The organism is Pseudomonas sp. HK3, assembly GCF_052920985.1.
In genome coordinates, this window is the sequence record NZ_JBREXD010000001.1 from 1966256 (window position 1) to 2020000 (window position 53745).

Sequence of the window (53745 nt, forward strand, 5' to 3'; positions counted from 1 at the left end):
TTCGCACATGCTGATTCGCCAATGTATCTAAAAGTAAGTGTGGTAGTTTACTGCAAGTTTGCCCTAACTACGCGCAACATATTCTCGCCCATGACTTTTTTGATTTCGGTTAGGCTAAAATTTTGTACTAGCATTTCATGAGTGAGAGCGGCTAGCTCAGAGGTATCAAATTGTGTGACGACGGCGCCGTCGTAATCAGATCCCAATGACACATGATCTTCGCCCAGTAGATCGATGGCTGCGCGTACGGTTTTTACGATACCAGCCGGGGTGTCGTCGCACGTCACATCATTCCAATAACCGATACCAATAACACCGCCATTGTTGGTAATAGCTTGCATGAGGCTATCAGGAAGGTTGCGTTTGGTTTTACAGTGACTATGAATGCCTGTATGGCTTAATACAATGGGTTTGCTGGTCATGGCTAATACATCTTTAACCACTTGAGGTGACGAGTGCGCCACATCAATAATCATGTGCTTAGCGATAGCCCGTTTTACAACTTGCTGACCAAATTTGGTTAAACCTGTATTGCTTTTGCCGTGTAGCGAGCCGCCGAGTTCATTATCGAAAAAATGCTGTAAGCCAATTAGCCGATAACCGGCACGATATAATGCATCGAGGTTTTCTAGTTTGCCCTCTAAAGGGTGTGCTCCTTCCATGCCCATTAATGCACCGGTTATTTTGATGCCTTTGTTTCTTAGGGTGAAAACGTCGTCTAGGTCTTGTTGAGATTTGACGATGCGAATCTGCCCAGGCGTGCGTCGTTCTAAATCGTGTAAGCGTTCTACTTGATAAAGTGCTCGTTCAAATAAACTCGACCAGGTTCTGGTTGGCCAAGCTTGTGCCATAGCCAGAAGGGTAATGTTATCGCGGGCTTCTTTTGCATTCGATTGGTAATTTTGACCGGTTGGGCTTTTGGTCACCGAGGTGAATACCTGTAGCGCTACATTGCCTTTGACTAAACGCGGGAAATCAACATGACCATAGTCCTCTTGCTCAAGCAGGTCGCGGTCCCATAATAATGAGTCGGTATGCCAATCGCCAATGACCAGCTCATCATGCAAGGCTTGAGCAGCTTGTGAAACAGGCCAAGGCGAGTGGGGTTTTATAATGTTCATTGATTGCTCCACATAAGGGGGAGCAATATACAAAAAAGCAGCAACGAGTAAACAAAGACCGATTAGGGCGCTGATTATTATTTTCATGTTGAGCTCTTTTATATTGTGTTAGTGCTTAATTAAAGAAAGCGCCCTGCGCTGGCGACAATAATCGTCACAAGTCCGATCACTAAATTAACCCCTACCATTTTGCGAATGGTATTTAGCTGCGCCGCTCCAGCAGCCCAGTCTTGATTATCAACCGCGGCTTTTAAACGTTTAAACGGTGTAAAAAAGAGATGGCCAAATATCGCAAACATAATGTAGCCCAGTAGCAGCATAATATGAACATGTACGCCAACCAGTTTCATACCGCCGAACATGGCGATCATGAAGTGACCGCTTAATATTAAGACGGCGATGGCTAATAACACCCATTTAAAGAAACGTTCAAATACACCTCGCCAAAGAGTGAGTCGTTGGGCGGGTTCTAATACGTCAGCAGCAACAGGACGCAAGCATAGGTAAGCGAAAAACATCCCGCCCACCCAAATACATGCGGCTAAAATGTGTAAGCTAATTGCAATGGCCATGGTCTTTCCTTAAATTGAATATTATTGATGGCGCAATAGTGTCTATTATTGTGCCTTGGGGCAAGGCTCTGGGAACGTTCATGTGATTAAATGTTCATATGCTGGATGATAAATAGGAGAAAAGAGATGCTAAAACGAATTGGCTACATGGGATTGTTGCTTGCGTTGACGGGGCTGGTGGGGTGTTTTCCGACTGACGATATTCAAATACACACACAAGCTCAAGGCGAAGTGGCTTTAAAGGCTGACCAGTACTCTGTGCAGGTCGGGTTTTCAGCACAGGCTAAAACCAGCGAAGCGGCTTTGGCTAAACTGAATGCCAATCTTGCAGACTTTTTAACATGGAAAAAAGCCTCAGGCTTTAATGTTGTGACGCAAAATGAATCGGTACAGCCTATGTATCACTACCCAAGGGATAGTCAGCGTGAATTAACCGGTTACCAAGCTCAACATAGTTTTAATGTTAAAGGGTTAAGCTTAATTCAGTACGACGATACCATGAAAAAACTGACACGCTTAAAACCTGAATCACTGTATCAAGGTGGTGTCGGTGTGGGGGATGCGATTCGTAAAAAAGCAGAGCAGCAGGCTTATGAATTGGCGTATGCCGCAAACAGAGAAAAGCTTAAAACATTAACCGGTTTGGCTAATTTGTGCTGGCCAAAAGTAAAAGATATTAGAGAGTATACAAACTCCCACGGTGGCCCTCGCGTTATGATGATGGAGGCCAAATCGGCCCCAGTGGCCAATGAACATAACATTTCGGTGCGCTTAGAAATCATCTGGCAAGCAAGCGGCTGCTAGTCAACCGGCTCGGCTATGTTTTGAAAGTAGGGGTTTGCCACCCCTGTTTCACAAAATTGCTTAAGCTGTGTCATCAGGCTGCCCCATGTGCTGTTGCATAAAGGGAATAGGCCATCGTCTCTTTGCCAATTCATGTGTTTGAAATCAAGCACACAGGTATTGCCCTCTGCTAAGCTGATTTCCCACCATAGCTCTGTGCCTAGCCATTCTTCTGGGCCACCAATGCACTGCCAAAAGACACGCTGATTAGGCAAGAGCCGTGTGGCTTCCATGGTGAAATGGGTTTGGTGATTATCAAACCAAAATGTGCAATGACCCCCTTCGTGACGGGCGGTATCGCATGTGTCGGTCCACCAGCCTTTGATGCCTTGGTTTTGTGTGATGGCATCATAGACGGTAGCAGGGCTGGCCTCGATGAGAACCTGATGTAAGCTGTCTGCCATGACTTACCTCATATGTTGGTGGTCAAAAAAACAACAGTTAGTCATTTTAAGCAAAATACTGGCCATTATTTGTACAGCGCGCGTTTGGCAATTGTTAAGGGATCTCCTAGAGTAAAACGCATGGACTTTGCTGGCCGTGTAACGTACAATGCGCACCTAATTTGCACAGGTAGGCCGATGCTTGATTAAGCGCCTCACCTCCAGCCAAAGATATAATTTCAAAGAGCGGGATAGGGTTAAACCTTTGTCCCGCTTTTTTGCGACTTGTCCACTTGCATTGTCACGAGGAAGAAGCCTTGTCTAAGTCAGCTATTCTTGCGCTCGAAGACGGAAGTATCTTTAAAGGAACCGCCATTGGAGCGGATGGGGAATCTGTTGGTGAGGTTGTTTTTAACACCTCCATGACAGGTTACCAAGAGATTCTGACCGACCCTTCGTATTGCCGCCAAATTGTTACTCTTACTTATCCACACATTGGTAATTATGGCACCAATGATGAAGACGCCGAATGCGATCGCATTTGGGCCGCCGGATTAGTGATTCGCGATCTCCCTCTCGTTGCTAGTAATTTCCGAAGCACACAAGCCCTTGATGATTATCTAATTGAACGTAATGTTGTTGGTATTTCCGACATCGATACTCGTCGTTTGACGCGTATTTTACGTGAGAAAGGCAGCTTGAGTGGTTGCGTGATGGCCGGCGATGACATCGATGAAGCGCGTGCACTAGAGGCTGCAAAAAGTTTTGCTGGCCTAAAAGGCATGGACTTAGCCAAAGAAGTGACCACAGATAAAAGCTACCCTTGGAAAGAAGGCAGCTGGCAGCTTGGCCGTGAGCCCAGCAAAGGTCACGAAGACGTAACGGATACGCCATTTAAAGTTGTCGCTTACGATTACGGTGTTAAGCGTAATATTTTACGCATGCTGGCGGATCGTGGTTGTGACCTTACGGTTGTACCTGCACAAACCCCAGCAAGTGACGTTTTAGCCATGAACCCAGATGGCGTGTTTTTGTCAAATGGCCCTGGTGACCCAGAGCCGTGTGATTACGCCATTGCTGCGATTAAAGAATTGTTAGAAACCGATATTCCGGTATTCGGTATTTGTTTGGGCCATCAACTATTGGCGTTAGCCAGCGGTGCACAAACATTGAAAATGGGTCATGGCCACCACGGTGGTAACCACCCAGTGCAAAACCTAGACGATAAGACGGTACTCATTACCGCACAGAACCACGGTTTTGCGGTAAGCGAAGAAGGCCTACCCGCTAACTTACGTGTGACACATAAGTCACTGTTTGATGGCACAACGCAAGGTATTCATCGCACTGATAAGCCAGCGTTTAGCTTTCAGGGACACCCTGAAGCCAGCCCAGGTCCACACGATGCAGCGCCATTGTTTGACCATTTCATTGAATTAATGCAAGCCCGCAAAGCTTAATAATTGGAGATATAACCATGCCAAAGCGCACGGACATAGAAAGCATTCTAATTATCGGCGCGGGCCCAATCGTAATCGGTCAAGCATGTGAGTTTGACTATTCCGGTGCCCAAGCCTGTAAGGCCCTTCGTGAAGAAGGCTACAAAGTTATTCTGGTGAACTCTAACCCAGCCACCATCATGACTGACCCATCCATGGCCGATGCCACCTACATCGAGCCAATTACCATTGAGTCAGTGACGAAAATTATCGAAAAAGAACGCCCAGACGTTTTATTGCCAACCATGGGCGGTCAAACCGCACTGAACTGTGCATTGGGTCTTGAGGCCGCTGGCGTACTTGAAAAGTACGGCGTTGAAATGATCGGTGCAAATGCCGATGTGATCGACAAAGCAGAAGATCGCAGCCGCTTTGATAAAGCCATGAAAAAAATTGGTTTGGATTGCCCGCGTGCGGGTATTGCTCACACCATGGCAGAAGCATGGGAGGTTCAAAAAGGCCTTGGTTTCCCTTGTATCATTCGTCCTTCTTTCACCATGGGTGGTACCGGTGGTGGTATCGCGTATAACAAAGAAGAGTTCGAAGAAATCTGTACTCGTGGTTTGGACTTATCCCCAACCAGCGAATTGCTAATCGATGAATCATTAATCGGTTGGAAAGAATACGAAATGGAAGTGGTGCGTGACAAAAACGACAACTGCATTATCGTGTGTTCGATTGAAAACTTTGACCCAATGGGTGTGCACACGGGTGATTCAATTACCGTGGCACCTGCTCAAACATTGTCAGATAAAGAATTGCAAATCATGCGTAACGCCTCGTTGGCAGTACTGCGTGAAATCGGCGTAGAAACCGGCGGTTCAAACGTACAGTTTGGTATTAACCCGGTTGATGGTCGTATGGTGGTCATTGAGATGAACCCGCGTGTATCGCGTTCATCAGCATTGGCATCTAAAGCGACTGGTTTCCCGATTGCAAAAATCGCAGCCAAGCTTGCCATCGGTTACACCCTTGATGAATTGCAAAACGATATTACAGGTGGTCGTACCCCTGCGTCGTTTGAGCCTTCAATCGACTACGTTGTTACAAAAATTCCTCGTTTCACTTTCGAGAAATTCCCACAAGCGGATGCGCGCTTAACCACACAGATGAAATCTGTCGGTGAAGTGATGGCCATTGGCCGTACACAGCAAGAGTCATTGCAAAAAGCATTACGCGGTTTAGAAGTGGGTGCCACAGGTTTTGATCCGATCATCGACATTAAATCGGAAGGCGCGAAAGAAAAAATTATCTCTGAATTAAACACCCCAGGGGCTGAGCGCATTTGGTACATCGCGGATGCGTTCCGTATTGGTATGACACTTGAAGAAATTTTCGATTGTTGCGCCGTTGACCCTTGGTTCTTAATTCAAATTGAAGACTTGCTAAAAGAAGAAGCGAAAGTAGCTGAAAGCTCGCTTACCTCTTTAAGTGCTGATCGGATTTACCGCTTAAAGCGTAAAGGCTTCTCTGATGCGCGCTTGTCTACGTTATTGGGTGTGAGCGAAAAAGCGTTCCGTAAACATCGCCAAAAGTTAAACATTCGCCCTGTGTATAAGCGCGTTGATACATGTGCAGCTGAATTCGCAACCGACACGGCGTACATGTACTCGACGTACGAAGAAGAGTGCGAAGCAAACCCGACTGATCGCGATAAAATCATCGTGCTAGGTGGTGGCCCTAACCGTATCGGACAAGGTATCGAATTCGATTACTGTTGTGTGCACGCGGCGTTTGCGGCAAAAGAATTAGGCTATGAAGCCATCATGGTTAACTGTAACCCTGAGACGGTTTCAACCGATTACGATACCTCTGATCGTTTGTTCTTCGAACCGGTTACCCTTGAAGACGTACTAGAAATCGTCGACAAAGAAAAACCAAAAGGTGTGATTGTTCAATACGGTGGCCAAACGCCACTTAAATTGGCTGAAGAATTAGAAGCGGCTGGCGTACCGATTATTGGTACCTCACCAGAAGCCATCGACCGTGCTGAAGACCGTGAACGTTTCTCTAAGATGATTCAGCGTTTAGGTCTTAAGCAACCAGTTAACGCAACGGTCACGTCTACGGAAGAAGCCGTGGTGAAAGCCACTGAGATTGGTTACCCATTAGTGGTTCGCCCATCTTATGTTCTAGGTGGTCGTGCGATGGAAATTGTAAACAACGAAGACGCCCTTCGTCGTTACATGACCACAGCAGTGAAAGTGTCTAACGACTCGCCCGTATTGCTTGATTACTTCTTGAACCGTGCGGTTGAAGTGGATATCGATGCCATCTGTGATGGTGAGCAAGTGGTGATTGGTGCGATCATGCAGCACATTGAACAAGCGGGTATTCACTCTGGTGACTCGGCCTGTTCATTACCGCCTTACAGCTTGCCTCAAGATGTACAAGATGAAATGCGTGCGCAAGTGGCTGCCATGGCGCTTGAGCTTGGTGTAGTTGGTTTGATGAATACCCAGCTAGCTTGGCAAGACGGTGAAATCTACGTGATTGAGGTTAACCCTCGTGCATCTCGTACCGTACCGTTTGTGTCTAAGTGTATTGGTACATCATTGGCTGCGATTGCAGCGAAAGTGATGATGGGTAAATCATTGGCAGAGCTTGGCTTTACCAAAGAAATTATTCCACCTTACTACTCTGTAAAAGAAGCGGTATTCCCGTTTAATAAGTTTCAAGGTGTTGACCCAATTCTTGGGCCAGAAATGAAGTCTACTGGCGAAGTCATGGGCGCAGGCGAAACCTTCGGTGAAGCCTTCTTCAAAGCACAATTGGGTGCGGGTGAAGTCTTGCCTACTGAAGGTAACGTGTTTATTTCTGTACGTGATGCCGATAAAGAAGGCGTTATCGATGTAGCAAAAGGCCTTTCAGCCCTTGGCTTTAATTTGATGGCGACCTCTGGTACGTTCAAAATATTGGACGCAGCCGGCATTGACGTTAAGCGTGTGAATAAAGTGAACGAAGGTCGTCCACACATTGTGGATATGATCAAAAACGATGAAATCGCCATGAGCGTGAATACCACAGAGGGCCCAGTGGCCATTGCGGATTCGGCTGCGATTCGTCGTAGTGCATTGCAGCACAAAGTTTACTACACTACCACGCTAGCCGGTGCAGAAGCCGTAGTGAAAGCGTTAGAGTCTGACGGCCTACAAACGGTTCGTCGTTTACAAGAGTTGCATGCAACCATCAAGTAAACGTAAGCTTTGATGTTAGAATAAGGGCCTTATGGCCCTTATTCGCGTTTTAGGCACTTACGTTTTAAGTGTTTATGTTTGGGGTCTCGTATTTTTTATAAGATCCATTGATAGCCCGATTTGATTGCATCCATGTTTACCACAGTCGCATACATGCAGTGAGAATAAGAAAAGGGGTTAAGGTGTTGTGAAGCAGTAAGAGTCACCACTTTAATCACTCGCCTTTTAATAGGAGTGAATATGCAAAAAGTACCCATGACCGTACAGGGCGAAAAAACCCTACGTGCCGAATTAGAGCAATTGAAAAAAGTTGAACGCCCTAAGATCATTAAAGAAATTGCCATCGCACGTGAACACGGTGATTTAAAAGAAAACGCTGAATACCATGCCGCTCGCGAACAGCAAGGTTTCATCGAAGGTCGTATTCAAGACATCGAAGGTAAACTTTCAAATGTGCAGGTGATTGATATCACCACTATGCCAAAAAACGGTAAGGTTATTTTTGGCACAACCGTTTCGTTGATTAACGTTGATACTGACGAAGAAAAACAATACCAAATCGTTGGTGAAGATGAAGCCGATGTACCAAAAGGTAAAATCAGTTCAGGCTCACCAATCGCGCGTGCACTGCTTGGTAAAGAAGAAGGCGATGTCGTCGTGGTTAAAGTGCCTAATGGTGAAATTGAATACGAAATTGACCGCGTGCAGTATATTTAATTTTCGCGTTTAATTAGCCATAAAAAAGCCCAGTTTAGCTGGGTTTTTTTATGGCTAGGGGCCTATAAAATTTCAAATTCAATTCTGTCCAAATCCCCAGCTTCATCTAATACAACCAATTCATGGATCCCTTTTTGGCTGATGGCGATAGGATAAGCATGCCCTTGTAGCGAGCTGCCCACATACCGTCCGTTAAGGTACCAATCTAATGTCCCTTGCCCTCCCAATGCTGACAAGTTGAGCTCTAGCGTCGTACTTGTATCGGGTAATCTGAACTTGCTGTTGTTTTCAATGCTATTAATAGCCAATGGCCTAATGGATATGGTTGGCGGTGCTTGGCAAGCCGGATCGAGTTTTGGCAATTGATTATAAAACCAAAACTTATGATGAATCCAAGGCTCGCTGACACGTGGCCAAATGGCAATGGCGCGTTTAACGCTGGCATCAACATGACAATTTTTATCCACAAGTTTATTGTTTTTGGCATTTACCCAAATGTTGTAAGGGTTAGGTCGCCAATGCTCCATACCTGGCTCGGGTAAGGTAGGCGGAACTTTCATTTGATCGACCCATGCCTGTTTTTTTCTATGGCATAACGGTGCAGGTGTTTTCGATTCTAATAAACCTAAAGGCCAGCAAATGTGTTGCAGGCTGACTTTAGGAGGACTTTTTATACTTTGCCTTCTGCCGGGTAAGTTTGCAAATACGTCAAATAAAATGGGGGATGCCGTAGCGGAACCAAAATGCCCAGGTACGGGAGTGCCGTCTGGTCGTCCGACCCAAACACCCATGGTTATATCTTTGCTGACACCAATGGCCCATGCGTCTCTGTAACCAAAGCTGGTGCCTGTTTTCCATGCAATGGGATTTGTATCATTAAAAAATACAGGGCTATGTAATTGATCCGGTCGTGGCGCGCTGGATAGCATTTTATACGTAATCCAACTTGCTTCTTTTGATAATAAATATCGGCTAGCACTCAGTGTGGATGCCTGTCGTAATCGTGGCGTCACAACTTGGCCGTTATTGGCAAGGGCCGAATACAAGCTGACTAAGTCAAATAGTGAACTGCCCGCACCGCCAAGCGCTAAACTTAAATTGGGTTGCCCTGGTACTTCTAAGGTCACGCCTGCATTTTTTAAGCGCCCATAAAAATTGTCTGGGCCTAATGTTTCCAATACTTGCACAGCTGGCAAGTTTAATGATTTTTGCAACGCAGCAGTGGCACTAACTGGGCCGCTAAAGCGATGGTTAAAATTTTCTGGACGATAAGGGCTGTTATAGCGCGGTGTGTCGAGTAACAAACTATGGCTGTGAATCAGGCCATCTTCGATTGCCATGCCGTAAACAAATGGTTTTAGGGTTGAGCCGGGTGAGCGAATGGCGCGCACCATGTCAACATGACCAAAGCGTTCGGTATTATTAAAATCCGATGAGCCAATGTACGCTTTCACTTCATGGTTCGCATTGTCGATTATTAAAACCGCCATAGAGGTTTTATCAGGCAGTAATTCGCTTTTATCTTTTACGTAACTTTCGATGGCGCTTTGCAAGTCTAGGTTAAGGGTGCTGTGGATGACCTGTTCATTAGGGTAAGTTGATATTAACGCCCTCGAAAGAAGCGGGGCATATTGAGGGCGTTTTGGTGAGTAGGCTAAAACAATTTCATGCTGAGCAATCGCTATTCGTTCTTTAGACCAAGTGCCTTGAGTATTAAGACGCTTTAGCACCTTGTTTCGTTCTTTTTGTGCGCGACCTGGGTAGCGGTCAGGGCGATAGCGGGACGGTGCTTGCGGCAGCACGGTTAAGAGTGCCGCTTCTGCATCGGTTAGTTCATTGGCGTTTTTATCTAAGTAGGTTCGGCTGGCCGCTTGTATGCCTTCTATGGTTCCACCAAATGGTGCGTTGTTTAAGTACAGTTCTAAAATTTGTGTCTTAGAAAAATGCCACTCTAATTGCAATGCTCTAAGCGCTTGCAATAACTTTCCGCTGAGGCTTTTTTCATGTGGGTAAAAAATGCGTGCCACTTGCATCGTAATCGTACTGCCACCGGACTGAATACAATTGCACGTTATGTTTTGGATAAACGCTCGTATTAGCGCGTATGGGTCAATGCCCAGATGGGACCAGAATCGTTGATCTTCATATTCGACCAATGCTTCGATGTAATTTTTCGATACTTGTTCAATCTTAACTGGATGGCGCCATACACCATTGTGATCAGCAAATGCGCGCAGCAACCGACCTTGTTCATCGGTGACAATACGAGAAAAGCGGCTTGGGTGATCAAGCTGGTCGAGTGGGAACAGTAAATCGAGTGATTTTAATGTGCATAACATGCCTCCTATGATTAATAGGAGGCATTGCCATTTTTTCATACGTTTAATAAAGCGAAGGACCACTGTTTAATGATCACTGATTAATCGTGATAACAGGTATTGTGTTGCCGATGGCATAGCGTTCTGGATCATACATATCTTCAGCATAAGACGCGGGCACAAGATAAGTGCCGGGTGTGACGGCTCTTGCTAAATAAAACACGGTTGCGCGTTTGTTCCAGCCAATATTAATCGCGGCAACATAACGGTCGTCACGGAATTCTTGGTGGACAATATCGGTGTCACTTAAATATTGCTCAATGGGTTTGTTGTTGATGGTTAAATCATTAATAGACGCAGAATGCGCTAGGTTTTGATTCTCAAGCTCTAACCCGGCTGGTAATAAATCAACCAGCATTAAGTCAGGCATGCGTTTATGGGTTGCAACATCGACAGCGACTAATACAAGGTCACCCACAGTAAGAGAAGACGGGTTAAGCGCCTTACCTTTCGTGTCGTAATAACGGCGCTTAATTGAAATGCCTTTATCGTCAACGCTCTTAGGCGCTTTTGTTTGATAACCGGAATATACAACACTGGCATAAAGTGGACTGTCGGTGCGATTCGTTATGGCGATACCATTTGTTAATTCATAACCTTGGTGAAACTTCGACATTAAACCTGTGTGTTTGATGCTTTGCATGGCGGATGCAAAACGAATATCCGCTTCCCATTGTTTGTTGCTTCCTGTTTGTAGCGCCAAGCCTGCAAGGTAAAGTGCATTGCGCTCTTGTGTGCTTAGGTAGTTTCGCTCTTTTAACAAGCCAGCTAATTCAATGGAGTAATCAAATACTTTATCGGTCTCTAATTTGTGGCGAGTTAATAAATGAATGGCCAACGCAATATCGCGTATTTGACTGCCATAATCCCCAAGGTAGTAAGATGATCTTGCTTCTTTGGTAAAGGCTTGGGCTAATATTTTATTACCGTTTTCACTATCACCTTGATTATGCAAAGCGATACCAAGATGTATTAGCGGCAAAAGACTTTGGCTGTGACTGGTTGAATCCATTAATTGTCGTAAGTGTCCTAGGCTTGCTTTGTTGTGACGTGATAATACATAAGCGGCATAAGAGCGGTAGGCAAATTGATAGTGCTCAGGTTTTTCGGTCCAACGGGTTGCATAACTCGATGAGTTTCGTAAGTAATCGCCCAATTTACGCATGGTGGTGTCATACATATTTGATGGCACATCAAAACCTTGCTGGCGGGCATCGGTTAAAAAGTCACCAGCATAAGCGGTTAACCAATGTTGCTCATCTTTATCTGTGTTTGACCATAAACCAAATGCACCGTTACTTTTTTGTTTTTTAAGTATGCGGTCAATCCCGGCTGCGACATTTTGAGCAGGTGTTTTGTTGGTTGGATTTTTTAATTCTAACTGCTCAAGGGTTTTCTCATTGGTAAATACCCAAGGATATGTACTACTCGTGGATTGCTCTAAACAACCATACGGGTAATGCAATAAATTTTCTAATTGGCTTCGAATTTGTAAGTCGACAAAGTTAGAGGCACTCATGCTTGCTTGAATAGTGCCATCAATGTAGTCGGCCATTTCGCTTTCAGGTACGGATAGCGACTCGTTTTCTTTTAATACTTTCTTAATATTTTTAGTAATAGCTGGGTAGGCAGAGCGAGCATTAAGTTTCCAGCTGCGTTGTATCGGGTACCCGTCCATGCCTTCGATAGTTAAATTAATGTCAGACTGAGCATCCGTGCCATCTATGTTGATAGGGTAAAGCAATGTTTGCTTGGTTTTATCGTCAATCACAACTTGTTTGGTATCTTGAGGTTGTGAAATAGGATTAGACGTTGTCAGGCTCACATTTAAGGTTTGTTTTTCACCACTTAAATTGTTGATATCAAGTGCTAGGGTTGAGGTGTCGCCCCAAGCCACAAACCGTGGCATAGAAAGTTGTGTGACCAATGGCGCTGCCACGATCACTTCTTGTTCGCCATTGCCGAAGCTGTCATCTGTAAATGCGATGGCCATGAGTTTTAAGCGGCCGTTAAAATCAGGTAAGTTCAATGGGATGTTGGCTTTACCATCTTTTATGCTGACTAAACCTGAGAATAACGATACGATTTGAACTTCTGACTGGGCTTGTTTACCGCCACGGCTGACATCACTGGCATCGCCGCCCCAACGTTGTTTGGCTAAAGGGTTGTCGTTAAGTTTAATTAACTTGTTGTACATATCGACGGAGTCAGGGTTATAACGTCTTTGTTCAAAGAAATATTTCTGAGGCTCTGGTGTTTTGTAATTGGTAATATTAAGAATACCCACATCAACCGCAGCCAGTGTTACCCAAGCGTCTTTGACGGCTTCTTTTTTATTATTGATGTCTTTAAATATATTTAAGTTTAAATCGACAGATTGATTCGGCAACCATTTTTCTGGCGCATCAAACTCTACTTTAAGGGTTCGGTTGTTACGATTAAGTGGCAAGTGAGTTAAACCAAACGAGCGAGTAGGTGTGATTTTCTTTTCTTGATTAGCCGCTTGTATGTGAACGGCCGAGATATAAATATCATGTCGGTTCCACTTTTCACTGATTGGAATTTCAATCTTTTTGCCTTCTTTAGGGACGTGTAAACGTTTGCTCCAAAGAGATTTGTCAGCTTCTACCACAATAATGGTTTCACCAGAAGACGGCGGCACAATATTTAATATGGCAGTATCACCTGACTTATAATTTTCTTTATCTAACGCAAGTGTGACCACATCAGGCTTTGCCGATTGCCCGTTAGAATCATTGTCTCGCCACCAGCTATACCAGTTATTACCGGCTCTAAACTTAAAGCTGGTTATGTATCCTGTTTCAGGATCACTGATTTCTAAACGGTATTGGCCGTATTCAACGGGTAAATTAATGGTGGTGGTTGCGTTTGATTGAATGCTAGAGCTGCTGGTGATTTCAGGGAATTCTTTTTCTGTGTATTCATAGTGCCAGCCCTGATGAGAATTATATTCCCAATAATAACGGCGATCCTCACGAATAAGCGTGATACCTAAATCGCTAGCGGCGAGTTTTTTCTCGCTGTTATCCGTTTTAATAATTTCGAACATGGCTTGGCCATTGGCAGGTGCATACTCGTTAAATAACGGACGAATACCAACGATGGCTTTTTCAGGTAAAACAACGGCGGTATGTTTACGTGTAATCGGTCGGCCACCACTTTCATATAAGCTGGCAAAAACGTTAACCGCTAAAGGTGACTTGGCACTTTGCCAGCGGCTAGGAATGGTTAACGTCTTTTTGCCGTCAATGTCCATTTTTTCGTTTTCATGTTTAAACGAATCATTCCATTGGGTTTCTTTTATGTGGCCAAAATTGAATTTCTTGTAGGCTTCAAATGGATGAGGGTTAAGGCTCACTTTAATATTGGCATCTAAGCGATTGCCAGAAGCGGGAGCGCCATATAAATACTCGCCCAAAACAGGCACGTTTATTTCTTGCTTGGTATTAAAAACTTGAGAAACGTTGTTGTCAGGATTAAATGTGAGTTTTAAACGCTCAGGTAAAAATTCTTCTACCTTAAATTGATACGTCACTTTCTTTTTGCTGATCCCGGCGACTTCAAGTGTCCAATTGCCCACTTTTGCGTTCTTATCCACGGTATATGTAAATTCATAAAAGCCTTTTTTACTTGGTTTCCAGCTGAATTCTTTGGCTACTTGGCCTGTAGGTTGTTTCAGTTTCGCTTTGAGAGGCGTGTTGCGTGATAATTGCCCATCGAAGTTTCGTAACAGCGCATTGAAATTAACGGTGTCACCTGGGCGATATAAATCTCGTTCAGAATAAATAAAGAGTTCGTTTTCTTGATAAGGACGTTTACCTAAATCAAATTCGGATAAATCCAGAGCTGCTTGTTTAATTGGCAAGATTGAATATGAATCTTGATATTGGGCAATTAAATAACGAGCACTTGATTTTATATGATAATAATTAGCATGCCCGCCATCTTTTGTGACCGCGCTTTTCAAAATATTGCCGCGATAATCCACAACTTGTAATTTGACATCATCAATAGGTTCGGCTGACTTAATGCTATTAACATAAACATCCATACCTACTTGGTATCGACGCACGTGAATACCTAAATCCGTAACCATAAAATAAGTAGTATGGCTGTTGTTTTTGTAGGTGCCGGGAATATCCATAACCGCTACATATAAACCGGGCTTGTTGAGTTCAGCAATGGTTGAAATAGGAATATTAAACTCACGACGTTTGTTTGCTTGTGCAGGTAATTCAAAGCGACCGCTGTAAACAAACTCTCCAATTTCTGAAATCTGTTGTAGTTGGTATTGTCCGTGTTGTTGACGCTCACCTAAAATGTCGACAACAAGGGCGGTGTCTTTTGTGTTAATACGGTGGAAGTTGATATTAACTTCCGGAACATTGACGGTAGTGACAGGTAGGCCAGTGTGTAAATCGAGTGGTAAAAAATGCCCTGTTGATGAAAAGCTAATGGTGTCTTGTACATTACGGGTGGTAATGGTTTCTGATTCGTCATTTTTAAGGGATTGCCCTAAAGCCGATGTGAGATGCCAATCAACAGAGACGGTATATTTTGTATTGGGTGAAATGGCTTCAAAGTATGCGATTTTACCTGAATCAGATAACACCCATGAGCTATTGATGAGCCCATTTTCACCTTTAACCGATAAGTATTTAGCAAAGTTATCGGCAGGATTTATGGGCACTGAAAATGTAACCGCAAGTGAATTGCCGCCATCATAAGTTCGTTCAGAAATATCAGAAACGCTAAAAACCACATTCTCATAAGACGTTTTAATCTTCTCTAGATTAAACGTAGGGTCAGCGACTGTTTGGCTGGCGGTGGATTCTGGATGAGAGGCCTGGGCATTATCGGCTTTGTTAGGCTCGAGTGTTGACGCAGCACTCTTATCGGTGTTGTTAAGTGACGCCGTATCTGACTCATTTGTGTCATTACTGCACCCTTGAAAAAGCACCAGCATAATAGCCAATGCGCTTATTCTTCTTAAGTGATTCATCCCTGATAAGCCTTTAAACGATAAAAAAGGGGCTCATTCTATACAAGAGCCTAGGCGGACTCAATCGGTCTTACGGGTATTTTCCTGTGATGAGACGCAAGCACTGCGCTTATAACTTTGTAACTATTTATGTGGGGAGATGTTAAAATTTCAGTTTGTTTTGCCATCGTATTGTGTCATTAAAGGCGTTTAACAGGTGATGAGCAATAACATGAGCGGCAGACCCCAAGCCCGGCCAAATTGGGCTTTTTATATTTCTATTTAGAATGATAGGCAAAGTTGTATGTCGTTAGAATTCAATGAGCAGCAACAAGCAATGTTCGAAAGCTTGCTTCAAGCACGTCGCGATGTGCGTGGTAATCACTTTTTATGTGATGAGCCTGTCAGTGATGACGAAATTCAGCGAATATTACAGGCAGCGGTTTGGGCGCCATCGGTTGGCTTTTCACAGCCTTGGCGGTTTGTTGTCATTCGTGATGCACTTATTAAGCAACAAGTGGCTGAGAGTTTTGCTAAAGAAAATAAAAAAGCCGCTCATTTATTCGATGAAAAACAACAGCAATACCAACAACTAAAATTAGAAGGCATCCACGAGGCTCCTGTTAATATCGCGGTGTTTTATGAACCATTAGATTCTCCCGTATTAGGCCAAACATCGATGCAAGAGATGGGCGAATACAGTGTGGTGTGTGCCGTGCAAAATATGTGGTTAATGGCGCGTGCCATGAATATTGGCATGGGGTGGGTGAGCATTTTGAATCCAGATGATGTTAACCATGTTTTATCGGCACCAGACCACAATAAGCTGGTCGCGTATTTATGCGTGGGTAAGGTTGATCAGTTTTTAGATCGCCCAGAGCTTGAGCAGTTAAAGTGGGAGAAGACAAAGGCATTAGATAGTGTCGTGAGTTACGACGGGTTTTAATAATCGATACTCAAAAATTACATCCCTCAAATATATGTTTTTTTAAATAAACCAATTGGTTGTTCAATTGGCTTATTTAAAATGTTTATGGGTTTAGGTTTATTCCTCTTTGTACCAAATATCATCACCGCCTAAAAATTCATTACTGCGTTTTTCTGCGGTGCTGCCATCGTTACCTTCGCCGCCGTCACCTGAGGCCAAATGCAGTTGATTATTGGTGACAATCTTAGCTAAATAATACTGTGTAGAACTTACTTCAATATAATCAAATTCATATGCGTCGCCGCCATTAGCATCTTTGGCTAAGTTACCAATTTTAACGGTGCTTTCATCTGGTCCCCAAGTGTCATCTTGAGTGGTGCAGTTTGTATCAGAGTATTCAATACCTGTATTTATAATTTTTGTTTCACTAAACTCAAATGTGCTAACAGATGAAAGAAAGTTAGAACCGGTGTTACTTTCATCTCTACAGTTGGTCGTCCATTTACCTTGCAGAAGATCAATAAAAGCTTGCTCGGTATCAGAAGGGGTGTCGGTATCCGAATCTGATCCACAGCCACCTAATAGCAGCAAACCGAGAATAGAAATAATAATGAGTTTCATTTTGCGGGCCTTTGAGAAATAACGGAGGGACCTCAAACATAAACGAAGGTGACGAAAAGCGCTATGACTCTGCGTGACAGAATACGAAGCCCCATCTGTGTAGACGAGGCTTGTTAAAAAACGGGTTTATATGCTCAACGAGCAGGAAGTATAAATATGTAACTGTTTAAGTGAATAAGTGTTGGATTATTATAGGCTAGATTTAGATTATATATTCACAGACTCAAACGCGTCATCATCATCACTTTCAATCGCTTTCATTATTTTTTGTAACTTAAAGCGTGCTTCTTTGCGTTTTACGGCTTTGTTCCAGCGGTGCCTCTGAGTATCGTTTTCAATCACAAGTTCTGGTACTTGTGTGGTTTTACCATCTTTCATGCCCACCATGGTGAAAAAGCAGGTGTGGGTATGGCGCACGGTTTTTTCTTGAATGTTTTCTGCAATGACCTTGATGCCTATTTCCATTGAGCTGCGGCCAGTGTAATTAACCGTGGCAAGGCATGTGACCATTTCACCTATGTGAATAGGTTGCTTAAAAATCACATTATCGACGGATAAAGTAACCGCATAGTGACCGCTGTATCGCATTGCACAGGTGTAGGCGACTTTATCGAGCAACTTGAGCAGTTCACCGCCATGCATGTTGCCAGAAAAGTTGGCCATGGAAGGTGTAACCAGTTCGGTCATCTCGGTTTGGATAATCTGCCCCATTGCGACTCCATTATCATTGATGGTTTATTCGAGGTTTGCAAAACCACAGGGATAGGTGGCTTTGCAGGCTAGGGTTCTTGTGAAACCTTCGCGGCCTACGTGCTCGGTTTGCAAATAGTAATGGCGTTATAGCATAAAGCCTGCCAGAAATCGAAGAGGCACCGTTTATGGGCCTTAATATCCTATTTCGTCAGCGAGTATACACTTTTCGCGCCTACTTAGTGCGCATGAAGGCCTTCTGGTGGTCATATTTCGGTGCGCAAATTATATATAAACGGGCAAATAAAGCACGTCCCTTGGTCTAAACTGTAATAGCGAATACCGTTTGGAGATGCAATGAAACATCCGGGAAGTGTGGCATCTCACGATGTATCTCGTAAGCGTTTACTGGGCTTATATGGCCTAATCGCTGTATTTGGTGTCCTGCTGTTTGCTGTGAGCCTCTTTTTTCTTGTTTGGCAGAATATACATCAATCTAAAGTGGACTTTCGTCAGCTCGGTTTTAAGGTCAGTGAATCCCTTCAGCAAAGCTTTGTGATTAATGAAACCATCCTTGATGGCTTTGCCGCATTTTTAGCGGACGTTGGTATCCAAGAACCTTATCGTGCCCGCTTTTATAGTCGAACTATGATCGAGCGATACTCTAACCTTTATATGTTTCAAGCGGCTCAGCGAGTCAAAGGGGCCGATGTTGAAGCTTTTGAAGAAACGTTGTCGGATAACATGGGGGATGATATTTCCGTCAGGCGGTTCGAGTTTGGTCGAGGCTTGGTGGACGTGGACGTGGACAAGCAAAGTAAGGGCTATTTCTACCCCTTGGTTTTTGTTGAGCCTGTCTTGAACAGTAGTATTAATATGCTGGGATTGGATATTTCCAGCATTCAGTTCGTGGAGGAGGCCATGGATGCCTCTTTAAGTTCAGGGCTCGCCAGTATCAGTGAGGGTTTTGAGTTGTTTGATGGCAACATGGCTTTTGTCATGATTAAACCGAGTTTATTACCAGAGCAAAAAGAGCCAGATCAATACGCCTTATTGGTGGTTAAAACGGAGGCGTTACTACGAGAAATTTCATTAGCTAAGCCCGGCCTTCAATTAGACGTACGTTATCAGACGCTTGCACCCATGGTGCAAAAGAAAACTCAGTCTCTGGCTGACTGGGAGTCGTTCATTTTCCCTAAATTAGAATATAAAAACAGTTTCACCTTAGGGCCTGGCAGGGTGAATATCAGGTTGAGTCAGCAGTTGGGTTTAGACAGCTTAAATTTGGGTGCTGTGATTTTCATCGTTTTAGTGTGCTTGTTCATTGGTTGGATGATGAGTCTGTTTTTACGCAATCATTATCAAGGGGAAGTCGATAAATTACATGCTAACAACAAGCTTTATCAGTTGGCGAATTATGATCGTTTAACGGGGCTAGCCAATCGACATTATTTTGAAGATTACTTAATTCGTTCCATTGCGACGAGTAAGCGACGAGGTGGGAAGATTGGCTTATTGTATGTGGACTTAAATGATTTCAAATCCATTAATGATACTTATGGTCATGCCACTGGAGACAAAGTGTTAACCATTACCGCGGCTATTTTATTAGACTGCATTCGCGTGGAAGACGTGGCGAGTCGCGTCGGTGGGGATGAGTTTGTCATTTTACTTGAGCACATTACAACGCTAGAAGACGCGCAAAAAGTCAGTACGCGTATTCATGACCAGATGGATGGTATTGAGTATGTTGATAATAAGTCGGTTAAGCTTTCAGCCAGCATTGGCTTTGCGATGTATCCAGATGAAGGTGAGACACTAGACCAATTAATGCATGCCGCGGACCACAATATGTATGCAGCCAAGCGGCGAGGTAAAGTGTTATCTATTAAAGATCATACTCAGCGTCGTACTTAAAGCGCCTGCTCAATCGCCTTAACGATTTCGTCACTTTGAGGCTCTTGCTTTGCACCAAAGCGCTGTAGCACATGGCCGTCTTTACTGATTAAAAATTTCGCAAAATTCCATTCAATATCATCGCCGTCTTCTACTAAAAAATCATAAAGTGCATGACGCTGCTCACCATTTACATCTACTTTTGTTGTCATAGGAAAGCTCACTGAAAATTTTGCACTGCAAAATTCAGCAATTTCGGCATTACTTCCAGGTTCTTGTAGACCAAATTGATTACACGGTACGCCCAGTACAATAAGACCCTTGTCTTTGTATTGTTCATACAAGGCTTGTAGTCCTTTGTACTGAGGTGTTAGTCCACATTCGCTGGCGACATTAACCACTAATACGGTTTTATCTTTAAAGCTTGCTAAGTCTAATGGTTGCGAATTCAGGCCATTAATTTTGATATCGTAAAAGCGTGTCATGGTGTTCTCCATTCGGTGTTACGCGCGCTGACGTGAGTGAGTACGTGTTCATATTTAGGGGTTAATACTTGCCAGTCATAATGGCATACATCCACTTGAGGGGGCAGCCCTTGTTCTTGCCATTCTTTGAGTTGCCTTACGATGATGTGTGCTTGTGTTTCTGTCGTTTCTTCATCGTATAAAGACGAGGTTGGAATCCACTCTGGGTAGGCCAAGCGATTGGGGGCCAGAGGAATACAGCCGTGAGCCGCGCCTTCTAATACCGCCAGTCCTTGAAATTCATGATGTGCAGTTGAGAGCACCACGTGGTGCTGAGCAAGTTGTGATAAATATTCTGCTTTGCTTTCGAAGGTGCCCATGTGCTTAACATTAGGTAAGGCTAACTCTTGTAATGCTTTAAATTCAGCTGGAATCGTTCGAAACGACATACCACAAATGGTGAATGCCATATTCAGTTGTGTTTGATGAGCATGTTGAATGAGGTTAACTAACGTGTCTGGGCCTTTATCGTATTCCCAGCGGTGATTCCAAATGATGTTTAGCGTCTCACCGGGTGTGAAATGCGTTGTGGGTATTGTGTGTGGCGTGTCAATTGGCACAGGCAATACATGCGATTTATCTGTGATACTTGTAATGGCACTTACAGACGCGTGATCAGGTAAACGATTAAATAAATCGGTGAGCCCAGATAAAAAACTCTGTTGGTTAAAGTGACTGTTAAATAAAACAACGTCGGCACTGAGTGCGCTGTATAAATTCACCATTTGCGGCTCAATACTGGCGTGTTGCTGCGCACTTTTAGGGTATGCAAATTGGTTTTCATGAAAATACACAATGCTGGGTGTTGTTGCGAGATTGGGAACAAGCCCTTTTAGTGTGGCCAAATCCACCATGGAGGTTGCAATCACTAAATCAAAGGGCTGTTGTAATAATTCAGCGTGTTCGCCATAAGCAAAGCTCAAACCATTGCCACGAATGCGCCAACTAAAAAAGCGACCAGGCAAAGTAAGGTAGCACCACTGATGATGCGGCAAGTGTGACATGAGGCCTTGGCACCACGATTTATGACTATCCGTGTCGTAGGCGCTGAGCAGTAAAATTCGCATAAAGGCCGCTGGTTATTTAAAAGAACTATTCTACCTAGTTCGCAGCTGTGCCAGCAAATGATTGAGTATCAGGCACAGGCTGCCTAAGATAAGGTAACTTTAACTTGACCGAACAAGTGAACACTGATTCACTTGTTGTGAATATAGGTTCATTTTATGGCGTATCGCCCAACCGAACAGACACAATCTAAAAAAGCAGGCACCCGCGAGCGAATATTAAAAGAGGCTCGCATGCTGGTGACACAAGGAGGCTTTGCCGCTGCCTCGGTGGCGCAGGTAGCCCGTCAAAGTGATATCGCAACGGGGACAATATACCGCCACTTTCCATCGAAAGCGGAGCTGGTGGCTGAAGTGTTTCGCCATGCCACTGCATTTGAGTTAGCCGCCGTTACACAAGCGACTCAAACGAAGGGAACGTATCGTGAGCGTTTACTCATTGGTGTTGAAACCTTTGCTGACCGTGCACTAAGAGCCCCGCGTTTGGCCTATGCACTAATAGCCGAACCGGTGGACCCACTGGTTGAAAAAGAGCGTTTAAGTTATCGCTTTGCTTATGCGGAGGTGTTTGAAGATTTAATCAGTGACGCCATGGCAGTCGGAGAGTTTGTTGCGCAAAACGCCAGCATCAGTGCTGCCGCGTTAGTGGGCATGCTATCAGAGGCGCTAGTAGGACCATTGGCCCCGCAAATAGAAAGTTACGACGAACAAATTACACAGCGTGAAGCATTAACCGAAACAGAAAAACGCGCGCTGATCGCAGAAATTAAAGCGCTGGCCTTAAGGTCGGTAGCCGGTAACGTGTAGTACAGATCGCTGTGCTCACTAATAGGAGGGCAGCATGAATCATTTTACGCAACCGAATATAAAAAATAGTGACGCCGCAGCGCTCAAAAATGTGAGCACGGGCGAAACCCATGATGTGTTTAATCAGCCCACAGCGTTAGATCCGTTTAATGCTTTTGAAGGTGACCAAGCGCTTCAACACTGGGTCACGACTTTTCAAGGTGATTGGCACAAAGACGTCATGAGTCACTACGGCGCGCGCGTAGGGTCCGACTTATTCGAAGCCGGTTTTGCCGCCAATAAATACAAACCTGAATTCAAATCCCATTCGCGTTTTGGCGAGCGCATTGATCAAGTGGACTTTCATCCGGCTTATCATTTACTCATGGAAGCGGCCATTGAGGGGGGGCATCACAGTCTACCGTGGGCACAAAAAAAAATGGGTGCCCATGTCGCTCGCGCCGCCATTGAATATATGCACAGCCAAGCGGACCCTGGTTCCGGTTGTCCACTCACCATGACATTTGCGTCTGTGCCTGCGATTGCCCATCAACCTAATATTGCCAAGGACTGGTTACCAAAAATTACCGCTAATGTGTATGACCCGCGTAATGTGCCATTTTATGAAAAAAAGGGTTTAACCATTGGTATGGCCATGACAGAAAAGCAAGGTGGTTCCGATGTGCGTGCCAATACCACGCGCGCTACGGCTATTGATAAACATGGCCCAGGTGAAGCCTATGAATTAGTGGGGCATAAATGGTTTTGCAGTGCGCCCATGTGCGATGGCTTTTTAGTGTTGGCGTACACCGGATCAAAAGAGCAAGGTTTGTCATGTTTTTTATTGCCACGCTGGCGTCCTGATGGCCGCAAAAATGAAATGGTTATTCAGCGCATTAAAGACAAAATGGGCAATGTTTCGAACGCGTCAAGTGAAGTGGAATACCGCGGTGCGTTTGCATGGATGATTGGAGAAGAAGGTCGCGGCGTGCGTACGATTATCGAAATGGTTTCCATGACACGCTTTGATTGCATGGTGGGCTCAAGTGGGATTATGCGTCAGGCGTTAGCGCAAGCGGTGCACCACACATCTGGTCGAGCTGCGTTTGGTGCCAACTTACATGATCAGCCATTAATGCAAAATGTGCTGGCGGATTTAGCCATCGAGAGTGAAGCGGCGCTAGCGATCAGTATGCGCATTGCTCATTCGTTGGATGTATTACAGCAAGATGATGTCGACGCAGAAACTCTGGAACAAGAGTCGAAGTTTTCTCGTGTTGCGACCGCCATTGGTAAATATTGGATTTGTAAGCGGGCGGCGCAATTCACTTATGAGTGCATGGAATGCATCGGTGGCGTTGGGGTTGTCGAAGATAATATTTTGCCACGCTTGTATCGTGAAAGTCCCATTAATGCCATTTGGGAGGGCAGTGGTAACGTGCAATGTCTTGATGTATTGCGAGCTATGCAAAAAGATAAAACGGTATTAGACGCATTTATGACGGAATTAAAAAAAGGCTTAGGTGTGTATCGTGTTTTTGATCAATACCTCGAAAACGTCAGTGACGAATTTAATGATCTCGTCAGTTTAGAATTCCGTGCGCGCAGTGTCGTGGAAAAACTGGCTCTCGCTTGGCAAGCCAGCACACTTATACAGTTTGGTGATGAATCTGTAGCATTTGGCTACGTGCATTCACGCTTGAATCAGTACGGGGGATATTACTATGGCACTTTGCCCAAAGAAGTGGATGTAAAAAGCATCATTGAACGCGCCCGCGCAAAGTAAGCCTATATTTCACCCAACAATACGCCCTAATAGTTCGCTATTAGGGCGTTTTTTATGCAATTAAAACAGGCGTTTGTTTTCTAATCAATTTAACAATGCCCAAGACAGCATGGCCTGTGCAGCCATTTGTCATCAACTCATCCACACACTTATGCACAGTATCTGTTGGTAAGTATTGTGTTGGGATAAGTTTTGTTGGTAAATGCATGAGTTAGCCCCAAGTTGCTGATTTTATGCGCTTTTAGTGTGATTTATGTACGCTTACTTGAATGGATAAAGGGTATGAATAAGCCCTAAATAAATTTAATTCTACTGTATGTTAACTGTATATCCACAAAGTTATTCACAGGCTGGGCGTTATCTGTACATCTGTTGAAAAAAGCGGAAGCGACCTGGTTTTATGTGAATGAATTTAAGTCACTTATCTATGTTTTGAGCCTGTATTAGCAGTATTTTGCCTTATTAATGACGATTTTGATCACAGCCTAGGTTTGTGCATTATTTTGGTCGCAGGTGCTCTTATCGAGTGATCATTAGGAGTGCATTTTGAGCAGAAAATGGGATATATCGTGTGATATGCCATATTCCCTCCCCCGTTTTTATGACGATTTGATGAATCAACAGCTTAATTTGGCAACTTATGGCTAAAATGTTCTAAAAAGAGGCGTTTTTTGACTTATGGCCTGTTTGCACATTGGTCTATAATGTCTAAATTAGAGTGCTGACTCTAAAAAGATTAGTTATGCAGCTCAAATTTGATTTGCAGATAACAATAAAAAGGAAAGGCAATGACAAAAATAATAACGCGCCTGACTCTGTTAATGGCGATGACATTCGCTATGCAAAGCCATGCTTGGTTCTGGGACTCTTGGTTTCAGCCTTCCAACTACACAAAAACAAAATACCCAATTGTATTAGCACATGGCTTACTTGGCTTTGATCAACTATTGGGCGTGGATTATTGGTATAAAATTCCACAAGACTTACGCAGCGACGGTGCGACTGTTTATGTTACACAAGTGAGCAACACCAATTACACTGAAGTACGTGGCGAGCAATTGATTAGCCAAATTGAAAACATTTTGGCAGTTGATGGCGCCAGCAAAGTCAATCTAATCGGTCACAGTCATGGTGGCCCGACCATTCGTTATGTTGCGAGTGTTCGTCCTGACCTAGTTGCATCGGTTACCACGGTTGCAGGTGCAAACAATGGTTCAAGCACAGCTGACTTCTTGCGCCAAATTCCAGAAGGTTCACCTCTTGAAGGTTTGGCTCTGAGTATTATGAATAGTTTTTCTGCTGTATTAGATTTTCTAAGCGGTGGTGGCTACACCCCTGATGCATTAGGTGCGTTAACGGCGTTGACCACAGAAGGTGCTCAAGTATTTAATGCGCAGCATCCTCAAGGCATGCCAACGACTGCTTGCGGTGAAGGTGCTTATGTCGTGAATGGCATTCGTTACTATTCATGGGGTGGCGGCAGCTTATTAACAAATGTATTGGATATTACGGATCCTGCATTGGCATTAACCTCTATCCCATTTGGTTCAGAAGATAATGATGGGTTGGTGGGCACATGTGATAACCATTTAGGTCAGGTCATTCGTGATAATTATCGTATGAATCACTTAGATGCGGTAAACCAAATATTGGGCTTACATCACTTATTTGAAACCGATCCGATTACGACGTATCGCAACCATGCAAACCGATTGAAAAATGCCGGCTTGTAATTAGCCATCATTAAAAAGGCGAAGCTTAGCTTCGCCTTTTTTGTGCCTGTCATTTGATGAAATTATTTAATGGTATGGTAACGTAGTCAGTGTTTACTCATTAATAATAAGAATAAAGATATGTTAAAGCCTATTATTGCCATTGTTACGTGTTTGGTTGTTATTTTTTTGGTGTGGTTAAAACCTGAGGCCAGGTTAAACCAAGCAAATATTTCTTCAGTTCACTCTAGTGCGCAAGTTTCAGCCGAGCAGGCATCGATCGAGCAGCAGGCCAGTAGGAACAATCAACTGCCTGAGTTCTTAAGTACCAGTTCATTAAGGGGTACCTCTATTGATGGTTTATACCCGGTTGATGACGCAGGTAACTTAATCTTAAGCGGCTCAATTAAGCATCGCTTTGAATATTTTTTATCAACCATGGGTGAATTCTCGTTAGAAGACGTTCAGAAGATGATTCGTGATGATATTAAGTCAAATTTACAAGAACCGGCTCGCTCACAAGCACTGCAATTATTTGAAGATTATGTGGGTTATAAATACGCCCTGACGGATTTAGAAGCATCATTAGACGCGCCTCAAGACTACGAAATAAATGATATAGAACACATGCGCTCTCAGTTGCAGCAGTTACGTGATAAGCGTCGCGAGTATTTTAATCAAGAAGCGGTTGATGCATTTTTTGGTTTTGATGAGTTATATGATGACTTTATGCTGAACCGTTTAGAAATACAGGCCAGTTCTCAATTAAGCGAAGCGGAAAAAGCCGAGCAAATTTCCTCTCTAGAGCAAAATTTACCGGAGCATGTTCGTAGTATGAGAGATGAGACGCAACGCATTAGTCAGGTGTTTGAAATTACTCAAGACATGCGTGATGAGGGTGCCAGTGAAGACGCTATATTTGAACGTAATAGCCAAGCGTTCGGGCAGGCGGCCGCCGAGCGATTACAGGTACTAGATAACAAGAGGCAGGTCTTTCAACAAAAAGCAGATTCGTATTTGGCGCAAAAGCAAACAATTTTAGAAAACGAATCAATGAGTAACACTGAAAAAAAAGAACAGCTTGATGAGTTGTTATCGGAGTTTGATACGGATGAACGTCGAAAACTGAATGCACTTGAGATAATGAATCAAGAACATTCAGAAACAACTAGCAACTAGCAACTAGCAACTATAATTGTGCATCACGCAAAATAGTTTTTAACGGCTCGTAAATAGCAGGCGTTGCCACAATTAAATGTTCGCTGTGCAGCTCGTGTGTGATGTTGGCATCAGGTTCAATAAAGTAACCACAGCGAGCGCCGGCTTCTTTTGCAATCAACCAACCTGCTGCACAATCCCAAGGGCTAACCGTTTCATAATAAGCATCTAACCTGCCTAGCGCGACCCAACATATATCTAATGCTGCACTGCCTAAGCGGCGAACGTCGGCGCATTGCTCAAGTACTTTATGTAAACGGTGCATGAGTTGATCAAGCTGATCGGCTTTATCATAGGGAAACCCAGTGGCCACGATGGCTCTATTCAATTCTTGTGTGTTACTGCAACGAATAGGTTGGTGATTTAACCAAGCGCCTTTTTGACGAATTGCACTAAACATCTCACGTAAGAACGGGTTATAAACCGCAGCCGCCTGTATTTTGCCTTTAACAACATAGGCGATGCTAATAGCGACTTGATGATGATGGTGTGCATAATTAACCGTACCATCTATGGGATCAATCACCCAGATGGGGCTATCGGAGTAATTCAGTGATGTTAAATCTGGATTTGATTCTTCGGCTAGAATTTGATCGTTAGGATAATTGGCTCGTATGGCGTCGGTAATCAATGTGTCAGCGGCAATGTCGCTATTGGTAACTAGCTCGATGCCTTGTTTGTAATTATGGCTTAGCTGCGAGCTTGCGCGCATTTCGACAATTAAATCGCCTGCTTCAGAAGCTATGTTCATAATGAACTCTAGAACAGATTCTAAGTCAGCCATGATAGTCTCAATTGGATTTATTTTATTAATGATATCTATCTTAAGATGATTAGATGAAAATTGGATGACTTATTTTACACATATTTCAGGTTCAAAGTACAAAGACGCAAAAGTTTGGCTGTCAAGTGGCTTGTTAAAATAATACCCTTGGTATCGCTCACAGCCTAAATCCTGTAGCAATGCCAATTGGGCTTGCGTTTCGATACCCTCGGCTAACACAATTAGGTTTAAGCTTTTCGACATGGCGATGATTGCTTTTACCATGCTTTCATCTTCCGCGTTGTTTTCTATGTTCATGACAAATGCACGGTCTATTTTGAGCTTATTAATAGGTAAATAACGCAGATAGCTCAAGCTGGAATACCCTGTACCAAAATCATCAATAGCAAAGCCAACCCCTATTTCTTTTATATCATTTAAAAGAGGGAGGACGTAATCAATATTTTCCATTAATAAGCTTTCAGTTATTTCTAATTCAACAGATGCGCCAGAAATATTATATTTTTTTTAATAATTTACTGATTTTTTTGGGGAATCCTTCATTAATTTGCACCGCTGAAACATTAATAGACATAATAAAGTCAGGGTCAAAGTTGAGCCATTCTTTAAGCTGTATGATGCTCTCTTCGAGAATCCAATCACCGAGTGTATTAATAAAGCCCGTTTCTTCAGCAATAGGAATAAACTCAACAGGAGAAATTGGCCCAAGTTCAGGGTGAAACCAACGAATCAATGCTTCGCAACCCAATATTTTCTGAGTATGAATATCCACCTGTGGTTGATAAAATAGCTCGAACTGCTGATTGTCGAAGGCAGGCATAAAGCTATGTTCGATATTTATACGATGCTGAACCAAGTCACCTATTTCTTGAGTGAAAAATTGAAAACCATCGCCGCCCCTTTTTTTTACTTGGTACATAGCGGTATCGGCATAGCGCCATAAAATATGGCTATGTTCACTATGATCAGGACATAGGCTGATGCCAATTGAGCAACTTGTCCGCAATTCATAGGAATCAACGCGAAATACTTGGCGTAAGTGTCGGTTGATATCCGCAGCAAATATTTCAACATCTTTGATTTTTTTTATGTCGCGCATGAGAATAACAAATTCATCGCCACCCATACGAGCTAGAAAATGTTCTTTAGGAATAATACTTTGTATACGTTGTGCTACTTTTTGTAGTAAGCGATCCCCCAGTTGATGGCCCAGTGAGTCGTTTATGTTTTTAAAGCGATCGAGATCAATAAATAGCATCGCAAAATTTTCACCACTTTTTTTAGCATAACTGACAGCCTGTACTAATTCGTCATTAAATTTAAATCGATTGTATAGTTCTGTGAGTGGGTCCTGTACACCCAGGTATTCGATTTGCTGCCTGACTAATTCTCTTTCTGTGATATCAAGCATGACACCTTCGATGAAATATTTTTTATGTTCATCTTGAAAACAACGCCCTCGGTCTAAAACCCATTTATGTTCACCACTTGCAGTTTTAATGCGATATACCATCTCAAAAGGTTTGAGTGAAAAGTGCGCAGCTTTACTGTTTTGAGAAAATTCGTGTTTGTCATTATCATCAATAAAATCAAACGGAGTAATGTTATTTTTTATAAAATAACCAGGGGAATATCCCAATAACTGATAACAACCCGGGCTTAAGTATTCAAGCGTATGTTGCTCGACATTTAAACGATACAATATGCCGGGCAGGTTACTGACTAGGCGTTTAAAATCGTCATCTTGTTTCGTGATGCTGCTTTCAAATTTTTTCTTGGCTGAGATAGAGTGTATTTTTTGTTTGTGGCCGAGAAATAAAATAAATGACATTAGGCCTAGGCTGAATAAACAGGCGATAATGAAATATATTTTTTTATTAATCCAGTAAGGTAAGAATATTTCATTTTGTAGGGTTGAAACAAGGAGTACTTCATCATTGAATTGATAGGCACATGCTTGTACGGGGTTTTCAAATAAACTATAAAGTTCTTTTGTGCATGGTTTTGCCCAGAGCAAAATTTTCTTGCAATTGTGCAACGATAGGGCTGTAAGAAAGTTGGTTTAGATTTTTTAAGTTAGAGGCGAGGATCTTTCCGTTGGTGCTAATGGCGGATAATTGCAATGAGGGGTTAAAGTCGAAAGAGAGTTTATTGAAATAGTCATTCTTAACATCGGTGCTTTCTTCCCGTAAGGCTGGCCAGTGTCGCTCAAATTGCATAAACGCCACTTCAGTTTTCAGGTTCAGTTCGTTAAAAACATCATCCGTTTCTACTTTGTATGAGTGCACCATTAACAAACTGATTACTAGGATCCAGGCGATTAGCGACAGCGCGTATAAGCGTGTTCGCATGTAAATCGAGTTGGTTAGTGTTATCACCTTCTTGCCCTAGAATATTGAATCTTTTTCAGTATAGCCCTTACCCGCTATTGGGCTAGTGTTCGTGAGCCAGAAAGCAAGATTTATTGAGGGCATAATGCTTACGCCGTATAGGCGAGTCCACTGTATAAATTCACATGGCGGAACTCATCCAGTTCATCTAGATCAGGTACGGTGAAAGAGGCTTGTTGGCTTAGGTGTTCATATTGCGGGTGATGAAAATTTTTGATGCGAGAATCAGCAAGTAATACCGCGTCAGCATATTCAAAGAAGGTATCTAAGAAGCTCAAGTTTGCTCGGTCATAGAGTACATCTGCGGCAATCAGAAGATCGATATCGCGCTCTGCAATGGCAAACAGATCGTCTGATAAGGTCACCTCTACGTTGTTAAGTTTGGCATTGTCAGCGCAGCTGATTAAGGCGCCAGGGTCGATATCGCAGGCGATCGCTTGTTTTGCGCCTGCTTTCATGGCTGCAATGGCGACAACGCCAGAGCCACTGCCAAAATCAAGAATCTTTTTACCTTTAACAATGTCAGGGTTATCGAGAATATATTTCGCCAGTACCTGGCCGCTGGCCCAGCAAAATGCCCAATAGGCGGTATTTTCCCAGATGCTGCGGATTTCATCGAGCGAAAACTTACGATTCATCGTCGTGGGATCAACTAAATACAACGATACACTCGGACATTGTGGTAAGGCTTGCACGCTTACTTGCGCATCACTGAGCATATTTTTTATAAGTGTATTAAGTTGGTTCATAATAAAGCGGGTCCTGCATCAAAAAAACGGATCAAATAAATGTGCAAAAATCTATGAAAAAATATCACGCTGAGGGTTAATTAAATCAGCAAAGCGCTTATCAAGGAAATACAAAATACCGTCGACAACGGGCGAAATCTGTTTGTCTATATAATGCTCGTAATCAATTTTAAATGGGGTGTTTTCTAAGCATTCAATAGCTACAGGGCCTTGTTGGGTAATGATGTATTCAATCCATCCACCGTTTTCATATGGATTGTTTAAGTTTTCACGGGCATACAGTGCACTGGCTAATTTAGCCGCTTGAATTTGCGGCGGAATATTTTTTACGTAAGTATTAAGTGGTTTACGAATACGCTTTTTATATATGAGTTGTTCGTTACGTTTGCCAGCCATTAATTCATGAACAACATTGAGCAAATAACTTTCATAAGGCTGATTATGAAAGATGCGCGAGTATAATTGTATTTGGACTTCTTTTGCCAGCTTGGTCCAATCACTACGAACGGCTTCTAATCCTTTGAAAATAAGTTCATCGTGTTGAGTTAATCCGGCATATCGTTTTTTACTGCCCAGTTCGCTGCCTCGAATGGTCGGCATGAGAAACTTTTGATAGTGACTTTCGAATTCGATTTCCAATTGGCTTTCAATATAGTGCTCTTTTTTTAGCTGTAACTGCCAATACTGGTTTAAGCCATCTTGTAATTTTCGTCCGATGACTTCAGTTTCAATTATTGTGAGCGTATTAGCTATTTTCTTGGTGCCTGTGTGCAAGCTGATAAACACACTGTCCGTATCGCCATAAATGACCTGAAAGCCTTGTTGTTCGATCCATTGACCACTGCGCTGAATAATTTCGTGTCCACGCAAGGTGATAGAGCTTGCAAGGCGGGCATCAAAAAAGCGGCATCCATTACTGCCTAAAATACCATAAAAACTATTCATAATAATTTTAATAGCTTGACTGGTGGCGCTGTTTTTTTGTTTTTTTGCCTCATCACGTTCAGCCCAAAGATGGGTGATAATGTCGGGTAAAAAATGCGTGTCTCGATGAAAGTACGCATCATGAAACCCCATAATGGTTTCTTTTTCTTTATTTGTTTTATTTGCTTTGAGTCCTTCGATTAACCCCATGGGATCAATCTTAAAGGTGCGAATGATGCTGGGGTAAAGGCTTTTAAAGTCCAGTACCAGTACATCTTGATAAAGCCCAGGCTTACTTTCCATGACAAAGCCGCCAGGTGCATCAAACTCACCAAAGCCTTCACCAATGTTAGGTGCAATAAAACCGGCTCTGTGCAGTTTTGGTAAATATAAATATTCAAACGCAGCAACAGAGCCACCTATTCGGTCTAATAAGTGGCCGGTTAAAAAGCTGCGTTGTATTAGATATTGTAAAATTTGAGTGTGCTCAAAAACATCCAATACAAGCTGACAGTCATTAGCATTATAGTTTGCTAAAGCTATCTTATCTTTTTCAAAAAAATCACTAATGGCTTGTCCACGGTTATTCATGCTGCCTTTATGGCCTTCGAGCGTTTTACCTGTGCCTAAAAGTGTTTGTGATACAAATTCGAGAGAAAAACTTTCAAAGCTGTAGGTGGCGTTGCGTAATGCATCGATGCCATCGACAATTACACGCCCTGCAATATCGACAAAATTTAGGTTATTGTGACCATGACGAATATTGACTTCTGAGCCATCACGACACCAATGAAACGCAATGCCGTGTTCTTTATAAACCCGTTGTAAAACGCTGAAATCAAAGTTGATTACATTCCAGCCGATGATGACATCAGGGTCGAGGGTTTGAATATAATGATTAGCTGCGATAAGTAGTTCGCGCACATTTTTAAAGAATACAAGCCAGCCGGGTTTGATATCTTCTTTGTGGCCCAGCATGTACACACGCTTTTCACTGTGATGTTTGCCATTGTTATCTTGCCATTGGCTGACAAAACCGATGCTGTATAACTTCTCTTTTTGTTCCTTAGTGGGCATGGATGTTTCTATGTCCATACTGAGAACTTTCAAACGGGGCAGGTACGTGCTGGCTTGTATGTGTGGTTTAACCCACGTGTTTTCATTGCTGGTTGAACCGTTGAACTCAAGGCTGCCTTTGATGAAGCGTTCCATTAAAAAGCGATGTGTTGGTCGAATATCCGCTTCCCATAAGGTAATACTATGTTGTTCGCAGTACTGACGTAATTGCACATGTAATTGATAGGTATGACAGTAAATGGCACACACAGGCACACCGCTAAAATGGGTTAGCGTTAGCGGCTCAACCCTTAGACCGGATAATTTTGGCAGTTGCTCGCTTTGGTCTTGCGCGCAAAAACACACGCTCTCCTGTTGGGGGAACTGAATGCACTGCGGACCACTATCGGTACTTAGCCAAAAGCTAAGTTGCAGTTTGTCTTGGATGTCTTTCCATTGTTGTGACAGGATAAATCCGTGCACGGTTGACCTTATTTGGTTTTGGGCTTCAATTAGTATAAGCCTCAATGGGAGTGAGCTATGAAACCTCGGATTTCCCCTGATCCTATGTATCAATTACTCAGGGACGATAAAGTCGACGAGTTTAACAAGCTAAAGGCACAAGGAAAGAGCTGTGACCTATCTGGTTGCGATTTTCGTGGTTTAGATTTGCGTAACCTCGATGTAGAAGGGCTGGATTTGAGTAACGCTTATTTCCGTGGTTCCGATTTACGCTCATTAGATTTCCGCAAATCGAAGTTGAATGGTGCCAGCTTGGCCGATGCAAAAATGAGTGGTTGTTTTTTCCCTGCGGATATCTCTGCCCAGGAGATTCTAATGTCCTTTCAACAGGGCACACGCCTGCGCCAGCCATCTGCCTGACGGATAACTAAAAAAAGTGTGATAGGTGACTATTTTTTGTTCATATATTAGGAAATGGTCCGCGTTTTATGGTAGAAATACGCCCCCTGATTAATTAATGGCCAGTATTATGTTGTTCCTTGGCAAAACTCCTAGAGCGACCCATGAACTGCTTGAGCGTTTAAGCTTGCTCGGTGAGCGATTGCTTGACGGTTTAGACACCTCAAGTCAGTTGAAAGCATTCGCGAATGACGCTCAATTGTTCGATAGCTTTGATAAAGAGCAGATCGGAATTGTCCGCAGTGGTCTGGTCATGGTGGTAAATGGCGGAACCGATGCGGTTTGTTTAGAGGCTGGTGATATCATTGGTTTGAGTCGTGTGTTTGGCTTACCGGACGCCCAATTAAAGGTTGAAGACAGCGCTGAAATTGAACTGATCTCCCGTGATGATTTTATGTCGTATGTGTATGGCGATTCGCACCGCCAGCATCGCTTCAGTAATTACTTACTAACCTTGCTTGCACTGTATCAGGTGATGCTAGCAGAATATCATCGGCAAGGTCAGGCCAGTGCTCCAACAGGCTTCGAACACATTGAGTCAGGCAGTGTGATGATTCGTGAGGGTGAATACGCTGATACGGTCTATCAGCTTATGTCAGGCAGCGCCGATGTGACGGTCAACGGTGTAACCGTGGGTGAAGTATTATCGGGTGAGATTTTTGGTGCGATGGCAGCATTCACTGGTGAGAAACGTAATGCTACCGTTATCGCCAGAGAGCATTGTCAGCTACTGGCCATTCCCAAAGCTCAATTTGTCGACTTGATTAAAGCCCAGCCAGAAATAGCCATTACATTGCTGGACAATATGTCACGTCGAATTAAATCGCTGAACGAACAAATCTCCGGTGGGCAAAGACAAATCGCATAAGTGGTCATAATTCGCCTAAATGAAATTTAATTGAGAATTGTTCTTGATAACGCGAATGATAATGACTATTATTAAGTTGTTGTCATGACCCGCCCAGTGTCCTTGCCAAGAGGACATTAAGCAGCAAGTTAATCATGGCACTCTCTCTCATCAAGCTAATCACATTGTCGATTTGACAAGGCCGCTCAAACCACCGAGCGGTTTTTTTTCGTCTATTGTTTTTGTAAATGATTCAACGAATGAATCATGGCGCTGACTATTTGCCTCATCATGCTTATGGCATTGTCGATTTGACAAGGCCGCTAAACCACCGAGCGGTTTTTTTTCGTCTATTGTTTTTGTAAATGATTCAACGAATGAATTATGGCGCTGACTATTTGCCTCATCATGCTTATGGCATTGTCGATTTGGCAAGGCCGCTCAAACCACCGAGCGGTTTTTTTTCGTCTGTTGTTTTTGTAAACGATTCAACGAATGAATCATGGCGCTGACTATTTGCCTCATCATGCTTATGGCATTGTCGATTTGACAAGGCCGCTCAAACCACCGAGCGGTTTTTTTTCGTCTGTTGTTTTTGTAAACGATTCAACGAATGAATCATGGCGCTGACTATTTGCCTCATCATGCTTATGGCATTGTCGATTTGACAAGGCCGCTCAAACCACCGAGCGGTTTTTTTTCGTCTATTGTTTTTGTAAATGATTCAACGAATGAATTATGGCGCTGACTATTTGCCTCATCATACTTATGGCATTGTCTATTTGACAAGGCCGCTCAAAACACCGAGTGACTTTTTCGCCTGTTGTTTATCAATGCTTATAATTTGAGTTCAGGGTTGTAGAAGTAATAGTGATTGGTACCTGAGCTTTTTGCGGCATACATGGCAATATCGGCATTTCGAGTGAGTGTTAAAATGTCTTCTCCGTCTTCTGGGTAAACACTAATACCGACACTGCAACCAATTTGCAGTGTACGGTGTTTGATTTCAAATGGTGTTGATAATAATCCAATAATTTTTTCGGCCAAATTGGCTGCGTCGTCATTGATGGTCATGTTTTCCATAATAATGACAAATTCATCACCACCTAATCTAGCCACCGTGTCATTGTCGCGAATTTTATTTTGTAGGCGTGAAGCAACCGCTTGTAAAATTAGGTCACCGACGCCATGGCCATATTCATCATTTATTGGCTTAAATTTGTCCAAATCAAAAAATAATAAAGCGCAATGAGAGGTATGACGTTTGGCCCTCGCTAGAGCTTGAGTCAGGCGGTCGTCATACAAACTTCTGTTGGCAAGGCCTGTTAAGTAATCATAATGAGCAAGCTGGCGCAGTTGTTCCTCTGCGGCTTTTTGTTCACTGATATCCGTTATGTTAATGACGTAGTGGCTGATTTTATAGCGCTTATCTTTGACGGTATTGATGCGAATATTAACAGGAATAATACTGCCAGATTCCGTTTTATCAAATGCATCCCCTTGCCATTGGTCATGCTCTTGAAGGCTTGACGATATCTCAGAAAAAAACGAATCATGCATGAGGTTAGAAACAAGAATGGGAGGCGTAAAGCCTAATAGTTGTGCTTCATCTACCCCCATTTTCTTACAATAGGCTTGATTAACGGCAACGACATGCTTGTATTTATCCGTAATAATAATGCCGTCACTGCTTGCATCAAAAACCGTGGCAGATAATTTCAATTGCATTTCGTTTATTTTTTGAAGGCTTTGGTCAATGACAAAGCAAATGCCTTTATCCGCTTCGCCATTTAATAAGGTCGCACCCATGTAGATAGGAATACGCTGACCATTTTTATGGATGATTTCTTTTTCGAATGAGGCGCACATGCCATATTTTAATAATTCCTTTTCTGCTTTTTTATCGACAGATCTAAATTCTTTTGGCGTGAGTGCCTTCCAACTTAATTCTCCATTTTTTAGCGAATCATGAGAATATCCAATCATTTTCAAATAGGCATCATTAGCGGCTAATATAACGCCATTTATATCCCATTCCATTATTCCGATTACATTGGAATTGTATAGTGATAAAAACCGTTTTTCGCTGATCATCAACTCTTTTTCTGTGTTGTCCAATGCCATTATGATTCTTCGAGTAACAATGAAAATCAACAACGAAAGAAGACTAGTGATGATAATTGTGATGGTTAAAAGTGTGGACTTTATCCAGCGGGCACCTTCACTGAGTATTAATGAAAAATCAGTGCCTATTTTGTTTAATTCTTTATTTAGCTTATCTAGCTCAAGTCGTTTACTTTCCAAGCAAGCCGATTTATTTTGTAAGACACATTGATGAATGTCATTACCTAATAGCATGAACTCATGTATTTTTATATCGCCTTTTTCCCAAATTTCAATCGCACTTTTCAAATAATAAAAATTCTGGAAGCGAAGAAAAAAATTCATCATGCTGTCTACATCATCTGGGTGGTTTGATCCGGCAAGAAAGCCTTTTCGGGAACGGTCTTTATTTGGAGGTGACTCAAGTAACCCTAAGCGACCTTCTTTGTCACCAAGATTGATACTGAGTGCTTTTTTAAATCGCTCGAAATCATTAATATCATGCTTGTGTGCATAACGTTCAAGATAAAATGCCGCGTCTTTTTGTGCCTTTGCCCACAAGCCTTCCCCGCGAACAAACGCACGAACACTGTTTAATGTTTCAGATTGAAGATAGCCTAAGCCCATGAGAGTGATGCTAGCCATGATGAAGAGACTAACGATCAACAATACTTTTTTTCTCATTGGCGAGCGTACACACTCTTTTTGAGCAGGTTTAAGTGAGTCTTTAGGCTTATTCATGTTTTACACAGAATATGTGCTGATTAGATTAATGTCATTTCTTGAGTATAGACGCTAATCTGAAAAGAGCTGAACCATACCGGAGCCGCTCCATTATGAAGTAGAGTCGTTTTGTATGGTTTCATACTGCGCAGCAGCTTGCGTGGCTTGATCATTTTGTCGTAATGTATCCAAAGTTGATAAAACGTCAACCACATTTTCAAACTCTTTTATTAGAGCATCATCACTATTGATGTCTTTTAGGTGAGCAAGTATTTGGTTGGCATTATCAAGTGCAACGACTTCGTTTTGACGTTGTGAGCTGGTACTGGCTGCATCCATATTATCGATGGCCTTTGCAATCGGTTCGAGCATGTTCAGGGTTTCGTTGTCACCTTGCTTAGAGGCTTCAAACATAAAGCTATTAATGAAGTGTTTTGATTGCGTGATGGTGCTTTGTTCTTTTTTAGTATTATCTAAATTATTAAGATCTGTGTTATTGATGAAGCCATTTTCATATAGACTTTGACTGAGTGCGGCTATGTTTTTTGATGCAATGGGGCCGTTAAAAAACTCTTTACTAATAGCACTTAATTTTTGGCTACGAATAGATAAGCTTAACTCTCGACCATTTGACTGGTTATCTTTTTGTACCGCAACATCAGGTGATTGTGTTGATGTTGCGGCAACGTTTTTGCCTAGATCTTTATTATCCTTATAAAGGCTGCTTATTAGGCTGGGTAATGGGGTATTAACGTCCATAATCTATCCTCTTTCAGGGTCGCTCTTTTATCAATGAGAATAAAATAGCAAGTTATGCGCCAATGAAAACTAGGTTAATATAGCGTATTAACGTGCCTTTATAGGCTGTTTCTTTCCGCTTTGTATTTTCTTGGCTGTGGTTACGGCAAGCAATGGCCTAACTAAATGATGAAACGCTAAATCTTTGAAAGGTATATTTACGATGCAACGACAGGTGGGTAATTTAATGGTTAATTTAAAATTAGTGCTGTGTTTAATGTTCATATCATTAAATAGTCATGGTTTCGAGCAGGTACTTAAATTTAGCGAAGCGCAATTACAAACGCGACTTCAAGAAATCACCCCTATATCACGCCAAACGTTATTGGCGAACGTTGTATTAACGGATGGCACATTACAGTTATTAGAAAAAGAAAATGAAATATCTGTGACTGCATTTTTAGATGTGACCGCATTGGGCAGTTTACACGGTTCTGGTTCTGTTTCGGTTCAGGGTAGCCTGACTTATGACGCGAAGGCCGGTGCATTTTATTTAAATAATGCCAAGGTTACAGCGTTAAACGTTGATCAATTATCAGCGGATAGTGTTGCGCAAATTAAGCCGTTAATTCAAGACTTGGTGACACAAAGCTTACAAAGCCAGCCTATTTATCAATTAAAAGATAACGACATGCGCCACAGCTTACTTAAAGCCAGCTTGAAACGTATGGAAGTTAAACAGAAAACCTTATTCGTGATCCTGGGCTTTTAAGCCATAACAAGATTGATTTATGCATTTAACAAGCGTTGTCGGATTTGTGGATTGTTTTTAGCCCGAATGAACAAGGCTAATACAAAGATACCCATAATGAGATTACCAACTGCACAGCCGTAAAATAAGCCTGTTAGCCCGCCAAAGTGTTGGCCAAGCCATGCACAGGGCAAATAGATAATAAATAATCGCAGTAAGTTCAGGCTTAGCGATAGTTGCGTTTTATGCAGCGCATTTAACGTTGCCGTTGTGACTAAAGTAAAGCCCATAGCAAAATAGGTTAGCGGCACAATATAAATAAAAGTTTGAATAATGTGCTGTACGCTTGAGTCATCACTGAAAATTGCACTAATAGATTGAGCAAAGAAAACCAGTAGAGCATACACAATCACTTGCCATACAAATAAGAATTGCATGCTTTTTATGAGAGCGTGCTCAATTCGTCGGTGTTCTCCTGCGCCATGATTTTGCCCTACAAACGGCGGTAAACTTGCCGTAAATGCCATGATCACAATCATGGCTAATGGCTCAATACGACTACCAACACCATAAGCGGCCACAGCATGTGTGCCATACTGAGCAACCCACGCAACCATAATACCACTGGCAATTGGCCCTAGCATATTCGTCAATGCGGCTGGTATGCCTAGTTTGGCAAGCTGTCGCCACTGGCTCACAATTGCATCTGGGACGGCGAGCGAAATAAGGTCTTTATCGAGTAAATACTTAAGCACAAAGGCAAGTGCGACCCCCCAGCTAATCGTGGTGGCAATCGCGGCCCCTTGAATACCAAGCTCAGGGAAAGGCCCTAAGCCAAAAATAAGTAATGGATCTAAAATCGCATTAATAAGGGAGCTACCCAGCATCAGAAGACTCGGTAGCTTTGTATTGCCTGTTGCGCGAATACTGGCGTTTACAATAATTAAAACAATTAATAGAACACTGCCTACGTACCACCATGTCATGTAATCAGAAATCATACCCAGTAGGCTTTCATCGGCACCTAGCCAGCGAAAAATAATCGACTGACTAATAATGCCAATAGTCGCTAATATAACGCCGAGAATGATGGATAAGTACAAGCTAGCGGTCACCCAGTTTCTAGCTTGATCAACTTGTTTTTGACCTAAGCTGCGAGCGACAACGGCACCCGTTGCAATGCTTAATCCAATAGCGAGGTTCATGATCATCATAGTGACAGGAAACGTAAAACTTACCGCGGCTAGGGGTTGCGTCCCCAATAAGCTGATGAAATAGGTATCGACTAAGTTAAATAAAAAAATACTTAAGATACCTAGAACCATAGGCGCCGTTAACCGGTACAGCCAAGTGGAAATAGCACCTTGGCTAAGATCTGATGCCATAAATAGCGCTCTTGTTAGAAATAAAGATTATTAATGATGCCATAGATAGGGTTAATCTGGGCAAAACTTAGATGAATGGTGTGTTTCTTCTATACTCATAATAGAGGAGATTTCACTATGCTTCGTTTCTATTTTGAGTGTTTTGTTTTTTGCTTGATAACCACTCTTACGATGAGTGCTCTGGCTGAGAATAAGATCATTCGTATTGTGTCCGACGAGTGGCCGCCAATCACCGGCAGTCAATTACCCAAAGGGGGCTTTAGTGTTCATTTCGCTACGGATATCCTAAATGCACTTGGTTATGAGTTTACAGTGGAGTTCATACCTTGGAAGCGAATCGAACGGACTCAAAAACAAGGCAGGTACGATATGATCGTTGCTATGTGGTATGACAAGGTGCGCGAACAAGGCTTTGCTTACACACAACCCTATTTAGATACCAAGGTGGTATTTGCCAGTTTAAAAGAACAAGCTTTTACATATTCTGATTTGGCGAGTTTAAACGGTAAGACTGTTGGTATGGTGTCTTCTTATGCGTATCCAGAGGCTTTACTGAATTACGAAAAAGTAACTTGGCATACGGGGATCGACTTAAATCAAAACCTAAAAAAGCTTATAGCAAAGCGCTTAGATATGGTGATTGGTACAGATGCGGTTATGCAATACGAAGTGAAGCAAAAAATAACAGGTTCAAAACATATCTATTTTGATACAGACCACCCTGTTGAAATTAGGCCTGTGCACATGGCTATTAATCGAAATACACAAGGGTATGCGGTATTAGTAAAAAAAATAGACAAGATGATACAAACATTTAAACAAGATGGGCGGCTTCAAGCGCTAAAAGATATTTACGGCCTACACTGAATTACCCACATAATCTGTGGATAAGCCTGAGGGTAAACATTGGACAAAACGTTATCGTTTAGGCCTGATAAAGGCTTACCTTAATTTGTCCAATTTTCACACGATAATAATGTTAATAAAAAAACGTGTTATAAAAAATGTTGTATTGCTTTCGGTTTTACTGGCCATCGGCCTTTGCTGATAGCTATTAAAGACGAGTAATAACTTAAACTCAGTGTTGTCGGTTTTTATAACTATAAAGTGGCCATTGATTTGTAAGTGTCGATATCCACTATTCGTTCTAGCATTTGCTAAGATCGTTTAAACAAAAAAAGCCCAGATATATCTGGGCTTTTTAACGCAGTGCTGCGATTGAATATTTACAGTGTTGCAAATACTTTATCAGCGGCTTGCAGCGTTTGTTGAATATCGTCTTCCGTAATCGCTGCACACATAAAACCAGCTTCGAAAGCGGATGGTGCTAAGTAAATCCCTTCGTTTAACATACCATGATAGAATTTTTTGAAACGCTCTTGGTCACATTTTTGCACTTGAGCAAAGCGGCGGATGTTGCTCTCTTCACTAAAGAAAAAGCCAAACATGCTGCCGACTTGGTTTGTTGTTAGCCCAATATTATGGCTTTGCGCAAGCGCTTCTAAGCCTTTGCATAGCATTTGTGTTTTTGCCGTTAGCACATCGTAAAACCCTGGTGAGCTAATGGCGTTTAACATAGCAAGGCCAGCGGCCATCGCAATTGGATTCCCCGATAATGTACCCGCCTGATAAACAGGGCCAAGTGGTGCAAGGTACTCCATAATTTCTTTTCTACCGCCAAACGCACCCACAGGCATGCCGCCGCCAATGACTTTACCTAATGTGGTCATGTCAGGTTTTACGCCGTACACTTCTTGTGCTCCGCCTTTTGCCGCACGAAAACCGCACATGACTTCGTCAAAAATTAATACGATGCCATGTACATCACATAATTCACGCAAGCCTTGTAAAAAACCATTTTCAGGAGGGATGCAGTTCATATTGCCTGCTATAGGCTCCACAATGACACACGCAATCTCATTGCCCATTTGTGCGAAACATTCGCGTACGCTGTCTAAATCGTTGTGCGTCAACGTAATGGTTAAATCTGCGACGGCTTTTGGTACACCAGGCGAGCTTGGCACGCCCAGTGTTAATAAACCAGAACCTGCTTTTACTAATAGTGAATCGGCATGGCCATGGTAGCAGCCTTCAAATTTCACCATTTTATCGCGCCCGGTGTAACCGCGCGCTAAACGAATGGCGCTCATGGTGGCTTCTGTGCCACTTGAAACCATACGAACCATGTCCATGCTTGGGTAAATCTCGCAAACTTTGTTGGCCATTTCGATTTCAATTTCAGTTGGTGCGCCAAAACTTAGGCCGTTTACCAATTGTTTTTGTACCGCTTCGATTACCTGAGGCGCACCGTGACCCAAAATAAGCGGTCCCCAAGAGTTCACATAATCAATGTAGCGATTCCCATCGGCATCAAACAAATACGCGCCTTCGCCTTTTTGGAAAAAAATAGGGCTACCGCCCACGCCATTAAAAGCACGCACAGGCGAATTCACGCCACCAGGAATGTGGGTTTGTGCTTGGGCAAACAAAGATTCAGAACGAGAGATATCCATAAAAAACCTACTACTAAAAAATTAAAATGGGCGAACCACAGCTAAGATAACCACTGCGATTAAAATTAATACGGGTGCTTCATTAAAGAAACGATAAAAGGTGTGGCTTTTGGTGTTTACATCATCACGAAACTGCTTAAGTAACACACCGCAATAGAAGTGGTAACCAATCAGCAGAGCGACCAGCATGAGTTTTGCGTGAACCCAGCCTTGGCTGAAATAATAATTTGGGTTGAGTGTTAACAGCCAGCCGCCGAGCACGACCACTGCAATCATGGAGGGGGTCATAATACCGCGATACAGCTTTCGCTCCATAATCTTAAAACGATCTTTACTGGTTTGGTCTTCACTCATGGCGTGATAAACAAATAAACGCGGTAAGTAAAATAGAGCAGCAAACCAGCACACCACGGCAATAATGTGAAACGCCTTAAGCCAAAGCATAAACATCCTTTGAATGATTAATGAGCATATCGATAATAGTTGTGGATTTTATCATGTTCGATGATACCCATGACAGAGGCTGTGTTGACTTCTTTACCATAGTGAATAGTCAGGCATTCAACTTTGTCATCGATCATGATATCCAATGCTTCTTGCAAGTTGGCTCGCATAGAGATGCTTTTACAGGTGAGTCGTTGTCCGGGTATGGCCATTAAATTTAATGCGGGGTCTTCATTGTTGTCAGTTTGTTCTAACCATTCACTGAGGCTTTCTTCATTCATCAATAAATTAGCCACATCCGATGCGGCCAGTGCCGCAAGTATGCCTTTTTCGCCATGAATCACCAGCCAAATAGGATTGCCACTGAGCGCCAGCTTGAGTGTCTCGATGGATGCAAACTTAGGCACCACTTTAATATTTTTTTCGGCCACACTTAGTACGCTATTTTGCCTGAGCATTAATTCCACAGGGCTTGTGTCAGTGGCAAGGCCACGTAATTGAAGCAACCGTGGAAATAGGGCTGTTTGCTTAAATACTTCACTGGCGGTTAAATTTGCAATCACCACCACCAACATAGCGGGTAAAATAATATTGGGATTATTGGTTAATTCTAACAGCGTCATTAAGGCCGTGAGCGGTGCTTGTAGACAAGCACTCATCATCGCCGCCATTCCCAGCATGGCATAATAACCGGTTGCACTGGCAATATCTGGTGCGAAGTAGTTACCCACTTCGCCGATAGCCCCACCGGCACAGGCCCCAATAAACAACATAGGGCCAATGGCACCAGACGGTTGCCCTAGTCCTAAATTGAAACCAGTAATACACAACTTGGCCAGTGCAAAGCTGATCAATAACATCCAAGGTAATTGCCCCGTCAGTGCATGGTTTACTGTGTCATAACCGATGCCCATCATGGACGGTATCGCCAATGCGAATAACCCATTCAATACACCAATGATTAAGAATCGTAACCAAATATTTTTAGGCGCGCGCTGGGCCGTTTTTACGCAAATCCAAATAAAGGCAGCGGCAAGTGTGCCCATCACCAAACCTTCCACTAATAAAAACGGAAACTCGAGCAAAGAGCGCATTTGTAACGGGGGCACGCTAAAGGCGGGTTCTGCACCGTAAACCAGTCGCGTTAATAGCGCGCCAGCAACAGACGCCAAAATAATCGGAATCAAACTGACAAAGCTGTAACCCATTACGATTACTTCCATCGCAAATATCACACCTGCAATTGGTGTATTGAAAGAGGCACTAATGGCGGCAGCCACCCCTGACGCTAATAATAGTTGTATGTGTCGACTGGGCAGTTGAAATTTACGTCCCATGATACTGCCATTAGCGGCGCCTAAATGTACGGCGGGACCTTCACGGCCAGCACTTTGTCCGCTGAGTGCACAGATAACCCCAGCGAAAAATTGCGCGATAAAATTACTAAACGGCATGTGCCCTTGGTGATGTTTTAAGCGTTCAATAACATGGCCGATACCAACCATGCGACTTTGTGCACTCAGGCGAGCAAATACAACCGCGATTAACATGGCACCGCTTAGTGGCAGAAAAAATCGTATCCAAGGTGCCAGTGCTTCAAAGTTTTCACTATCTCCATTTGCAAGATACGCATTTAACGGACCTTCAACAGCGAGACGAAATAATAAAATAGTGCCGCTGGTGACAAGCCCTGCAAGCACCCCAAGCAATGCTAACTGAGGAAGAGCATCACCTTGGGCCAATGAAATTCTTAAGCGACGAATAAAAGATGCCATTAATTGCTCTATCACTTTTTATGGAAGGCGCTATTATAAGGCCCTTCGAAATTAATCAAAAAAGAAGGTGATATTGTGATTAATGTGGGACTTGTGGGCGGAACCGGTTATACGGGTGTTGAATTATTACGAATTCTTGTACAACACTCGCAAGTAAATTTAAAAATTGTTACGTCCCGTGGTGAAGATGGCACGCCAGTGTCTGACATGTTTCCCAATCTACGCCCATTCACAAATATCACCTTCAGTGTACCGGATGTTAAAACCCTGTGTGAGTGTGATTTGGTCTTTTTTGCGACACCGCACGGTGTTGCCATGGAAATGGCTCCAGAATTAGTCGCAGCAGATGTAAAAATAATCGACTTAGGTGCCGACTTTAGAATTAAAGACGTTGTCGAATGGTCAAAATGGTATGGCTTAGAGCACACGTGCCCAGAGATTGTTGAGCAAGCTGTTTATGGTTTACCTGAAGTCAATCGTGATGCGATTAAAAACGCCAAGGTTATTGCAAACCCAGGTTGTTATCCCACAGCGGCACAATTGGGTCTTTTGCCATTAATTGAACAAGGCTTAATAGAAGTGGATAGCATTATTGCTGACTGTAAATCGGGCGTCAGTGGTGCGGGCCGTCAGGCTAAAATCGGTGGCCTATTATGTGAAGCCAGTGAAAGTTTCAGTGCTTACGGCGTGCCGGGTCACAGACACTTACCAGAAATTAAGCAAGGTTTACAAAATGCTAACAATAACAACGCGGTAGGTCTGACTTTTGTGCCACACTTAACCCCTATGATTCGTGGAATTCATGCTACCCTATACGCTAAATTGAAAGACACTAGCGTAGATTTGCAAAAAGTGTTCGAAACACGTTATGCAAATGAGCCTTTTGTCGATGTTATGCCTGCCGGTACACACCCTGCAACGCGTAATGTAAAAGGCAGTAATTACAATCAAATTGCGGTTCATCGTCAGCAAGGCGGTGACACAGTGATCGTACTTTCAGTTATTGATAATTTGGTGAAAGGCGCAGCCGGTCAAGCCGTACAAAATATGAATATCATGTTTGGCTTTGAAGAGAATGCAGGCATGACTCAGCCAGCTATGCTTCTATAATAATGGTTTTAGAAAACAAAAAGGACTGCAAGTAATGACAGTGGTAAAGGGCAGTAAGCAAGAACATCTGGTCGTGGTAAGTTATGACCCTTGGACGCGCTTTTTTAAACGTCTGCTTTTGTTAGTGTTAATTGCTGGGCTAGGCGGTGCTGGTTATTTGTTTGGGCGTTTTGAAGCGGCTCAAGTTCAGTTTCAGGCGATTGCCGAACGTGACCAGTTAAAAGAAAACCTAGCCATGTCGCAAGATGAAATGTCGTCTTACAGCCAGCGTGTGATCATGTTGGAAAAAGGCGGTGAAGTTGATCGTCGTTCAACGGAAGGCTTGCGTCAAAACTTGGTGGACTTAAGAACCCAAATTGCGACCTTACAAGAAGAAGTGGCTTTTTATAAGGGTATAATGGCGCCGTCTACCAGTAAGCAAGACTTACGTATTCAAAAGGTTGATATTGAATCCACATTGGAACAACGTCGTTTCCGTTACAAAGTCGTCGTTACGCAAGTTGGCACTAACCAACGTTTTGTTAGTGGCCTAGCTGCAGTGAATATTACCGGTGTCTTAAACGGTAAACAGATTGTCTATGGTTTACGCGACTTATCTGAAGATGTTCAGGATTACGGCATTAAATATCGGTTCCGTTATTTCCAAGAAATAGTGGGGGACTTGGTTTTACCAGACGGTTTTACGGCCGAGTCCGTTGAAGTGGTATTACAAACAAATGGTTCAAAGGCCAACCGGGTAGCGCAAACATTCCCGTGGCCAGGAAAGGAGTAAAGATGTTGAGTAGTAAAAGTAAAAACCCAGGGCATTACGATACATTAATTTCAAATAAGTCAGAGTTTATCGGCGACCTTCATTTTAGTGGTGGCTTACATGTAGACGGCCGTATTAAAGGTAACCTGATTGCAGACGAACAAAGCGGTGCCGTTGTTCGCATTAGCGAAACAGGTGTGGTTGAAGGTGAAATCCGTGTTCCCAATATCATTATTAACGGTACAGTTGTTGGTAATGTTCATTCAGGTCAGCACATTGAGCTTGCTAAAAAAGCCATCGTAAATGGCGATGTGCACTACGGCATGATGGAAATGGTTATGGGCGCGCAAGTTAATGGCAGCCTGATTCACCACGGCTCAGATAAAAATGCCAAAGGGCGCAAGCAAAAAGATTCTACCGGTAATTTAGCCGCTGAAACTAAAGTTGACTAAAATACTCGGTTAATCACATAATACCTCTGTTATATACCGAAGGTTTTGCAGTATGAACGTTCTTTCGTTGACCCCGTCAGCTGTCACTAAAGTGCAGACGCTTATCGAAGACGAAGGTGATGATAGCCTTTGTCTGAGGGTGTTTGTCACCGGTGGTGGTTGTTCTGGTTTTCAATATGGCTTCACATTCGATACAGAAGTTGCTGAAGACGACGCACAAGTAGAGCAAGAGGGCGTTAAAGTATTAGTAGACTCTTTGAGCTACCCTTACTTAGACGGCGCTAGCCTTGATTATAAAGAAAGCTTAGAAGGATCTCGCTTTGTGGTCTCTAACCCGCAAGCTTCTGCAACCTGTGGTTGTGGTTCGTCATTTACAATTTAGCAGGCTTGTCCTGCTAATGTGCTTAGGCTTCAGTTCAACCAGTTGGGCTGAGCCGAGCTCACATATTGCCTTGTTGCACGCCCATACGCCTGAAGAGCTGGCGGGTATCCTAGATCAAGCTGAAGCTTGGGCAAATACACGCAGCGAATATCCCGATCAACCCATCACCATTGTGCTCCATGGTAAAGAGGCCAACGTATTTGTTAGGCAAAACTATCAAATGTATCGTCAGTTAGTTGATAAGGCGGCCAGGTTAGACGCTTTTAATGTTGTGGATATTAAGATTTGTGAAACTTGGATGGGAATGAATCAAGTGCGCAGAGACCAGCTTCCTGCATTCGTGGACACAGTGCCATTTGGCCCCGGTGAAGAAAAACGCTTATTAAAAGCAGGCTATCAAAGCTTTTAACGTAACACTTTGATGCATTTATGCTGGATAGAGAGCGCCTAGCACTCTAGCCCCTTTAGCCCCAGTCACCGCAGGCACATTACCAGCAAGACGCAATATGTTCTGCTGACCTAGCCAAGCAAACGCCATTGCTTCTACCCATTGTGGGTCAATTCCTAATTTTACACTGCGACAAACATGAAAGTTTGAGCCAAGCCCATGCCCCAGGGCTTTGAGTAACTGCCCATTAAACGCGCCGCCGCCGCACACCACTATGTCAGCAGACGACGTGAGTCGCTTAACTTCTTTACAAATACTGCTAACCGTTAGCTGTAGCAAGGTTGCTTGCACATCCTCCGCTGGGATATCGGTTATTGGAAGCTGGGTCAGCCACCGCAAATTAAAGTGTTCACGGCCCGTACTTTTTGGTGCTGGCATTTTAAAGTAAGGATCATCTAGTAACTGAGCAAGCAATCGAGCATTAACCTGACCGCTTTGTGCCCATTGGCCATTTGAATCGAACGGACCCTTTTTATGCTTAATACACCATGCGTCCATCAAAATATTGCCAGGGCCAGTATCAAATCCCCCGACCTCACCATGGGCGGGTAAGAATGTAATATTGGCCATACCGCCAATATTGACCGCTACGGTATCTTTATCTGCTTGTTGAAATACCTGTTGATGAAACGCAGGCACTAATGGCGCACCTTGGCCACCAGCTGCCATATCCCGTGAGCGGAAATCGCATACCACATTAATCCCCGTCAATTCAGCGAGCAAGGCACCATTAACCAGCTGAACGGTATAATTAGGAGGCATATGCCTAACCGTTTGGCCATGACAGCCAATCGCTTTTATCTGATCACTATTAATCCCGGTTTGATTAAGCACATCGTCAACGCCTTTTGCATAAAGAGCGCTCAGTTGTTTGCTTGTTTTTGCCGCGAGGTCTAATTCGTTTTCGGTGCCTTGGCACAGAGCCATCACATGTTGCTTTAGTGTGTCAGGAAAAGCATGGTGAATAGCGCCAATTAGCTCAATGTCGCCGTCACTCGAGGCAATGATAACCGTATCGACACCATCTAGACTGGTGCCAGACATTTGCCCAATATAATAATCAGTCTTAGCGTGAGGCAAAATAGTCACCATACATGTGGCTTTCTAAGCGCATCACCATAATTTGCGCATAGTGCAAAAAGCGTTCTTTTTGCGATGAATCGATCGGTTTAGCGTGAGGTAAGCGGACTCTTAGAGGGTCACGGTGAACCCCGTTTACTCGGAATTCATAATGTAAATGTGGGCCAGAGGCTAATCCTGAGCTACCCACGTAGGCAACTGATTGCCCCTGTTTCACACGTTTACCCACTCGAACACCGCGCCCAAACGATTGCAGGTGCGCATATAACGTTGTGTAGCTAGTACCGTGTTGTAAAATGAGTACCTTACCGTAACCTCCTTTGCGCCCGGCAAAAATAACTTTACCGTCACCTGCTGCACGAATAGGTGTGCCACGACGGGCAGCATAATCCACGCCTTTATGTGCACGAATACGGTGTAAAATAGGGTGCTTTCTTGAAAGATTAAATTTGGAACTGATACGAGTGAAGTCCACAGGGGTGCGCAAAAATGCTTTGCGCATACTCAAGCCGGCTGGCGTAAAATACTGCGCATAGCCGCTTGCATCATCATAACGTACCGCGGTATAGGCTTTGCCTTGATTCTCAAAGCGAGCCACAAGAATGTCACCATCGCCTACTTTTTTACCATCAAGGTACTTCTCTTGGTAAATCAGACTGAAATTATCGCCTTGGCGAATATCCAGTGCAAAATCCACATCCCAGCCAAATATCGTTGCCAGTTGCATGATAATATTGTTGCTCATGCCTGCGTTGATGCCAGTTTCAAATAATGAGCTGTCGATAGTGCCTTGGGCAAACGTTTCAACCACATCTGGCTCAAGGGTGATTTGCTTACTATCAAAGCCCTTTCCAGTATGTGTAAAAATATAACTTTCAAATAACGACTTCTCTAAACGAAAGCTATGTAAGCTGCCGTCCTCTAAATGAAAACCTACTTTATCACCAGGGTGTAGCTTGTTAAGACTGCCGCCATGTTCACTTTGAGTGAGTTGGTATAAAAGCTGAGCCGACAAACCTTCATTGTTAAATAACTGTGCAAGCGTATCGCCTGGTTTTACAGCCTTCATTTCCCACTCAGTAGTGTCAGCTTTCTCTTTAGATGTTGACTCTATTTGCGGGAGGGGAAGTTGGTATGCAAACGTACGTCGTTCCAACTCTTGTTTGACCGGAATTAAAATAAGCAGTGCCACGACAAATAAGCCAGTTAAACCAAGCGCAATCCAATGGCGCTTAGGAAGCAATTCGACGGTGGATAAATCCTTGTTAATCATAGTATTGCCTGTACATCGAGTGGGCCAAGCATAACATTCCCTATTTGAAATTGTAGACCCCTTTGCCAGCTTTCGGAGCCAGTTGGCAGCTAAATTGCTGCAACAACTTGCAAATTTGCTCAAATCCGTTAATTTCCCAGCTTCATTCAGATACGAGCACTACTGGGTACGCTACATGACAGCCGCACTAATAGAAGACCTAAAGGCCAGAGGCCTATATAACGATTGTACCGGTGAAGCCGAATTGGCAGAGCGCCTAGAAACAGGCTGCCAGACACTATATTGTGGCTTTGATCCAACAGCCGATAGCTTACACATAGGCTCCTTAGTGCCGCTATTGGTCCTTAAGCGTTTTCAAATGGCCGGGCATAAACCACTGGCGCTGGTTGGTGGTGCAACGGGTTTGATCGGAGATCCTAGTTTTAAAGCCGCGGAACGCAAACTCAATGGCCCTGAAGTTGTTGGGCAATGGGTTGAAAAACTGAAAGCCCAAGTCAGTCGCTTCATAGACTTTGATTCAGGCGAAAGCAGCGCCAAAGTTGTAAACAATCTAGATTGGGTTGGTGAATTCACAATGCTCGACTTTTTAAGAGACGTCGGCAAATATTTCTCTGTGAATCAAATGATCCAAAAAGAATCTGTAAAGCAGCGTCTAGATCGCGATGGCGCGGGCATTAGCTTTACTGAATTCACCTATATGATTTTACAAAGCTATGACTTTGCTAAACTGAATGAAATTGAAAACTGCATCCTGCAGATTGGTGGTTCAGATCAGTGGGGTAACATCACAGGCGGCACCGAATTAACGCGTCGTATGAACGGAAATCAAGTATTTGGTTTAACCTTACCTTTAGTAACCAAATCAGACGGCACTAAATTTGGTAAAACCGAAAGCGGTACGATTTGGTTAGATGCAAAGAAAACCTCTCCTTATGCTTTCTATCAATTCTGGCTAAACACCGCCGATGCCGATGCTTATAAATTCCTTAAATACTTCACTTTTTTATCAGTCGAAGAAATTGATGAAATCGAAAAGACGGATTCACAAATTCAAGGTCGTAAAACGGCACAACCTATATTAGCCAAAGAAGTGACTAAGTTACTCCATGGTGAAGAAGGGTTGGCGGCAGCTGAACGTATTACGGAAGCGTTATTTTCTGGTGATGCTGATTCTTTGAGTGAACAGGATCTTGAGCAGATCAAATTAGATGGCCTGCCATCCGGTGATATACAGGTATCTGACTTAATAGATGTGCCATTAACTCAGTTGTTGTCAGATGCAGGCCTTGGACAGGGCAAGCAAATTAAAGACGCGTTAGGTCGCAACGCCGTTATTGTAAATGGCCAAGCCTATGGAATGGATGCCTTAATGGGCGCTAAAGACATATATAGTAAAGGCAACGCATTGTTTGGTCGTTTTTTCATCACAAAACTGGGCAAGAAAAAGCATCACCTGTTTGAATTAAAGTAATTTTCATTCAGCGGTTGACGCCTCTGATAATCTCCCTATAATGCGCGCCTCCTTCAACGGGAAGCGCGTTTTCTTTATCTGAAAAAGAAAAAGAAAACCCCAAAAAGGATGCTTAGTTTTTAGCCAGTCAAATGACAAAAAATTAAGTAAAAACAAAGTGTTGACAGCTAATCGAAACACTGTAAAATGCGCCTCCGCTTCGAGGAAAAACATTGAAAGCGAAACATTTTTGAAAAGATTTTTAAGATTTAAAAAACTCAAAAAAATGTTGACACAGAGAAGCGGTTCTGTAGAATACGCGCCTCGCTTCGAGAGAAGCACTGCACTAGCCCAGCTAGAAAAGCAGATAAGAAATGGCCAGTCCGAGCGACGGTCACGATCTTTAAAAACGAATTCAGACAATTCGTGTGGGTACTTACCGAGAGTCGAGATGTACAGCTTCTTAGGAAGCAAAAGACTTTTCAAGTAAGTATTTACACTGTCAAATTTATTTAACAGTAGTATTTAATACTTGAGCACATCTTAGGATGTAAAATTTTTAAACTGAAGAGTTTGATCATGGCTCAGATTGAACGCTGGCGGCAGGCTTAACACATGCAAGTCGAGCGGAAACGAAGATAGCTTGCTATCAGGCGTCGAGCGGCGGACGGGTGAGTAACGCGTAGGAACCTACCTAATAGTTTGGGATAGCCCAGAGAAATTTGGATTAATACCGGATACGCCCTACGGGGGAAAGCAGGGGATCTTCGGACCTTGCGCTATTAGATGGGCCTGCGTGAGATTAGCTAGTTGGTGAGGTAATGGCTCACCAAGGCGACGATCTCTAGCTGGTCTGAGAGGATGATCAGCCACACTGGAACTGAGACACGGTCCAGACTCCTACGGGAGGCAGCAGTGGGGAATATTGCACAATGGGCGCAAGCCTGATGCAGCCATGCCGCGTGTGTGAAGAAGGCTCTAGGGTTGTAAAGCACTTTCAGTCGGGAGGAAAGCTTGTAGCTTAATACGCTACAAGTGTGACGTTACCGACAGAAGAAGCACCGGCTAACTCCGTGCCAGCAGCCGCGGTAATACGGAGGGTGCAAGCGTTAATCGGAATTACTGGGCGTAAAGCGTACGTAGGTGGTTTGTTAAGTTGGATGTGAAAGCCCAGGGCTCAACCTTGGAACTGCATTCAAAACTGGCGAACTAGAGTATGGTAGAGGTGAGTGGAATTTCCTGTGTAGCGGTGAAATGCGTAGAGATGGGAAGGAACATCAGTGGCGAAGGCGACTCACTGGACCAATACTGACACTGAGGTACGAAAGCGTGGGTAGCAAACAGGATTAGATACCCTGGTAGTCCACGCCGTAAACGATGTCTACTAGCCGTTGGGGTCCTTGAGACTTTAGTGGCGCAGCTAACGCACTAAGTAGACCGCCTGGGGAGTACGGTCGCAAGATTAAAACTCAAATGAATTGACGGGGGCCCGCACAAGCGGTGGAGCATGTGGTTTAATTCGAAGCAACGCGAAGAACCTTACCTACTCTTGACATCCACAGAACTTTTGAGAGATCAATTGGTGCCTTCGGGAACTGTGAGACAGGTGCTGCATGGCTGTCGTCAGCTCGTGTTGTGAAATGTTGGGTTAAGTCCCGTAACGAGCGCAACCCTTGTCCTTAGTTACTAACATTAAGTTGAGAACTCTAAGGAGACTGCCGGTGACAAACCGGAGGAAGGCGGGGACGACGTCAAGTCA

At 43.3% G+C, this 53745-nt stretch carries 45 protein-coding genes and 1 rRNA gene (2 of these 46 only partly in view); 21 read left to right on the forward strand and 25 right to left on the reverse strand.

From position 1 onward, the window contains the following. The 3 genes in view from ACU6U9_RS09220 to ACU6U9_RS09230 are tightly spaced (at most 38 nt apart) and all read right to left on the reverse strand, a layout consistent with a single transcriptional unit that may run on beyond the window. Nucleotides 1–9, reverse strand: partial view of a class II glutamine amidotransferase gene (locus tag ACU6U9_RS09220; RefSeq protein WP_446734729.1) — the beginning only. Its footprint begins 783 nt before the window's first position; 9 of the gene's 792 nt are visible here — the first part of the coding sequence; its start codon is at nt 7–9; its stop codon lies off the left edge, out of view. A 38-nt stretch (nt 10–47) separates the two neighbouring features. Beyond that, nucleotides 48–1208 (reverse strand): dipeptidase, encoded by a 1161-nt coding sequence (locus ACU6U9_RS09225; RefSeq protein ID WP_446734730.1) that lies wholly within the window; start codon nt 1206–1208, stop codon nt 48–50. 32 nt (nt 1209–1240) lie between these two features. Then, a complete protein-coding gene (locus tag ACU6U9_RS09230) occupies nt 1241–1693 on the reverse strand; it encodes a CopD family protein (protein ID WP_446734731.1) in 453 nt (150 codons plus the stop codon). A gap of 126 nt (nt 1694–1819) precedes the next feature. On the opposite strand from ACU6U9_RS09230, the gene ACU6U9_RS09235 reads away from it, so the two are divergent. Continuing rightward, a complete protein-coding gene (locus ACU6U9_RS09235) occupies nt 1820–2497 on the forward strand; it encodes an SIMPL domain-containing protein (protein ID WP_446734732.1) in 678 nt (225 codons plus the stop codon). On the opposite strand, the gene ACU6U9_RS09240 is transcribed toward ACU6U9_RS09235, so the two are convergent. Further along, on the reverse strand, nt 2494–2940 hold the full coding sequence (locus ACU6U9_RS09240) for an SRPBCC family protein (RefSeq protein WP_446734733.1): 447 nt from the start codon (nt 2938–2940) through the stop codon (nt 2494–2496). The genes ACU6U9_RS09235 and ACU6U9_RS09240 overlap by 4 nt on opposite strands. A 296-nt stretch (nt 2941–3236) precedes the next feature. On the opposite strand from ACU6U9_RS09240, the gene carA reads away from it, so the two are divergent. The 3 genes from carA (at nt 3237) to greA (ending at nt 8332) form a co-directional block, all read left to right on the forward strand. Continuing rightward, the gene (gene carA / locus ACU6U9_RS09245; protein WP_446734734.1) at nt 3237–4379 is read left to right on the forward strand and encodes a glutamine-hydrolyzing carbamoyl-phosphate synthase small subunit; all 1143 of its coding nucleotides are present in this window, start codon (nt 3237–3239) and stop codon (nt 4377–4379) included. Between the two features lie 17 nt (nt 4380–4396). Next, complete coding sequence (gene carB / locus ACU6U9_RS09250) at nt 4397–7615, forward strand: carbamoyl-phosphate synthase large subunit (RefSeq protein ID WP_446734735.1); 3219 nt, start codon at nt 4397–4399, stop codon at nt 7613–7615. 240 nt (nt 7616–7855) lie between these two features. After that, the gene (greA, locus tag ACU6U9_RS09255; protein WP_446734736.1) at nt 7856–8332 is read left to right on the forward strand and encodes a transcription elongation factor GreA; all 477 of its coding nucleotides are present in this window, start codon (nt 7856–7858) and stop codon (nt 8330–8332) included. A 62-nt stretch (nt 8333–8394) separates the two neighbouring features. Here the strand turns inward: greA and pbpC are convergent, their stop codons facing one another. Then, nucleotides 8395–10671 carry a penicillin-binding protein 1C gene (pbpC, locus tag ACU6U9_RS09260; RefSeq protein WP_446734737.1) on the reverse strand — a complete coding sequence of 759 codons (2277 nt, stop codon included), beginning with the start codon at nt 10669–10671 and terminating at the stop codon, nt 8395–8397. 73 nt (nt 10672–10744) lie between these two features. Continuing rightward, nucleotides 10745–15733 (reverse strand): alpha-2-macroglobulin family protein, encoded by a 4989-nt coding sequence (locus ACU6U9_RS09265; protein WP_446734738.1) that lies wholly within the window; start codon nt 15731–15733, stop codon nt 10745–10747. A 283-nt stretch (nt 15734–16016) separates the two neighbouring features. Between ACU6U9_RS09265 and bluB the strand changes: the two genes are divergently transcribed. Further along, nucleotides 16017–16658 carry a 5,6-dimethylbenzimidazole synthase gene (bluB, locus tag ACU6U9_RS09270; protein ID WP_446734739.1) on the forward strand — a complete coding sequence of 214 codons (642 nt, stop codon included), beginning with the start codon at nt 16017–16019 and terminating at the stop codon, nt 16656–16658. Between the two features lie 99 nt (nt 16659–16757). Here bluB and ACU6U9_RS09275 read toward each other — a convergent pair whose 3' ends face one another. After that, nucleotides 16758–17261, reverse strand: a complete 504-nt coding sequence (locus ACU6U9_RS09275; protein ID WP_446734740.1) for a hypothetical protein — start codon at nt 17259–17261, stop codon at nt 16758–16760. A gap of 207 nt (nt 17262–17468) precedes the next feature. Next, the gene (locus ACU6U9_RS09280) at nt 17469–17972 is read right to left on the reverse strand and encodes an acyl-CoA thioesterase (RefSeq protein WP_446734741.1); all 504 of its coding nucleotides are present in this window, start codon (nt 17970–17972) and stop codon (nt 17469–17471) included. A 336-nt stretch (nt 17973–18308) separates the two neighbouring features. On the opposite strand from ACU6U9_RS09280, the gene ACU6U9_RS09285 reads away from it, so the two are divergent. Further along, entirely contained in the window at nt 18309–19868 is a 1560-nt protein-coding gene (locus ACU6U9_RS09285) for a sensor domain-containing diguanylate cyclase (RefSeq protein ID WP_446734742.1), read from the forward strand. Here the strand turns inward: ACU6U9_RS09285 and ACU6U9_RS09290 are convergent. Beyond that, nucleotides 19865–20332: a glutathione peroxidase gene (locus ACU6U9_RS09290; RefSeq protein ID WP_446734743.1), complete on the reverse strand. Its 468-nt coding sequence runs from the start codon at nt 20330–20332 to the stop codon at nt 19865–19867. The genes ACU6U9_RS09285 and ACU6U9_RS09290 overlap by 4 nt on opposite strands. Next, a complete protein-coding gene (locus tag ACU6U9_RS09295) occupies nt 20329–21438 on the reverse strand; it encodes a tRNA-queuosine alpha-mannosyltransferase domain-containing protein (RefSeq protein ID WP_446734744.1) in 1110 nt (369 codons plus the stop codon). Before ACU6U9_RS09295 ends, ACU6U9_RS09290 begins: the two co-directional genes overlap by 4 nt. A gap of 156 nt (nt 21439–21594) precedes the next feature. Between ACU6U9_RS09295 and ACU6U9_RS09300 the strand changes: the two genes are divergently transcribed. Beyond that, nucleotides 21595–22242 (forward strand): TetR/AcrR family transcriptional regulator, encoded by a 648-nt coding sequence (locus ACU6U9_RS09300; RefSeq protein WP_446734745.1) that lies wholly within the window; start codon nt 21595–21597, stop codon nt 22240–22242. Between the two features lie 34 nt (nt 22243–22276). Beyond that, nucleotides 22277–24007 (forward strand): acyl-CoA dehydrogenase family protein, encoded by a 1731-nt coding sequence (locus tag ACU6U9_RS09305; protein ID WP_446734746.1) that lies wholly within the window; start codon nt 22277–22279, stop codon nt 24005–24007. Between the two features lie 52 nt (nt 24008–24059). Here the strand turns inward: ACU6U9_RS09305 and ACU6U9_RS09310 are convergent, their stop codons facing one another. Next, the gene (locus ACU6U9_RS09310) at nt 24060–24215 is read right to left on the reverse strand and encodes a hypothetical protein (protein WP_446734747.1); all 156 of its coding nucleotides are present in this window, start codon (nt 24213–24215) and stop codon (nt 24060–24062) included. Between the two features lie 613 nt (nt 24216–24828). On the opposite strand from ACU6U9_RS09310, the gene ACU6U9_RS09315 reads away from it, so the two are divergent. Together ACU6U9_RS09315 and ACU6U9_RS09320 are read left to right on the forward strand one after the other, a co-directional pair. Then, nucleotides 24829–25740 (forward strand): lipase family alpha/beta hydrolase, encoded by a 912-nt coding sequence (locus ACU6U9_RS09315; RefSeq protein WP_446735078.1) that lies wholly within the window; start codon nt 24829–24831, stop codon nt 25738–25740. A 120-nt stretch (nt 25741–25860) separates the two neighbouring features. Then, nucleotides 25861–26898: a lipase secretion chaperone gene (locus ACU6U9_RS09320; RefSeq protein WP_446734748.1), complete on the forward strand. Its 1038-nt coding sequence runs from the start codon at nt 25861–25863 to the stop codon at nt 26896–26898. Nucleotides 26899–26908: 10 nt separating this feature from the next. Here ACU6U9_RS09320 and ACU6U9_RS09325 read toward each other — a convergent pair whose 3' ends face one another. The 6 genes from ACU6U9_RS09325 to ACU6U9_RS09350 all read right to left on the reverse strand — a co-directional run bounded on the left by ACU6U9_RS09325 (nt 26909) and on the right by ACU6U9_RS09350 (nt 33323). Next, a complete protein-coding gene (locus ACU6U9_RS09325; protein WP_446734749.1) occupies nt 26909–27721 on the reverse strand; it encodes an inositol monophosphatase family protein in 813 nt (270 codons plus the stop codon). 69 nt (nt 27722–27790) lie between these two features. Next, nucleotides 27791–28171, reverse strand: coding sequence for an EAL domain-containing protein (locus ACU6U9_RS09330; RefSeq protein ID WP_446734750.1), 381 nt, complete (start codon nt 28169–28171; stop codon nt 27791–27793). A 46-nt stretch (nt 28172–28217) separates the two neighbouring features. After that, on the reverse strand, nt 28218–29552 hold the full coding sequence (locus tag ACU6U9_RS09335) for a diguanylate cyclase domain-containing protein (protein WP_446734751.1): 1335 nt from the start codon (nt 29550–29552) through the stop codon (nt 28218–28220). A 148-nt stretch (nt 29553–29700) separates the two neighbouring features. Beyond that, nucleotides 29701–30099 carry a hypothetical protein gene (locus ACU6U9_RS09340; RefSeq protein WP_446734752.1) on the reverse strand — a complete coding sequence of 133 codons (399 nt, stop codon included), beginning with the start codon at nt 30097–30099 and terminating at the stop codon, nt 29701–29703. A 101-nt stretch (nt 30100–30200) separates the two neighbouring features. Further along, a complete protein-coding gene (locus ACU6U9_RS09345; RefSeq protein WP_446734753.1) occupies nt 30201–30860 on the reverse strand; it encodes a class I SAM-dependent methyltransferase in 660 nt (219 codons plus the stop codon). Between the two features lie 51 nt (nt 30861–30911). Next, a complete protein-coding gene (locus tag ACU6U9_RS09350) occupies nt 30912–33323 on the reverse strand; it encodes a DNA polymerase II (protein ID WP_446734754.1) in 2412 nt (803 codons plus the stop codon). Between the two features lie 57 nt (nt 33324–33380). On the opposite strand from ACU6U9_RS09350, the gene ACU6U9_RS09355 reads away from it, so the two are divergent. Together ACU6U9_RS09355 and ACU6U9_RS09360 are read left to right on the forward strand one after the other, a co-directional pair. Further along, the gene (locus ACU6U9_RS09355) at nt 33381–33722 is read left to right on the forward strand and encodes a pentapeptide repeat-containing protein (protein ID WP_446734755.1); all 342 of its coding nucleotides are present in this window, start codon (nt 33381–33383) and stop codon (nt 33720–33722) included. Between the two features lie 97 nt (nt 33723–33819). Next, nucleotides 33820–34629, forward strand: coding sequence for a Crp/Fnr family transcriptional regulator (locus tag ACU6U9_RS09360; protein ID WP_446734756.1), 810 nt, complete (start codon nt 33820–33822; stop codon nt 34627–34629). An 816-nt stretch (nt 34630–35445) separates the two neighbouring features. Here ACU6U9_RS09360 and ACU6U9_RS09365 read toward each other — a convergent pair. Continuing rightward, nucleotides 35446–37452: a diguanylate cyclase domain-containing protein gene (locus tag ACU6U9_RS09365; RefSeq protein ID WP_446734757.1), complete on the reverse strand. Its 2007-nt coding sequence runs from the start codon at nt 37450–37452 to the stop codon at nt 35446–35448. A gap of 93 nt (nt 37453–37545) precedes the next feature. Continuing rightward, on the reverse strand, nt 37546–38193 hold the full coding sequence (locus tag ACU6U9_RS09370; RefSeq protein WP_446734758.1) for a hypothetical protein: 648 nt from the start codon (nt 38191–38193) through the stop codon (nt 37546–37548). 202 nt (nt 38194–38395) lie between these two features. Here ACU6U9_RS09370 and ACU6U9_RS09375 point away from each other — a divergent pair, with 202 nt between their 5' ends. Further along, nucleotides 38396–38944 carry a DUF1439 domain-containing protein gene (locus ACU6U9_RS09375; protein ID WP_446734759.1) on the forward strand — a complete coding sequence of 183 codons (549 nt, stop codon included), beginning with the start codon at nt 38396–38398 and terminating at the stop codon, nt 38942–38944. Between the two features lie 17 nt (nt 38945–38961). Here the strand turns inward: ACU6U9_RS09375 and ACU6U9_RS09380 are convergent, their stop codons facing one another. Then, nucleotides 38962–40308, reverse strand: a complete 1347-nt coding sequence (locus tag ACU6U9_RS09380) for an MATE family efflux transporter (RefSeq protein ID WP_446734760.1) — start codon at nt 40306–40308, stop codon at nt 38962–38964. Between the two features lie 117 nt (nt 40309–40425). Between ACU6U9_RS09380 and ACU6U9_RS09385 the strand changes: the two genes are divergently transcribed. Further along, nucleotides 40426–41175, forward strand: a complete 750-nt coding sequence (locus tag ACU6U9_RS09385) for a substrate-binding periplasmic protein (RefSeq protein ID WP_446734761.1) — start codon at nt 40426–40428, stop codon at nt 41173–41175. Nucleotides 41176–41534: 359 nt separating this feature from the next. Here the strand turns inward: ACU6U9_RS09385 and hemL are convergent, their stop codons facing one another. The 3 genes from hemL to ACU6U9_RS09400 are packed head-to-tail and all read right to left on the reverse strand — an operon-like array spanning nt 41535 to nt 45040. After that, nucleotides 41535–42815 carry a glutamate-1-semialdehyde 2,1-aminomutase gene (gene hemL / locus ACU6U9_RS09390; RefSeq protein ID WP_446735079.1) on the reverse strand — a complete coding sequence of 427 codons (1281 nt, stop codon included), beginning with the start codon at nt 42813–42815 and terminating at the stop codon, nt 41535–41537. Nucleotides 42816–42842: 27 nt separating this feature from the next. Then, nucleotides 42843–43271: a protoporphyrinogen oxidase HemJ gene (hemJ, locus tag ACU6U9_RS09395; RefSeq protein WP_446734762.1), complete on the reverse strand. Its 429-nt coding sequence runs from the start codon at nt 43269–43271 to the stop codon at nt 42843–42845. An 11-nt stretch (nt 43272–43282) separates the two neighbouring features. Further along, nucleotides 43283–45040, reverse strand: coding sequence for a chloride channel protein (locus tag ACU6U9_RS09400; RefSeq protein ID WP_446734763.1), 1758 nt, complete (start codon nt 45038–45040; stop codon nt 43283–43285). A gap of 75 nt (nt 45041–45115) precedes the next feature. Between ACU6U9_RS09400 and argC the strand changes: the two genes are divergently transcribed. Genes argC through ACU6U9_RS09425 form a run of 5 tightly spaced genes read left to right on the forward strand, consistent with a single transcriptional unit; the run spans nt 45116 to nt 48144 of the window. Beyond that, nucleotides 45116–46150, forward strand: coding sequence for an N-acetyl-gamma-glutamyl-phosphate reductase (argC, locus tag ACU6U9_RS09405; protein ID WP_446734764.1), 1035 nt, complete (start codon nt 45116–45118; stop codon nt 46148–46150). A gap of 34 nt (nt 46151–46184) precedes the next feature. Then, entirely contained in the window at nt 46185–46922 is a 738-nt protein-coding gene (locus tag ACU6U9_RS09410; protein ID WP_446734765.1) for a DUF6776 family protein, read from the forward strand. 2 nt (nt 46923–46924) lie between these two features. After that, complete coding sequence (locus tag ACU6U9_RS09415; protein ID WP_446734766.1) at nt 46925–47353, forward strand: bactofilin family protein; 429 nt, start codon at nt 46925–46927, stop codon at nt 47351–47353. A gap of 52 nt (nt 47354–47405) precedes the next feature. Continuing rightward, the gene (erpA, locus tag ACU6U9_RS09420; protein WP_446734767.1) at nt 47406–47735 is read left to right on the forward strand and encodes an iron-sulfur cluster insertion protein ErpA; all 330 of its coding nucleotides are present in this window, start codon (nt 47406–47408) and stop codon (nt 47733–47735) included. 16 nt (nt 47736–47751) lie between these two features. Further along, entirely contained in the window at nt 47752–48144 is a 393-nt protein-coding gene (locus ACU6U9_RS09425; protein ID WP_446734768.1) for a DsrE family protein, read from the forward strand. Nucleotides 48145–48162: 18 nt separating this feature from the next. Here ACU6U9_RS09425 and ACU6U9_RS09430 read toward each other — a convergent pair whose 3' ends face one another. After that, nucleotides 48163–49263, reverse strand: coding sequence for an anhydro-N-acetylmuramic acid kinase (locus ACU6U9_RS09430; RefSeq protein WP_446734769.1), 1101 nt, complete (start codon nt 49261–49263; stop codon nt 48163–48165). Next, nucleotides 49250–50536, reverse strand: a complete 1287-nt coding sequence (locus ACU6U9_RS09435; protein ID WP_446734770.1) for an OapA family protein — start codon at nt 50534–50536, stop codon at nt 49250–49252. The genes ACU6U9_RS09430 and ACU6U9_RS09435 overlap by 14 nt, the downstream gene beginning before the upstream one ends. A 175-nt stretch (nt 50537–50711) precedes the next feature. Between ACU6U9_RS09435 and tyrS the strand changes: the two genes are divergently transcribed. Together tyrS and ACU6U9_RS09445 are read left to right on the forward strand one after the other, a co-directional pair. Then, entirely contained in the window at nt 50712–52007 is a 1296-nt protein-coding gene (gene tyrS, locus ACU6U9_RS09440; RefSeq protein WP_446734771.1) for a tyrosine--tRNA ligase, read from the forward strand. Nucleotides 52008–52547: 540 nt separating this feature from the next. After that, nucleotides 52548–53745: ribosomal RNA gene (locus ACU6U9_RS09445) — 16S ribosomal RNA — on the forward strand; it runs 343 nt beyond the window's last position.

Bases quoted from the DNA above. Each gene is read 5' to 3' on its own strand.
- ACU6U9_RS09285 (WP_446734742.1), top strand. From the start codon at position 18,309: ATGAAACATCCGGGAAGTGTGGCATCTCACGATGTATCTCGTAAGCGT.
- bluB (WP_446734739.1), top strand. From the start codon at position 16,017: ATGTCGTTAGAATTCAATGAGCAGCAACAAGCAATGTTCGAAAGCTTG.
- ACU6U9_RS09230 (WP_446734731.1), bottom strand. From the start codon at position 1,693: ATGGCCATTGCAATTAGCTTACACATTTTAGCCGCATGTATTTGGGTG.
- ACU6U9_RS09300 (WP_446734745.1), top strand. From the start codon at position 21,595: ATGGCGTATCGCCCAACCGAACAGACACAATCTAAAAAAGCAGGCACC.
- ACU6U9_RS09365 (WP_446734757.1), bottom strand. From the start codon at position 37,452: ATGAATAAGCCTAAAGACTCACTTAAACCTGCTCAAAAAGAGTGTGTA.
- ACU6U9_RS09355 (WP_446734755.1), top strand. From the start codon at position 33,381: ATGAAACCTCGGATTTCCCCTGATCCTATGTATCAATTACTCAGGGAC.
- ACU6U9_RS09380 (WP_446734760.1), bottom strand. From the start codon at position 40,308: ATGGCATCAGATCTTAGCCAAGGTGCTATTTCCACTTGGCTGTACCGG.
- ACU6U9_RS09360 (WP_446734756.1), top strand. From the start codon at position 33,820: ATGGCCAGTATTATGTTGTTCCTTGGCAAAACTCCTAGAGCGACCCAT.
- ACU6U9_RS09290 (WP_446734743.1), bottom strand. From the start codon at position 20,332: ATGACACGCTTTTACGATATCAAAATTAATGGCCTGAATTCGCAACCA.
- ACU6U9_RS09310 (WP_446734747.1), bottom strand. From the start codon at position 24,215: ATGCATTTACCAACAAAACTTATCCCAACACAATACTTACCAACAGAT.
- ACU6U9_RS09415 (WP_446734766.1), top strand. From the start codon at position 46,925: ATGTTGAGTAGTAAAAGTAAAAACCCAGGGCATTACGATACATTAATT.
- ACU6U9_RS09400 (WP_446734763.1), bottom strand. From the start codon at position 45,040: ATGGCATCTTTTATTCGTCGCTTAAGAATTTCATTGGCCCAAGGTGAT.
- ACU6U9_RS09345 (WP_446734753.1), bottom strand. From the start codon at position 30,860: ATGAACCAACTTAATACACTTATAAAAAATATGCTCAGTGATGCGCAA.
- ACU6U9_RS09330 (WP_446734750.1), bottom strand. From the start codon at position 28,171: ATGGAAAATATTGATTACGTCCTCCCTCTTTTAAATGATATAAAAGAA.
- ACU6U9_RS09370 (WP_446734758.1), bottom strand. From the start codon at position 38,193: ATGGACGTTAATACCCCATTACCCAGCCTAATAAGCAGCCTTTATAAG.
- ACU6U9_RS09240 (WP_446734733.1), bottom strand. From the start codon at position 2,940: ATGGCAGACAGCTTACATCAGGTTCTCATCGAGGCCAGCCCTGCTACC.
- carB (WP_446734735.1), top strand. From the start codon at position 4,397: ATGCCAAAGCGCACGGACATAGAAAGCATTCTAATTATCGGCGCGGGC.
- ACU6U9_RS09235 (WP_446734732.1), top strand. From the start codon at position 1,820: ATGCTAAAACGAATTGGCTACATGGGATTGTTGCTTGCGTTGACGGGG.
- greA (WP_446734736.1), top strand. From the start codon at position 7,856: ATGCAAAAAGTACCCATGACCGTACAGGGCGAAAAAACCCTACGTGCC.
- ACU6U9_RS09265 (WP_446734738.1), bottom strand. From the start codon at position 15,733: ATGAATCACTTAAGAAGAATAAGCGCATTGGCTATTATGCTGGTGCTT.
- ACU6U9_RS09410 (WP_446734765.1), top strand. From the start codon at position 46,185: ATGACAGTGGTAAAGGGCAGTAAGCAAGAACATCTGGTCGTGGTAAGT.
- ACU6U9_RS09435 (WP_446734770.1), bottom strand. From the start codon at position 50,536: ATGATTAACAAGGATTTATCCACCGTCGAATTGCTTCCTAAGCGCCAT.
- ACU6U9_RS09275 (WP_446734740.1), bottom strand. From the start codon at position 17,261: ATGAAACTCATTATTATTTCTATTCTCGGTTTGCTGCTATTAGGTGGC.
- ACU6U9_RS09225 (WP_446734730.1), bottom strand. From the start codon at position 1,208: ATGAAAATAATAATCAGCGCCCTAATCGGTCTTTGTTTACTCGTTGCT.
- ACU6U9_RS09295 (WP_446734744.1), bottom strand. From the start codon at position 21,438: ATGCGAATTTTACTGCTCAGCGCCTACGACACGGATAGTCATAAATCG.
- erpA (WP_446734767.1), top strand. From the start codon at position 47,406: ATGAACGTTCTTTCGTTGACCCCGTCAGCTGTCACTAAAGTGCAGACG.
- ACU6U9_RS09315 (WP_446735078.1), top strand. From the start codon at position 24,829: ATGGCGATGACATTCGCTATGCAAAGCCATGCTTGGTTCTGGGACTCT.
- pbpC (WP_446734737.1), bottom strand. From the start codon at position 10,671: ATGTTATGCACATTAAAATCACTCGATTTACTGTTCCCACTCGACCAG.
- ACU6U9_RS09280 (WP_446734741.1), bottom strand. From the start codon at position 17,972: ATGGGGCAGATTATCCAAACCGAGATGACCGAACTGGTTACACCTTCC.
- ACU6U9_RS09325 (WP_446734749.1), bottom strand. From the start codon at position 27,721: ATGGCTGACTTAGAATCTGTTCTAGAGTTCATTATGAACATAGCTTCT.
- ACU6U9_RS09375 (WP_446734759.1), top strand. From the start codon at position 38,396: ATGCAACGACAGGTGGGTAATTTAATGGTTAATTTAAAATTAGTGCTG.
- ACU6U9_RS09385 (WP_446734761.1), top strand. From the start codon at position 40,426: ATGCTTCGTTTCTATTTTGAGTGTTTTGTTTTTTGCTTGATAACCACT.
- tyrS (WP_446734771.1), top strand. From the start codon at position 50,712: ATGACAGCCGCACTAATAGAAGACCTAAAGGCCAGAGGCCTATATAAC.
- ACU6U9_RS09305 (WP_446734746.1), top strand. From the start codon at position 22,277: ATGAATCATTTTACGCAACCGAATATAAAAAATAGTGACGCCGCAGCG.
- ACU6U9_RS09320 (WP_446734748.1), top strand. From the start codon at position 25,861: ATGTTAAAGCCTATTATTGCCATTGTTACGTGTTTGGTTGTTATTTTT.
- ACU6U9_RS09335 (WP_446734751.1), bottom strand. From the start codon at position 29,552: ATGTCATTTATTTTATTTCTCGGCCACAAACAAAAAATACACTCTATC.
- ACU6U9_RS09425 (WP_446734768.1), top strand. From the start codon at position 47,752: ATGTGCTTAGGCTTCAGTTCAACCAGTTGGGCTGAGCCGAGCTCACAT.
- hemJ (WP_446734762.1), bottom strand. From the start codon at position 43,271: ATGTTTATGCTTTGGCTTAAGGCGTTTCACATTATTGCCGTGGTGTGC.